The sequence below is a fragment of the Streptomyces sp. NPDC104096 genome (assembly GCF_055584385.1).
In genome coordinates this window covers 1-44,794 of the sequence record NZ_JBVJMD010000060.1, presented here as the reverse complement: position 1 = coordinate 44,794, position 44,794 = coordinate 1, and the positions used below count along the sequence as shown (strand labels likewise).

Genomic DNA, 44,794 nt, shown 5'->3' with positions numbered 1-44,794 from the left:
GCCCCCGGCCCACGGCGGGGTTCGGGGGCCGGGGCGGGGTCTGCGGGCCGCGGGGGCGCGGGGGTTCACGGGCCGCGGGTTCGGTGAGCGGGGGTTCGGGGGGCGGCGCCGTGCTCAGCCGTACTGGTCGTACTCGTCGTACTGTCCGGGGAGGATCCGGGAGCCTCCGACGGGCAGGTCCCACAGGTCGTCGCGGGCCAGGCCCGCCTTTTCCCAGGCGACGCGCACCCGGGTGAGCGGTTCGAGCACCGGCTCCGCCGACAGCACGAACGTGGCCCAGTGCATGGGGGCGAGGCGGCGCGCGCCGAGGTCCTGGACGGCCCTGACCGCCTCCTCCGGGTCGCAGTGGACGTCGCTCAGCCACCAGCGGGGGTCGTACGCGCCGATGGGGAGCAGCGCGAGGTCGATGCCCGGGTAGCGCTGCCCGATGTGGGCGAACCAGTGGCCGTAGCCGGTGTCGCCCGCGAAGTGGACCCGCTGTCCGTCCGGGTCGGTGAGCACCCAGCCGCCCCACAGGCTGCGACAGGTGTCGGTGAGGCTGCGCTTGGACCAGTGGTGGGCGGGCACGAAGTCGAAGCGGACGCCGCCCAGTTCGGCCGCCTCCCACCAGTCGAGCTCGGTGACGGTGGTGAACCGGCGGCGCCGGAACCAGCCCGCGAGCCCGGCCGGCACGAACATCGGGGTGTCGCGCGGGAGTCTGCGCAGCGTCGGGGCGTCCAGGTGGTCGTAGTGGTTGTGGCTGATGACGACGGCGTCGACCCGCGGCAGGGCGTCCCAGGCGACGCCGACGGGGGTGATGCGGGCCGGGGTGCCGAGGATGCGACGGGACCAGACCGGGTCGGTGAGGACCGTCAGTCCGCCGACCCGCAGCACCCAACTGGCGTGCCCCGCCCAGGTGACGGCGACGGTGCGGGTGTCCACGCGGGGCAGCGGGCCGGGTTCGCAGGGCAGCAGGGGGACGTCGGCCAGGCCCTCCTTGCCGGGGCGGACGGAGCCCTCACGGGCGAAGCGGGCCAGGGCCTTGAGACCGGGCAGCGGGGCGGTCAGCCGATCGTGGAAGGTGCGCGGCCACTCCCTCCGCTCCCCCAGCGGCCGGGGGGCGGCGAGCGGCGGACCCGGGGGTGCGAGCGGGGGCGTACGGGCCGGGGGGCCGGATTCCCGTGCGGGGTTCGGGGAGGCGGGCGTGCTCGGTGTGGTGGTCGACTCGGACTGCTGCGTCATCGAGGAGGCTCCCGTCGCTGAGCGTCGTCGCGGAGATCGTCGAAGACCGACCTAAGGGTGGTCAACGCGCTTTGCACATGGGGCAGTTCCCACGGTGCGGGTGAACCGGGACAGAGCGCGCGCTCCTGCTCCGTGGCACCGAGGAGCGGCGCGGTGGACAGGCGGACGCGCAGGGCGCCGAGGTCGTCGCCGAAGCGGTGACCGCCGGGCGCGGGCATCCCGAGCCGGGCGGAGAGGTGGTCCTCCAGGTCCTGCGCGTCACCCACGCCGTGCGGGACCAGCGCGGTCCGCAGCGGGCCGAGGTCGGCGTAGAGGTGACGGCCCGCCCGTGGCGGCCGGGCGAGCGCCCCCGCGCCGACCACGGCGCCGTGCACGGCGGCGGCCAGGCGCGCGTGCGTCCGCACGGCGGCGGCCACGCGCGCGGTGACCGGCCCGGGCTCGGCGAGGGCGTACTCGGCGGCCGCCGCGACCGGCGCCGCGACGCGGGCGTCCAGCGCGGTGAGCACGTCGAGGACGCGCGCGTGGAGGTCGGCCCCGTCGGGACCGTCGGCGAACCGGGCCACGGCGGCCGGCCAGCCGGGCGGCAGCGGCGCGCCGGCCAGGTCGGCGACCACCGTGACCCGGTCCGGCAGCATCTCGGCGGGGCTGAACAGCACCGTGGTGCGCGGGTCGTGCACGGTGTCGCGCCAGGTCTCGTCGCTGACCAGGTGCAGGCCCTCGCCCGCGGCGGCCTCGACGGCCTCGTGCAGCGCTTCGGGCGGGGCGACGGTGGCGGTCGGGTCGTCGGCGACGGACAGCACCAGCAGCCGCGGATCGCCGCCTTCCGCGCGGACTCTGCGGACGGTCTCCAGCAGGGCGTACGGATCCGGTACGCCGCCGCATTCGGCCGGGGTCGCCACATGGAACACGGGTCTGCCCAGCAGTCGCGCGTACGGGCCCCACCAGGCTGCGCAGGGGCGCGGCACCAGGACGTCGCCGCCGAGCGCGGCGGTCAGCGCGACCAGGAGCGCGGGGGCGCCCGGTGCCGCGGCCACCCGGCCGGGGACGGCGGTCAGACCGCGCCGGGCCCAGTATCCGCAGGCCGCGTCCCGCAGCGTCGTACCGCCGCCGACCGGTTCGGCGTCCGCCCGGCCCGCGGCGGCGGCGAGCACCTCGGACAGTTCCGGGAGCGGCGGCAGTCCGTCGTCGGGCAGGGACGGTCCGTAGCGGACGGGGCCGTGTCCCTCGGGGTCCGTGCGCCCCATGCCTACCTCCGCGCAGTCCTGGTGCCCTGTTCCACCGCTGTGCCGCCGTGCGTTCACACGGCTCCCAGGGACAACGGGTACCCCGCCCGTCGCGTCACCATGAGCGCTTCTGCCGCCGCGCCCCTGACACCGCTGGGCGGCTCAGGCCTCCCAGCCGGGTTCACGGCGCCACAGCCGGTGCACGGCGGCGCCGAGTGCGCCCGCGATCAGCAGGCCACCGGTGACGAGCGCGGGGACGGACCCGGTGAACGAGCCGCCCTCCCCGGCCTCCACCCCGTGCGGCAACCCGTCCTGGGCGCAGGACTCGGTACGCGCGGAGGTGCGTGCGGAAGTGCGTACGGCGGTGTGCTTCTGCGCCTTCGGGTGCGTGCCGGAGTCCGCGCCGCCCCGATCCGCCGACGAGTCGGTGCCCTTGTCCTTGTCCGTGCCCTTGTCCGTGCCGCCGCCCTGGTGCTCGCCGGCGTGCCCGTCGGTACGCGAGCCGCCGCACGCCTGGTCGCCGTCCCGGCCGGTGCCCCGGCCGCCGTCCTGTCCCGCGTCCCCGCCGCCGTCGCCGCCGCCCTTCCAGCCGCCGTCCCCGCCGCCGTCGCCGCCGCCCTTCCAGCCGCCGTCCCCGCGGGTGTTTCCACCGCCGTCGCCGCCGGCCTTCGGCCCGGTGCCGGTGCCCGTGTCAGGTGCGGTACCCGTGTCAGGTGCGGCGCTCGTGTCAGGTGCGGTACCTGTGTCGGGTGCGGCGCCTGTGTCCGGTCTGCCGGCCGGGTCCGGTGCGGTACCCGTGTCAGGTACGGCGCCGGTGCCCCTGTCAGGTACGGCGCCGGTGCCCGTGTCCGGTACGGCGCCTGTGTCCGGTCTGCCGGCCGGGTCCGGTGCGGCACCCGTGCCACGTCCGGCGCCGGCTCCCGTGTCCGGTCTGATGCCCGTGTCCGGTGCGGGAACGGCACCGGGGTCACGACCGGCGTTCCCGGCAGTGCCCCGCCCGGCGTCACCGGCGGAGCCGAGGCCGCTGCCGCGTCCGGCGTCGGTGCCGCCACCGCTGCCGGCGAGCCCGGGGGCGTCCCTGCCACCGGGACCGGCACTGCCACCACCACCGCCACCCACGGTGAACTTCGCGCTCCACGCCATGCCCTGTCCGTCGGCCGCCGCCGGACAGCTGCCGTCGACGGTCCACGTGGAGACCCCGGTGCCTGTGCCTGGCGCCGCCGCCAGGTCCTCGGCCGCGGCGACGCGGGCGGTGCCCCGGTACGTGGCCCGCGCCACCGTCAGACCGTCGGCCGCGGCGACCCGGCGCAGCCTGACCGTACCCCCGGCGAACGCCCGGGACGTGGCGTCGATGCTCTCGGGCGGGGATCCGCCCAGCGCGCCGCAGCCGACCGAGACGGTGATGCTGCCCCCGGGCACGGTCGCTTCGGGGCCGACCTGCACGGCCGGGTCCGCGGACGCGACCGGAGCCGCACTGACAGCGGCGGCACCGGCCAGGGCGACGGCGGACAGGAGACGGGCGGTGCGGCACATGGGACGGGCTCCTTAGGCCTGACGGCTGTCGGGACACTCCGTCCGTGCCCCACAGCCATCACAGCCCGCCCCGCACGGGGCCGCGCGCGGCCGGACACCATTCGCGGGACACCCGCCGCCGACCGGGTGAACGAGCCCTCGTCGCCGGCCCCGCCCCGGGAGCGGATGACGGCGAAACGGTCAGGCCGGTGTCAGGCGCCGCCGTGTCCCGCCCCGGGTCCCCACTTGCCCACCGGCGTTCCGCCCGCCGACGCGGCGGCGGCCCGCACCCGCGCGCCGTCCCGGGTCCGGGCCGGGGAGACGAAGCGGCGGGGGTTGCGCCGCAGGTACTCGCCCTCCAGCTGGGCCATGCGGTGGTTGTGGGTGCGCAGCGCGTCGTTGGAGCCGTACAGCAGGGTGTCGTGGCGCGTGCGGTGGATGTTCTCCAGTTCCTTCATCAGCTGCTGGTCGTCCAGTCGCGCCGGGTCGACTCCGCTCATGGTGGTTACCCCGCTCGTCGTGTCCGTCCCTGCGGTCCGGTCCCGCCCGTGGGCGATCCGTCGGGGGGAGCCGGGAGGGAGCCGTGGAAAGCGCCGCGCCAGCCGGGGACCGCCCCCGGCGGACCCCGACCGACGCGGCTCTGGCGTCTCTGCATCCACTGTACGAACATTCCGGCCCCAGGGCCCCCGGGCACCGAGCCTGCGGGCTCCGGGCCTCCGTCCGCCTCGCCCCGCAGGTCCGGGGCCCTACCGGGCCCGTTCCACCCTGCGCTCGTCCCAGACCGGCTCGGGGGTCTCCCGCACCCGGCCGTCGCTGCCGAAGACGAGGTAGCGGTCGAAGGAGCGGGCGAACCAGCGGTCGTGCGTGACCGACAGGACGGTGCCCTCGAAGGCCTCCAGGCCCTCCTGGAGGGCCTCGGCGGACTCCAGGTCGAGGTTGTCGGTGGGCTCGTCCAGGAGCAGGGCCGTGACGCCCGCCAGCTCCAGCAGCAGGATCTGGAAGCGGGCCTGCTGGCCGCCGGAGAGCCGCTCGAAGCACTGTTCGGCCTGCTGCGTCAGCTCGTAACGGCGCAGCCGGGACATGGCGGCGCCGCGGTCCTGGGCGTGCTCCTTCCACAGGATGTCGAGGAGGGTGCGGCCCTGGAGCTCGGGGTGGGCGTGCGTCTGGGCGAAGTGCCCGGGCACGACCCGCGCGCCGAGCTTCCACGTCCCGGTGTGCGCCACGTCCTCGCCGGCCAGCAGCCGCAGGAAGTGCGACTTGCCGGAGCCGTTGGAGCCGAGGACGGCGACCCGTTCGCCGTAGAAGACCTCCAGGTCGAAGGGCTTCATCAGGCCGGTCAGTTCGAGCGCCTCGCAGGTGACGGCCCGCACGCCGGTGCGTCCGCCCTTCAGCCGCATGGTGATGTCCTGCTCGCGCGGCGGCTCGGGCGGCGGCCCGACCTCCTCGAACTTGCGCAGCCGGGTCTGGGCGGCCTGGTAGCGGGAGGCCAGCTCATGGCTGATGGAGGCGGCCTGACGCAGGCTCAGCACCAGCTTCTTGAGCTGGGCGTGCTTCTCGTCCCAGCGCCTGCGCAGTTCCTCGAAGCGGGCGAAGCGTTCGCGGCGGGCCTCGTGGTAGGTGGCGAAACCGCCGCCGTGCACCCAGGCGTCGGCGCCGGCGGGTCCGGGCTCGACGGACACGATCTTCTCGGCGGCGCGGGAGAGGAGTTCCCGGTCGTGCGAGACGAACAGCACCGTCTTGCGGGTCTCCTTCAGCCGCTCCTCCAGCCAGCGCTTGCCGGGCACGTCGAGATAGTTGTCCGGCTCGTCGAGGAGCAGCACCTCCTCGGTGCCGCGCAGCAGCGCCTCCAGCACCAGCCGCTTCTGCTCACCGCCGGACAGCGTCCGTACCAGCCGCCACTGCGCCTTCTCGTACGGCACCCCCAGCGCGGCCGTGGTGCACATGTCCCACATGGTCTCCGACTCGTACCCGCGCACCTCGGCCCAGTCCGAGAGTGCCTGCGCGTACTGCAGCTGGGCGGCCTCGTCGTCGACGGCCATCATGGCGTGCTCGGCCCGGTCGACGGCCTGCGCGGCCTCGCGGATGCCGGCCGGCGCGACCGACACGAGGAGGTCCCGTACGGTCGTCTCGTCCCGTACGGAGCCCACGAACTGGCGCATCACGCCCAGGCCGCCGCTGACGGTGACGGTGCCGCCGTGCGGTTTCAGCTCTCCGGAGATCAGCCGGAGCAGGGTCGTCTTGCCCGCGCCGTTGGGCCCGACGAGGGCCACGACGGCCCCTTCGCCCACCCGGAACGACACATCGCCGAGCAGCGTCCTCCCGTCGGGGAGGTGGTACTCGAGGTGCGCGGCTTCCAGATGTCCCATGAAGAGGCATTCTGCGGTCTCCCGCCCGACCGGCCAAATGCTTATCCGACCTCGTGCGCGGGGAGCGCCAGGCCCGTGTCCTCCAGCGCCCGGCCCGTCGGACCGCTCTCGCCCGCCGGGGCGACCGTCGCACCGGCCCAGGTGAGGGCCTTCCAGCCGTCCGACGGGCTGCCCTCCAGGACCACCACGCCGGTGTTCGCCAGGCGGTGGGCGGTGGCGAAGGGCACATCGACGTTGTCCGCGCGGGCAGCCGCCCACAGGCGGATCACCGCGCCGTGGCTGATCAGGGCGACCGTCCCGGCCTCGCGGTCCGCCACCTCCGCGACCACGGCGTCGTAGCGGGCGAGGACCTCGGCGCCGCTCTCGCCGCCCGGCATCCGCAGCCCGGTGTCGCCGGCCGCCCAGGCGAACACGGTCCGCATGTAGTCCAGGCCCGGCTCCGATTCGCCGGGGAGCAGCTCCAGGTCGCCCGCGGAGACCTCCCTGACGCCGTCGCGCACGGTCACCCCGAGGCCGCGGGCGGCGGCCAGCGGGGCGGCGGTGAGCTGCGTGCGGAGCATGGTGGAGGCGTAGACGGCCTCGATGTCCTCGTCGGCGAGGGCCGCGGGCAGTCGCGCGGCCTGCTGCTCGCCGAGTGCGGTCAGACCCGGCCCGGGGACCGTGGTGTCCAGCAGGAACTCGACGTTCGCGGGGGTCTCCGCGTGGCGGACGAGGAGCAGACGCATACGGGTGGCCCTTCGACGGCGGTTCGATCCGGCGCGAGTTCCGGCGGTTCCGGCGGTTCGATCCGGCGGTTCGATCCGGCGCAGGAAACGACCACTTCAGGGTACCCATCCCTGCATGAGCCCAGATGTCGACCTCACCGTCCTGAAGCCGGGGCACCACGCCCTGCGCGACCGGTTGCTCGCCCTCGACGGGCGCCTGTTCGAGTTCGCCGCCGAGCGCCACTGGCCCGGCGCCGAGCCCGTGCTGCCGCGGCTGAGCCGGAGCGCCAACCACGGTGTGCTGTGGTTCGCCACGGCCGCCGTCATGGCGGCGAGCCGTACGCCGCGGGCCCGCCGGGCGGCCGCTCTGGGGCTCGCCTCGCTCGGCCTGGCCTCGCTGACGATCAACACCCTGGGCAAGCGGTCGGTGCGCAGGCCGCGACCGGTTCTCGACTCCGTACCGCAGGTCCGGCAGCTGAAACGGCAGCCGATCACCACCTCGTTCCCGTCGGGGCACTCCGCCTCGGCGGCGGCGTTCGCGACCGGGGTCGCCCTGGAGTCGCAGGGGTGGGGCGCGGTGGTGGCTCCGGTGGCGTTCTCGGTGGCCATGTCCCGGGTGTACACCGGCGTGCACTTCCCGAGCGATGTGCTGGTGGGCGCGACGCTGGGCGCGGGGGCGGCCTTCGCCGTACGGGCTCTGGCGGCGAAGCGCGCCTGAGCGCATCGGCCCGGGGTCGCCGACCGGCCGACGGCACAACGCTCCTGACGCGTCGTCAGTCCATATGTCAAAACGCCGGTCTCACCATTCGGTTCGGGCGCGTACGGTGACAGGCGTCGCCCCGCCGGGCCCGGAGCCCGGCGGGGCGGGTACGCGGAGCCGACGAAGAGGGGCACAGCCATGCCGGAAGCACGGGAGACCGCCGTCTACACCCACGGGCACCACGAGTCCGTACTGCGCTCGCACACCTGGCGCACCGCCGCCAACTCGGCCGCGTACCTGCTCGGCTCGCTGAAGCCCCATATGAAGATCCTGGACATCGGCTGCGGACCCGGGACCATCACCGCCGACCTGGCGGAACTGGTCCCGGACGGCCATGTCACCGGTGTCGACCACGCGCCGGAGATCCTGGAGCAGGCACGAGCCACGGCCGCCGGGCGGGGGCTGGCCAACACCGACTTCGCCGTGGCCGACGTGCACGCCCTGGACTACCCGGACGACACGTTCTGCGTGGTCCACGCCCACCAGGTGCTCCAGCACGTCGGCGATCCGGTGCAGGCGCTGCGCGAGATGAGGCGGGTGACGAAGCCGGGCGGGTTCATCGCGGTCCGCGACTCGGACTACTCCGCGATGACCTGGTACCCGCGGTCGGCGGGGATGGACGACTGGCAGGACCTCTACCTGAGGGTGGCGCGCGCCAACGGCGGGGAGCCGGACGCCGGACGCCGGCTGAAGTCATGGGCGCTGGCGGCGGGCATCACGCGGATCACGGCCACGTCCAGCACCTGGACCTTCGCCACGCCCGAGGAGCGTGCGTGGTGGAGCGGTCTGTGGGCGGACCGGACCGTCGCCTCGGCGTACGCGCAGCGGGCCACCGAGGGCGGTCACGCGTCCGCCGGGCAGCTGCGGGCCGTCTCGGACGCCTGGCGGGAGTGGGGCGAGCAGCCGGACGGCTGGTTCAGCGTGCTGCACGGAGAAATTCTCTGCCGCAAGGATGCCTGAATCCCGCTTTTCGGGAAACACGGCGAGAAGGAGGTTCACATTATGGTTCCCATTCTTCTCGTCCTGCTGCTGGTACTCCTTCTCTTCGGCGCCGGCTTCGCGGTGAAGCTGCTCTGGTGGGTCGCGGTCGCGGTACTCGTGGTCTGGCTTCTCGGATTCCTGTTCCGCGGCACGAGCGCGGCCGGTGGCCGGGGCCGCTGGTACAGGTGGTGAATGCCCCGGCGGCGCTGAAGAGCCCGCGAAACGGAATCCGAGATACCGGAGATTTCCGCTCTCGCTCCCGGTGGTATTCCCGCTCTCGCTCCCGGTGACACGGGCGAGACGGTGGACCGAACGGCCCGAGACCCCGCACGGGGTCTCGGGCCGCGGTCGCGAATCTCAGAGGCCGCGAATCCCAGAAGCGGGGCCTACGCCCGCTTCGCCCTTTCCGCCCCCCGCGAACTCCTCCGCCCCGGAGCACCCCTCGTTCCCCTCGTCCCCCTCGCCCTCTCGGGTGAAAGAATAGGCCGCCCAGGGTCCGGTCAGTTCGACCCGAAGGCCGGGAGCATCGCCCTTCAGCCGGTCCACCAGTTCCACGAATTGCTCGGAATCCGTCCGCGACACCAGATAGGACGCATTCAGTACGGCGTGACCCGCACGCCCTGCCGCACCGGAGAACGTGGAGTCCTGCGGATCGCGGAAACACGACTCGTCGGCGTACCGGGAAAGCAGGCCGTGCAGCCGGGTCACAAATCGCTCGGCTTCCTCGGACATCCTGGTCGGCTGCGTTTCGGTATACACGTTGACGCTCCACTCGACCCGTCCTTCCAGCCGGTCGAGGGCGCGCGTGAACGCGGCGCCGTGCGTCTCCAGCATGAGCCGCAGGGCGCTGTCGTCCGGGCAGACGGTCGCCGGGCGCAGCGGCAGCGGTGTGGTGACGGCGGTGAGGGCGTCGACCACACCCCGATGGGCACGGACGGTGGCGGCCCGCCACTGCGGGTCCGCCAGATGCGCGTGCAGCGGCTCCTCGGCGAAGTCGCGCTCGGGCACGGTGGAGACGACCGCGACCAGGCCGTGATGGCCGAGCAGGCCGACGGGCGCGCCCGTCACCCCGGTGAGCTGGGCCTGGAGGGCCGCGCGAAAGGGACGGCAGACGGCGTACACGTACCGCGGTCCGGCCATGGTGCCTCCTTCTGTGCTCGGTCCGGCTCCGGTGGGGCCGGACCGCCCGCACGGTCCGGCCCGACGAAGAGCCTCGTCGACCTCATACCCGTGTGGCCATGTGTGCCACGCCCAAACCCTCGCGCGGCCGACATGGACCCCCGCCGGTCACGGGGAGCGACGACCGCTCAGGGTGCGGACGGCCGCATCCGGAAGTCGTAGCGCGCCGGCAGCGGCGCGTCACTCACCCTGGCCCACAGCCAGCCCAGTGTCTCGTCGCCCTCCCGCAGGTCGGCGACCTCGAAGCCCGCGTCGAAGACCGCTCGCGCCTCCTCTCGGCGGCCCTCCGCGCACAGGATCTCGGCCTCCAGCAGCCGGAACCTGCCACGCTCCCGGGTCTCGGGCCGCAGCCGCTCCCAGACGGCCCGCGCCCCGGCCGGCCGGCGTGCGGCGAGCAGTGCGCCGACCGCCTCGCGGCCGAGCGCGGCCATGGCCGCCGTCCACGACTCGCCGCTGTCGCGCCGCTCCCGGCACAGGTCGTCGAAGGCCTCCGCGTACCGGTCGGCGGCCCGTTCGTGGTTGCCGCTCTCCTGGTCCGCGACGGCGAGGCAGCGCAGCGACGGCCAGAGCGAGGGCGCGAGTTCCAGGGCCCGCTCCCAGCTGCGCACCGCCTGCGCCCGGTCACCGGCGTGCCACTGGGCGACGCCCAGGTGGTACTCGGTGAGCGGGGTCGCGGGCGCGGTCTCCAGCATGTCCCGCCAGTGCGGGGCGACGAGGGTCGCGCCCGGCGGCCGGACCCGGCGCGGCTCCGGGAAGGACCCGGTGCGCAGCAGCTCCCGCCAGGGTGCCTGCTCGTCGCCGAGGGTGTGCTCGTCGAAGGGGGTGCCGGGCAGTTTGCGGCCGGCGCGCAGCACTTCGAGCGCGCCCCAGCCGGACCCGGTGGCGAGGATCTCCTCGGGCTCGGTGTCGGCGTGCGCCTTCCAGGACGCGTGGGCGGCGTCGACGGCGGCCCGCGGAAGGACCGCCTCGAGCCGTTGTTCCACCCCGCTGAGCACCGCGTCCCACTCGCCCTCGGGCGGTGCGCTCAGCGGCCCGTACGCCTCCAGCCAGGACACCTCGCTCTCCGCCGCCAGGGACACGTGCTCCAGCTGGGTGCGGGCCAGGCCGGCCTGTATCTCGCTGTAGCCCTCCGTCCCCGGTTCGGTGAGCCACTCCTGCCAGCGCCGTCCGCCGGGCCCCGCCCCCCAGACGAACAGCTTGCGGCCGCGCAGCTCGTCCGTGGACGTCTGCACCAGTCCGTGCCCGTCGCCGTCGAGCGCGGCGATCCAGCGTCGCCGCCCGTCGGGCACGTCGTAGAAGTAGTCGGCGGCGAAGGTGCTGTTCAGCGGGTACGTACGGTCGGTGCCGTCGTACGCGGGGACCGGCACCCGGCGCAGCCGGCGCTCGTACCCGAAGTGATAGGCCTCGGCCGCGGGGGCGAGGACCCGGCGTTCCTCGGGCACGGCGATGTTGGACCACCAGTAGGTGGGTACGGGGTGCTCGTGTGGATTGCGGACGCGGACGCCGACGTGGAGGAAGTCGGAGTCCTCCGGCAGCCACAGGTCGATCTGGAACGGCAGGTCGCGCAGCCGTTCCCATTCCCACAGCCGGAGCATCTCCCCGCCGTCCGGGGCGGGGACGCGGGCGGCGTGCAGGGGTGAGCAGGACAGGGTGGTGTGGCCGGTGGCGCCGATGTTCCACTCGATGCCGCCGGAGTACCAGGCACCGTTGAGGGCGAAGTTGGCGGGCTGCAACACCGGGTTGCGGTAGAGGAGTTCGCGGCCCGTGGGCTTGTGCAGGAGCGAGGCGATCCGGCCGCCGAGGGCGGGCAGCACCGTGGCGCGCAGCCGGTCGTTCTCGAGGATCAGGGCGTCGGTCCGCAGCGGTTCGCGGGCCCGTCCGTAACCGTCCCGCACGGGCACGGGCAGCAGGCTGCGCAGCGGCGCGTGGCCGATCTGCCGGGCCATGTCGGCCGGGAGGTTCTCCAGGTCCCGCTCGTCGATGCGGTGGACCTCGTCGAGCGGGCGCAGCGGGGGCAGCGGGTTGTCGGGGCCCGGCAGGGCGGCGGGCAGTGTCACTACGTCGCGTCGGATCGTCGTCACGATCACCATGGAACCCGGCAACCGTGGCGCTGACCAGGGGAGCTGCCGGTCAGGATTGCGCAAAGGCGGCCCGGGGCCGGGCCGGTGCCGGACGGGGCGATATTCCGGGTGCGGTCCGGCGTCGCCGACATAGAGTCGGGTCCGGGGAAATCGCACGAGGAACGGAACAGCGCATGAGCGAGCAGCACACCTACCGGGTGATCGTCAGGGGCACCTGGGACGGACTCACCGACGAGGCGCGCGCCCGGCTGCTCGCCGAGGCCTCCGAGCACGGAATGACCAGCATGCGCTTCTGCGAGGAGGGTTCGCTGTCGTACGAGCCGTCGCCGCTGAAGCACTTCTCGATGCGCTACGTCGTGGTGTCGGACGCGGCGGACGGCGAGGAGATGGCGGGCGCGATCGCCGAGGACCGCGCGGAGCGCACGCTGCGGGAGGCGGGCTACGGTTTCGGCGTGCTGAAGTCGACGGTGACGGACCTCGACACCATGAAGGTCAACCGGAAGCCCTCATCTCGGCGGTGATCGCCCAGCGTTCGTGGTCCCGCCAGGCGCCGTCGATGAAGAGCATCTTCGGCGAGAAGCCCTCCAGCCGGAAGCCGCAGCTTCGGGCGAGCGCGATCGAGGCGGTGTTGGCGGGCTGCACGTTCACCTCCAGCCGGTGCAGCCGCATCGGCCCGAAGGCGTGTCCGACCACGAGGTCCAGCCCCTCGCGCATCAGCCCGCGCCCGGCGGCGTGCGCGAAGGCGCCGTAACCGAGGGCACCGCTGAGGAAGGCGCCCTCGACGATGTTGTTGATGTTGACGAACCCGGCGATGGCCCCGCCGCCGTCCTTGTCGCAGACCAGGAACCCGGCCTTCGTCCGGTCCTCGATCAGCCGGCCCGCGTAGGCGGTGTACCCGTCGGCGGTGTCCGGCGGGAACAGCCACGGGTGGTGCAGGTCCTTGCTCTCCCGCGCCCTGGCGGTGAACTCGGCGCCGTCCTCGTAACCGAAATGACGTATGCCCACGCGGGGGCCCTCGGCAAGGTAGCGGGATGCGGTGTGCGGCATCCCGTCACTCTACGACGACCGCACCCCGCCGGGGCCCGCCCGGCTCAGCGCAGCGCCGGCTCGTCGAGGGTCAACGTGCCTGCGTCCGCGTCCAGTTCCCCGCTCATGCCGAAGGGGACCGTCAACGCTCCCTCGCCGTGTCCGAATCCGAGTTCCTCGACGACGGGGACCCCCAGGCCGCCGAGGCGGTCGGCGAGGACGGCGCGCACCGCGTCGTAGGGACCGCAGCCGGCCCAGGAGCCCAGCGCGACGCCGGTGACGCCGTCGAGCCAGCCGGTGCGCAGGAGTTGGGTCAGCATGCGGTCGATGCGGTACGGCTGCTCGCCGACGTCCTCCAGCATCAGCAGCCCGCCCCGGGCGTCCGGGCGGGCGTGCGGGGTGCCGAGGTCGGAGACGAGCATGCTCAGACAGCCGCCGAGCGTGACACCGCGTGCCCGGCCGGGGACCAGGGCGCCGCCGCCGCAGGTGAGGGTACGGACCGTCTCGGGCGCGAACAGGGTGTCCCGCAGGTGCTCCTGCGCCCGTGCGTGCTTGATGAAGTCCACGCCCGCGGCGGCGGGTCCGTGCAGGGTGACCAGGCCCAGTCTGGTGGCGAAGGCCTGGTGCAGCACGGTGATGTCGCTGAAGCCGACGAACACCTTCGGCCCCGCCGCCCGCATCGCCGACCAGTCGAGCAGGTCGACCATCCGCTGGGCCCCGTAGCCGCCGCGCGCGCACAGCACGGCGTCCACCGCCGGGTCGCACCAGGCGGCCTGGAGGTCCGCGGCGCGGTCCGCGTCCGTACCCGCGAGGTGGCCCAACGCACCGTGGCGGTCCAGCACATGGGGTGCGGCCACCGGATCGAGGCCGAAGCCGCGCAGCACGTCGAGCCCGGCCTGGAGCCGTTCCTCGGCGACGGGTCCGCTGGGTGCCACGACGGCCACCCGGGCGCCGGGGGCGAGCCGGGCGGGACGCAGGAGTTGCTTCATCCGGCCGGCTCCAGGGTCGGGGCGTCGGGCGGATTCAGTCCGAACACCTTCGAGTAGAGGGCGAGTTCGGCCTCCAGGGCACGCACCATGGTCTCGGCCCGGCGGAATCCGTGCCCCTCCCCCTCGAAGGCGATGTAGGTGTGCGGCACTTCCCGGCCGCGCATCCGCTCCAGGAAACGCTCGCACTGCGCGGGCGGGCAGATCACGTCGTCCAGTCCCTGGAGCAGCAGGAAGGGCGCGGTGATCCGGTCGGCGTGCTCGGCCGGGGAGCGCTGCGCGTACCGGGCGGGCACCTCGGCGAGCGGTCCGACCAGGGTCTCCAGGTAGTGCGACTCGAAGTCGTGGGTCTCCCCCGTGGCCCAGCCGGCCAGGTCGAGGATGGGATAGCTGATGGTGCCGCAGGCGTAGACGTCGGTGGCGGCGAGGGAGGCCGCGGTGGTCCAGCCGCCGGCGCTGCCGCCGCGGATGGCCAGCCGGTCGCGGTCGGCGGTGCCCTCCTCGGCGAGGGCGACGGCGACGGCCGCGCAGTCCTCGACGTCGACGACGCCCCACTGCTCGCGCAGCCGGTTGCGGTACTCGCGGCCGTACCCGGTCGAGCCGCCGTAGTTGACCTCGGCGACCCCGATGCCGCGCGAGGTGAAGTAGGCGATCTCCAGGTCCAGCACCAGCGGCGCGTGTCCGGTGGGGCCGCCGTGCGCCCAGACCACGTACGGGGGCAGCTCGTCGGCCGGCGCGGTGCACCCGGGGTGGTGCGGCGGGTAGACGTGCGCGTGGATCTCGCGGCCCTCGGGGCCGGTGAAGGTGCGGATCAGCGGTTCGGGGTAGTGGGCCGGGTCCGCCGCGTCCTGGTGGGCGCAGCCGATCACCCGGGCCCGACCGGTCCGCGTGTCCAGTTCGACGACCTCGTAGGCGCTGCGCGGGCTGGCGCCGACGGCCACCACCCGCTCGCCGTGCACCGCGAGGGTGGGGGCGAACTCGGTCCAGGGGCCGGCCGCGTCGACGACCTCGCCGGTCTCGGGGTCCAGTATGCCGAGGGCGGTCGCGCCGCGGCCGTGCACCACGGCGACCAGGCCGTTCTCCAGCGGTGCGAACCAGCAGTGCCCGAGTTTCCACAGGGGGCCGCCGAACTCCTCCTCGCGGGGACAGAGCGGCTCGCCGTCCCGGTAGAGGTTCCACCAGCCGCCGCGGTCGCTCGCGTACAGCAGCCGGCCGTCCGCGGCCCAGTCGGCCTGGGCGATGGACTCCTCGGGACCGCCGGCCACCGTACGAGGCTGCCGGAACGTTCCGTCGTCGGCCACGTCCGCGACGACCAGCTCGGTGCCGTCCCAGGGCATCCGCGGATGGTCCCAGGCCAGCCAGGCGGCCTTCCGCCCGTCCGGGGACAGCCGTGGCCCGGTGACGAACCGCTGCCGGGCCTCGGTGAGCTCCCGCACGGCGCCCCGGTCCTCGGCGGCCGAGCCGTCCAGCGGCACGGCCACCGGGACCCGGCGGACGTCGGTGGGCGCGTCGCCGGTGAACTCCTCCAGGACGCACCACACCTCACCGAGCTCGGGGCGCAGCTGCGGCTGCGCCCAGCGCAGTCCGTCGCCCACCGGGGAGACGGGGGTGAGCGGGCGCGGCTCGCCGCCGGGCTCGTACCGGTAGAGCCGCTGGTCGGCGAAGTTCACGAACACCACGAGCGGTACGCCGTCGCGCACGGTCCCGGCCCAGGGATGCCCGCCGTACTCGATGACGCGACTGCGCACGTTCCACGGTGCGGACAGCACGGACTCCTCGGTGCCGTCCGCGCGCCGGCGCACCAGGGTGCGCCGGCCGCCCTCGGCGGGCCGGGGCTCGGTCCACCAGACCTCCTCGCCGACGAACCCGAGGTACTCGGGGTGCCCGTCGTGGGCGGCCGCGAGGGCCGCCCCGATGGGCGAGGGCCAGGAACCGTATGCCAGGGTCTGCACGTTCTCCCCCACTCGCCTAGACCGTCCGCAGGAACCGGTCGAGAACACGGACGCCGAAGTGGAGCGCCTCCACCGGGACCCGCTCGTCGACACCGTGGAAGAGGGCCTGGTAGTCGAAGCCCTCCGGCAGCTTCAGCGGCGCGAACCCGTAACCGGTGATGCCGAGCCGCGAGAACTGCTTGGCGTCCGTGCCACCGGACATGCAGTACGGCACCACGTGGCCCTCGGGCGCGAACTCCTCCACCGCGGCACGCATCCGCGCGAACGTCGGGGAGTCCACCGGCGCCTGGAGGGCGACCTCCCGGTGCTCGAACTCCCACTCCACGTCGGGCCCGGTCAACAGGTCCAGGGTGCTGCGGAACTCGTCCTCGCCGCCGTACAGGAAACGCCCGTCGACGTAGGCGACGGCCTCGCCCGGGATGACGTTGAGCTTGTACCCGGCCTCCAGCATGGTCGGGTTGGCGCTGTTGCGGACGGTCGCCTCGACGAGCTTGGCGGCCGGGCCGAGCTTGTCGAGCAGCCTGTCCACGTCGGACAGGTCGGTGTCGACGCCGTACAGGGCGGCGAGTTCGGTGAGGGCGGCGCTCACCGTCGGGGTGAGCCTGAGCGGCCACTCGTGCTCGCCGATGCGGGTGACCGCGGCCGCCAGCCGGGTCACCGCGTTCTCCCGGTTGACCTTGGAGCCGTGCCCGGCCCGCCCGCGCGCGGTCAGCTTCAGCCAGCCCGTGCCCCGCTCGCCCGCGGCGATGGGGTAGATCTGGCGGCCGCCGCCGTCGTGGAAGGTGAACGCGCCCGACTCGCTGACGCCCTCCGTGCACCCCTCGAACAGCCCGGCGTGCCGGTCGGCGAGGAAGCCGGAGCCGTCCTCCGCGCTGGCCTCCTCGTCCGCGGTGAACGCCACGACGACGTCCCGCCGGGGCCGCACCCCGTTGCGGGCCCAGTCCCGGACCACGGCCAGGATCATCGCGTCCATGTTCTTCATGTCGACCGCGCCGCGCCCCCAGACGACGCCGTCGCGCACCTCGCCGGAGAACGGGTGCACGCTCCAGTCCTCGGCCTGCGCGGGCACCACGTCGAGGTGACCGTGGACGAGCAGCGCGTCCGCCGAGGGGTCGGTGCCCTCGATCCGGGCCACGACGTTCGTCCGCCCCGGGGTCCGCTCCAGCAGCACGGGTTCGAGTCCGGCGCCGGCCAGCTGCTCGGCGGCGTACTCGGCGGCGGGCCGCTCCCGGCAGTCCCCGCCGCCCCGGTTGGTGGTGTCGATCCGGATCAGGTCGGACGTGAACCGGACGACCTCGTCCAGAGCCTGCTGGTCAGCCATACTGTTCCTCCACCGCGGCCGAGACGATCGTGGTGACCGCCTTGAAGCTGCGGATTCCCTCGTACATGGTGTCGCTGGTGTAGGCGACCTTCCGCTCCCCGGTCCGCTCCACGCCCGGCACGACGGTGGCCGCCATCGCCAGATGCTCCGCGTCGAACTCCAGGGCGATCGTGAAGGGCCCGGCGGAGACCGGTTCGTGGCGCACCGCGAGCGCGGCCGCCTCCTTGGCCGCCGCCCGGATGTCGGCGGCGGTCCTGGCGGGGGTACGGCACACGGCCGCGTACCGCGACACATGGTCCTTGACCGCGACCTTCCGGGCCTCGGGCGCGTACCCGAGGGCGTCCTCACAGGCCACGTCGTCGCCGGTGACCAGGATGACCGGCACCCCGTACTCGGCGACGACGTTCGCGTTGAGCAGGCCCTCGCTGGCCCGTACGTCGTTCAGCCAGACCCCGGTGATGGAGTTCGCGAGGTAGGTGTGGGCCAGGACGCCCTCCGCGCCGGCGGCCGCGTGGTAGCCGACGAAGGCGATGCCGTCCACGTCGCCGTGCTGCACGCCCTCCACCATGGACAGCGACTTGTGCCGCCCGGTGAGCATCTCGGCCCGCTCGTCGAGCCGCTCCAGGAGCAGGTTGCGCATGCTCCAGTGGGCCTCGTTGACGATCACCTCGTCGGCACCGCCGTCGAAGAAGCCGAGCACGGCGGCGTTCACGTCCGAGGTGAACATGGCGCGGCACCGCTCCCACTGCGGGGTCCCCGGCAGCACATCGGCCGGCCAGGTGACGCCGGTGGCACCCTCCATGTCGGCGCTGATCAGGATCTTCATGGTGCGCCACGTTACGCGCCGACGGCGGAACCGGCCAGGATCCGTTTCCGTCGACGGCCCGGTCACGCCCCGGCCGGCCCTCCGGCACGACCCGGCACCGGCGAGAAGGCGGGCCGGGAACGGGCCCGGAGCGGGCCCGGAGCGGGCCGGGGGCGGGCCGGGGGCGGGCCGGGGGCGACCGCTGGAGACATCGGTCGCCCCCGGTGCAGGCGCTCGGGCAGCCGGGCGCTCGGATGTGCTCGGGCGCCCAGGTGCTCAGGCCGTGAGGGCCAGGACGACCGAGGCGGCCGCCGGGGCCGCGTACAGCAGGGGGAACGGCACGTGCGAGAACCAGCGGGCCCGGACCACGGTGACCACCGCCCCGGCGAAGTACAGCACCAGGCCGATCCCGGCCAGCACGCCGAGCGGCCGCACGAGCAGACCCGCCAGCAGACCGACGGCTCCCGCGGCCTTGGCGAGACCCAGCGGGGTCCACCACGAGCGGGGGACCCCGTACTGCGTCAGCGGTTCGACCACCCAGGCCGCGCGGAGCAGGAGGGAGGCGGCGGAGAAGCCCGCCATGGCGGCTCCCAGCACGGTGACGACGACATATGTGGTGGACATGGCAGTCTCCTCGTCGGTGGCGCCCGGTACCGATCCGGGCGGCTTCCGCAACTTCCGTCGCCCCACTGACTCCGCGTGGCCCGGGAGTGTGACAGGAGGAGGTCTCACCGGTGGGTGACGGTGGTCACAGCGCGCCGGTCCCCCACCCGGTGGTCACGCCGGGCGGCCCACCACCAGCCACTTCGACGGCAGCTCGACCCGGGTGCCGTCGGGCATGAACTCGGTGGTGAGAAGAGGGAGTTCGCCGTCGGCGAGGACGGTGAGACCGGCCGCGGCCAGATGGCCGGGTACCGCGTCGTCCTTCACCTTCATGGGGGCGATGCCGTGCCGGAAGATCGGCGCGAGCTTCGGCGGCGGGCCCGAGGGGCCCTGCGCCAGACCGCCCAGCACGGCGCCCGCCGCCTCCACCGGCTCGACCAGGAACGCCCGGCCGCGCTCCCCGACCAGCGTGGCGATCCCGTCCACCAGGGGCTGCCGCCCGTCGGGCTCGCACTGGTGCAGCACTCCGCGCATATAGACGTTGACGTCGCCGAGTTCGGCGTGGAGCGACTCCGTCGCGCTCTTGTCCACGGCGTCGAGCTGCCGGTACGACGCCCGGCCGGCCGGGTCCGCGCGACGGGCGTGCTCCAGGGCCGCGGCGGCCAGGTCGACGCCGACGACCTGCGGGAAACGGTCGGCGAGGAAACGGGTCTGGGTGCCGTTGCCGCAGCCGAGGTCCACCAGCGGCAGCCCGGGATCGGCCAGGTACGGTTCGAAGAAGGCGAGTTGGGGGCCGACGGTGAGCACGGGCCCGGCATCCCAGAACACGGCTCCCGGTTCGCCGGAGGCCTCGCGCCAGAACCCTTCCCAGGCCTCTCGGTACCGACTCGTCACGCTCATGCCCAACTCCCCAGGATCCGAAGCCGATCCGCCATAAGTGACGGGCCGGTACGGTCTATCGCTCCCGAGGCGCGGCGACAAGTGCGGTGGCCGTTCCTTCACGCCGCGTTCGAGTCGCGTACGCCGGCGCGCGCCGGACGCACCCGCTCAGCGGCAGCACAGGGCAGCGGCAGGACAGGGCCGGTCAGCGGCGGGGCAGGGTCAGTTCGAACCAGACGGTCTTGCCCGCGCCCCTGCGGCTGGTGCCCCATTCGCGGGCCAGTGTGCTCACCACGCGCAGTCCGCGCCCGCGCTCGTCGTCCGGACCGGCGCTGAGCAGGGTCGGCAGGTCGTGGTCGTCGTCGTCGACCTCGCACAGCAGGGTCTCCCCGTACACCAGGCGCAGGACGACCGGCCGGCCGTGGGAGTGGCGTACGGCGTTGGTGACGAGTTCCCCGACCAGCAGTTCGGCGCTGTCGGCCTGCCGGGCCAGGCCCCAGTCGTGCAGCTGCTCACGGACCACGGCGCGGGCCCGGCGGACCTCGGCCGGGTCGAGGGCGAGACACCACTCGGCGACCTTGTCGGGGGCGATGCCGTTGAGCCGGGCCATCAGCAGGGCCACGTCGTCCTTGCGGCCGCCGCGGGTGTTCAGGGCGCGGATGATCGTGTCGCAGGCGTCGTCCATGGAGGCCGCCGGGTGGGCGGCGGACTCGCAGAGCGTCGCCAGCCCCACGCCGATGTCCTCGCCGCGCATCTCCACCAGCCCGTCGGTGCACATCACCAGCCGGTCACCGGGCTCCACGCGCACGCGCACCGACTCGAAGGGGACCCCGCCGACGCCGATCGGCGCGCCGGTGGGCAGGTCGAGCAGCTCACTGCGCCCGTTCCCGGCGCGGACCAGGACGGGCGGGATGTGACCCGCGTTGGCGAGGTGCAGTTCACCCGCGATGGGGTCGTAGACGGCGTACAGACAGGTCGCGAGGTAGCCGTCGCCGAGCCGCTGGGCGAGGTCGTCGAGGTTGCGCAGCAGCTGCGCGGGCGGCAGGTCGAGCGCGGCCATGGTCTGCACGGCGGTGCGCAACTGCCCCATCATCGCGGCTGAGTTGAGGCCGTGTCCCATGACGTCGCCGACGACCAGGGCGGTGCGGGCGCCGGGCAGCTTCACGGAGTCGAACCAGTCGCCACCGATCCGCCCCAGCAGCGTGCCGGGCAGATAGCGGGTGGCGATGTCGCAGCCCGCCATGCGCGGCGGGATGTGCGGCAGCATGCTGTCCTGGAGGGTCTCGGCGACGCTCTCCTGGTAGGTGTACATGCGCGCGTTGTCCAGTACGAGGCCCGCGCGGGCGGCGAGTTCGGCCCCGGTGACCCGGTCCATGTCGTTGAACTCGGCGCGCTCGGGGTGGCGCAGCAGGATCATGAAGCCGAGGACCACCTGGCGGGCCTTGAGCGGCACGACGAGCATGGAGCGGCCGGTGATCAGCGGCCGGATGTCGCGCTTCTCGAACTGCGAGGCGATGGCGTGGCCCAACTGCTCGCCGATACGCGGCACCAGGACCGGTTCGCCGCTGGTCATGCACTGGAAGAACGGGGTGTGCGCCGGGAACGGCATGGCCTCGCCGACCGGCACGACGTCGTCCCAGCGGCCGGGTTCGTCGGTGTGTTCGAGGGCGACCCGGTGCCACAGGGTGGTGGTGTCGGGGACGCCGTCGGGGAAACCCTCACCGGCGACGACCTGTTCGCGCAGATAGGTGCCGGCGACGTCGGTGAAGCGGGGCACGACGGCCCTGCTGACCTCGGTGATGGTCCTCGCCAGGTCGAGGGAGGTGCCGATCCTGCCGCTGACCTCGGTGAGGAACTCCAGGCGTTCGCGGACGGCGGCGTACTCCAGGTCCTCGGCCTCGTCGGCGGAGTCCGCGGGCAGGGGCAGGCCCTGCGCCACGGCGCGGGCGGCCCGCTCGCGCCGTGCCTTGCGCTCGGCGCGCCGGGGCACGCCCCAGTCGGGGGTGACGGGCACCCGGTCGTTCTGACTGAACTCCAGGATCGGATAGCCCAGTTCGAGGACCTGGGCGACGATCCGGGCGCCTTCGCCGACGCTCATGCTGGGCAGGATCTCGGGCAGCCGCCGGGCGAGCTCCTCGGCCCCGGGGAAGTCGGTGTGCAGGGCGAAGGCGGGTGCGATGCGCTCGAAGTCCGTACCGGGGTCGGGCTCGTCCGGGCGCAGTCCGTCCGCGTCGGCGGCCAGCACCAGCAGCCGCTCGGTGCCGGGGCCCACCAGCGGGTACGCCCACCACAGCACGTCGACGCGGTCGCGCTCGGGCACGGAGAGGCGGGCGCGTCCGGCGGCCGGGTAGGACAGCCGGCCGTCGAGCGAGGACTCCAGGCCGGGGCCGGGGCCGTCGTCCGCCGCGAACCCGTCGAACGCGGTGGGGGCGTCGTGCTCGGGCAGAGCGCCGGAGACCGGGAGCAGGTCGAGGGCGGACCGCCCGATCGCGTCCTCCTTGGCCGCGCCGAACAACCGGCGTGCGCCCCTGCTCCAGTGGGAGACCAGACCGTCCCGGTCCACGACGACCACGGCCAGCGGGACGCGTCCGGTCGCGACGTGACCCGCGGGAGGTGCGCCCCACTCGGTGCCGCGGTCGGTGTCACGGTCGGTGCCACGGGACATGGTCCAGGCCCTCTCTCCCCACGGCTCCGCAAGATCTGTGCCGCCATCCTCCACCGTAAGGGGGTGGCCGCCGGGGATGTGCGGCAATTCTGGAATTCGTTCCACCGCACCGCGCCGACGCGCAGGTCCGGGCCGTACCGCCTCTCCGGCGCGCGGATCCGCGCCCCTCTCCGTACCCCGCGCGCGCTCCGGCGCGCGGGTCCGCGTCCCGCCCGGTGCCGGGTCAGTCCTCGTGGCCGAGCTGGAGGTCGCGTTCGGTGCGCCCGCCGCCCGCCATGTGCAGCACGGTGGCCACGGGCGGGTATCCGGCCGCGATCACGGTGTACTCGCCGGAGGACAGGTCGACGAACCGGAACGTTCCGTCGGGCCCGGTGGTGAGGGTGTCCACGACGTTGCCCGCCGCGTCGAGCAGGGTCACCCGCGCGTCCTCGACGACCCGGCCGCCGCCCGCCCGCACGGTGCCGCGCAGCACGGCGCCGCCCGCGAGCTCGACGTCCTGGCGGGTCTCGCGCGAGGCCTGGACGGTGACGGGCAGGGCGGCCGGGCGGAAGGCGGGCGCGCTGGCGGCGAGGGTGTACTCGCCGGCCACCAGCTCGGTGATGACATAGCCGCCGTCGCGCCCGCTGCGGGTGGTGCCGACGACCTCGCCGTGGACGTTGGTGAGGGTGACCGCGGCGTCCCGCACGGGGGTGCCGTCCGCGGTCAGCACGGCGCCCGCGAGGCGTCCGGCGCCGCCGAGGACGACGTCCAGCTCGACGGGCCGCTCGCCGACGGTCACCGAGACGGCCTGCGGCTGGTGCCCGCCCGCGGCGGCGATCAGGACGTACGATCCGCTGCCCGGCGTCGACAGGGCGTACCGCCCGTCGTCGCCGCTGGCGCCCCGGCCGATCTGTGCCCCGGAGACGTCGATGAGGGTGAGGGCGGCCCGGGGCACGGCGGTGCCGTCGGGGTGCTGCACGGTGCCGCAGACGGGGATGCCCGCGGTGTGGGGCGAACGGGCGTGCGGGACTGCCGCGTTCACCCGGGCGGGCTCCGGTGCCGCGCCGTTCGCGGGGGTCTGGTGGGAGGCTGCGCTGGTCAACAGGGGGGTCTCCTTGAGGAAGCAGGCGATGAGCAGGCCGAGGACGAGCACCGGCACCAGGTACAGGAAGATCCGCGGCATGGCGTCGGCGTAGGCCCTGATGTAGGCGTCGCGCAGCGCCGGGGGCAGCGCGTGGACGAGTTGCGGGGTGAGGGACTCGGGGTCGGGCAGGCGGGCGCCCGCGCGTGCGGGCAGACGCCGCGCGAGGGCGTCGGCGAGCCGGTCGGCGAAGAGGGTGCCGAAGACCGCGGCGCCGACGCTGCCGCCGATCTGCCGGAAGTAGTTGTTGGCGCTGGTGGCGGTGCCGAGGTCGGCGGGGCGCACGGCGTTCTGCACGGCGAGGATCAGCACCGGCATCACCATGCCGATCCCGGCGCCGAGGACGGCCATCCAGACGCTGTAGTGCAGCCTGGGGGTGTCGACCTCCAGCCGGGACAGCAGCCACATGCCGAGGGCGGAGAGCGCACCGCCCAGGACGGGGTAGATCCGGTAGCGGCCGGTACGGCTGATGAGCTGCCCGGAGACGATGGAGGCGACGACGATGCCGCCCATCATGGGCAGCATCAGCAGCCCGGACTCGGTGGCGCTCGCTCCGTCGACCATCTGCAGGAAGGTCGGCAGATAGCTCGCGGCGCCGAACAGGGCGACGCCGACGACCAGGCCGACCAGAGCCGTGACGTTGAAGACGGGGTCCCGCAACAGCCGCAGCGGGAGCAGGGGTTCGACGGCGCGATGCTCGGTGAGCAGGAACAGGACGGTGGCGACGGCCGCTCCGGCGCCGAGGCCGAGGACGACGCGCGAGCCCCACGCGTACTCGGTGCCGCCCCAACTGGTCAGCAGGACCAGGCAGGTGGAGGCCGCGGCGAGCAGCAGGGCGCCGAGGACGTCGAAGCGCGGCCTGACCTCGGGCCTGGGCAGGTCGAGCACGACGGTGACGACGGCGAGCGTCACCAGGCCGAAGGGGACGTTGACGTAGAAGCACCACCGCCAGGAGAGGTGGTCGGTGAAGTAGCCGCCGAGCAGCGGGCCCGCCACGGAGGCCAGCCCGAAGGCCGCTCCGATCAGGCCCATGAAACGGCCGCGCTGCCGGGGCGGCACGATGTCCGCGATGATCGCCTGTACGCCGATCATGAGTCCGCCCGCGCCGACGCCCTGCACGGCGCGGAAGGCGATGAGCTGGTCCATGGTCTGCGCGCGGCCGGCCAGCGCGGAGCCGACGACGAAGACGAGGATCGCGAACTGGAAGACGCCCTTGCGGCCGAGGAGGTCGCCGAGCTTGCCGTAGACGGGCAGTCCGATCGTGGAGGTGAGCAGATAGGCGGTGATCGCCCAGGACATCCGGTCCAGGCCGTGCAGCTCGCCGACGATCTTCGGGAGCGCGGTGGCGACGATCATCTGCTCCAGGGCGGCCAGCAGCAGCGCGAGCATCAGCGCGCAGAAGATCAGGCGCACCCGGCGCGGGGCCGGTCCGGCGGCCGCGGCGGGGCCGGCGGCGGGGGTGTCCGGGGGCGCCGTCACCGGGCCGTCCTGCACCAGAGTGATCCCGCCCACGTACCGCTCCCCTCGTCGCACCCGCCGCGCAATTGCCGCTTAAAGCGACAACTGCGGGCAAGCGCGACGAGTTACGGCGCGACGGCGACCGTCGAGGAGATCCACCCGAACCGGTGAGGGAGGCAACGCCCCCTCGATTCCGGCCCCTTGGTTCCCGAGGAGCCTACTTCTCCATCTCCGCGGCGAGGTTGGCGAGGATCGCGTCGTAGATCCGGCCGAGCCCCTTGGGCGCGAACGTCTTCTCGAAGAAGCCGCCGATGCCGCCGGCGCCCTTCCAGGTGGTGGTCACGACGACACGGCAGGAGCCCTCGCCGGCCGGGGTGACGCGCCAGGTGGTGACCATGGAGGAGTTGCGGTCCCGCTCGACGAGTTCGCCGTCGGTCGGCTCGCTGACCTCCAGCAGGCAGTCACGCACCCGCTTGCTGGTGGCCTGGAGCTTCCAGTGGACGAGGGTGCCCTCTCCGTCGCCGCCCTCGCGCACCTCGTACTCGCTGAAGTGTTCGGGCAGGAGCTTGCCGCGCGTGCCGCTGTAGTCGGCGAGGGCGTCGAACACGTTCTCCGCGTTCGCCGCGACGACCCGCTCCGTGGTGGCCTCGACCTGCGCCATTTGCTTCCTCCAGCACCTGAGTTCTCGGGGTTGGGGCAAGCCAACCACCCCTGTCCCCGGCCGCCCAAATCGGGGTCTCGGAAGTGATCGAACGGTGCGCACGAGGCGATCGGGATCGACACTCGCACGATCACGGGAACACATGTTCTAATCTGGGGGCGACGCCGCCGAGGAGGTGTCATCCGCGGGCCCGAGGACGGCGAGCCGCCACCGCACCCGCCCACCTCCGTGCACTTCTCGGTGACCCGATTCCGCGGGAGAGGTTCGATGCTCAGCACACCGGAAGCAGACAACGCCTGGAAGGGCATGGCGAGGGCGATCCCGAGCCTGGATCCGCCCCGGAGGGAGGCGGGGAAGGCAGCCTACGCCGCCCTGCTCCAGGGCGAGGGCGGGCACCCCGGTCCCGGCGCCGCGGCCGAGCAGTGGCTGCTGCTGCGCGAACGCACCAGCAGACGCCTGACCGACACCCGCTGACGCCCCGTCCGCACCCTTCGGTCCCAGGGGCGTTCGAGGGATCCGGCGGACCAATCGGGTCAAGTATTGTGATAACGCGTTCTTCCGAGCGTAATTTTCGGGACGATGCGGCGTGGATCGTGAACCTCGCGGTCCGACCCCTCCGTCCTGGGAGCACTCCACATGAGAAAACGCGCAGCCGTGCTGTGCGGTGCCGCCGTCGTCATGGCCGGAACGCTCACAGCCGTGCCCGCCGACGCGAGCCCGTCGTCGACCGCGGGAGCCGCCCACGCCGCCGAGGCCTCCGACGTCGCCGAGGCCGCCAAGGTCACCTGGAAGAAGTGCGGCACGACCGACTATCCGACGCTCCAGTGCGCGTCCCTCAAGGTGCCGCTCGACCACGCGAACCCGCGGGGCCGGCAGATCTCGCTCGCGCTGTCCCGGGTCCCGCACACCGCGAAGAAGTACCAGGGTCCCCTGCTGGTCAACCCCGGCGGCCCGGGAGGCAGCGGGCTCAAGCTCGCCGGGTTCGTCGCGACCTCGCTGCCCAAGGCGGTGGCGGCGCAGTACGACGTGATCGGGTTCGACCCGCGCGGGGTCGGCGCGAGCAAGCCCGCCCTCGACTGCAGGCCCGGCCACTTCAAGCCGGTGCGCCCGGACACGGTGCCCGTCACCCCGGCCCTGGAGAGGGCCAACGTGAACCGCGCCAAGGCGTTCGCCGCCGCCTGCGGCAAGAAGTACGCGAGCGTGCTGCCGTACATCGACACCGTCAGCGCCGTACGGGACATGGACTCCATCCGGCAGGCCCTCGGCGCCCGGAAGCTCAACTACTTCGGCTACTCGTACGGCACCTACCTCGGCGCCGTGTACGCCAAGCTCTTCCCGCGGCACGTCCGCCGCCTGGTCCTCGACTCCATCGTCGACCCCACGGGCGTCTGGTACGACGACAACCTCGCCCAGGACCACGCCTTCGACGACCGGCACCGGGCGCTGATGACCTGGATCGCCAAGTACGACAAGACGTACAGGCTCGGCACCGACCCGGCCAAGGTCGAGGCCAGGTGGTACGCGATGCGGGCGGCGCTGGCGAAGAAGCCGGCCGGCCGCAAGGTGGGGGCCTCCGAACTGGAGGACACCTTCATGCCCGGCGGCTACTACAACGGCTACTGGCCCTACCTCGCCGAGGCGTTCTCGGCGTACGTGGTGAAGCACGACCCCGAGCCGCTGGTCGAGGCGTACCAGAACTTCGCCGCCGTGGACGCCTCCGGCGAGAACGGCTACAGCGTCTACACCTCGGTGCAGTGCCGGGACACCTCCTGGCCGCGCGACTGGAACCAGTGGCGCAAGGACACCTGGGAGGTCGCCGAGCAGGCGCCGTTCATGGCCTGGAACAACGCCTGGTACAACGCGCCGTGCGCGTTCTGGCCGACGCGCTCCCGGCAGCCGGTGAACATCGCCAACGGCCAGCTGCCGCCGGTCCTGCTGTTCCAGGCGACGGACGACGCGGCCACCCCCTACCAGGGCGGCGCGACGGTCCACCGGCTGCTGGCCCGCTCCAGCCTGGTGGTGGAGCAGGGCGGCGGCAACCACGGTGTCACGCTGAGCGGGAACACCTGCCTGGACAAGCACCTGGCGGCCTACCTGACCGACGGCACGGTGCCGCGCGGTCGCGGCGAGGCCGACGCGGTGTGCAAGACCCTGCCCGACCCGAAGCCGCTCACCTCGAAGGCGGCCTCCACCTCGGCACGCGGCTCGGCCCTGCACGGCCTGCTCGGCTACCGCGGCTGACCGACCGGTCCGCCCGCCCCGGCCCGCCCGGACTGCCGCACGCGGCGGACCGGGCGGGCCGGATCGCGTGGCCCGGCGGGCCACGGAGGCCGGCCGGGCGGGCCGGGTGGGGGAGCCCGTCGAAGGCGTTGCCGACGGGATGGTCCAGGATGGACGCATGAGTGAACCGACCAGGATCGCCGCTCCCGACGGGGTCGCCCCCGCGGCGCAGTACAGCCATGTCGTCACCGCCACCGGCCGGCTCGTCGCGGTCTCCGGCCAGGTCGCGCTCGACGAGGACGGCGCGCTCGTCGGCGCGGGCGACGCGGCGGCCCAGGCCCGCCAGATCTTCCGGAACCTGCGGCACTGCCTGGCCGCGGCCGGAGCGAGCTTCGACGACGTCGTCAAACTCACCTACTTCGTCACGGACATGGCCCAGATGCCCGCGATCCGCGCGGCCCGCGCCGAGCACATACCCGACGACCGGCTGCCGGCCGCCTCGGCCGTGCAGGTGGCCGCGCTGGTCCGGCCCGAGTTCCTGATGGAGATCGAGGCGTTCGCCGTGGTGGACGCGTGAGCGCACTCGTCGTCAGGGACATGGAGTTCGCCGACTGCGACCGGGTCTCCGAGATCCGCGTCCGGGGCTGGCAGAGCGCGTACCGGGGCCTCGTGCCGCAGGCCTACCTCGACGGTCTCAGCGTGGCCGCGGACGCCGAACGGCGGCGCACCTGGTTCACCCGGGGCGACGGCCGGGTGGGGAACCTGGTCGCCGAGCGGGACGGCGAGCTCGTCGGCTGGGCGGCGCACGGACCCTACCGGGACGGCGAAGTGCGCACCGAGGACGCCGAGTTGTACGCGATCTACGTCCACCCCGGGCACTGCGGCGGCGGGGTCGGCCGGGCACTGCTCGCCGAGTCGGTCCGGCTGCGCGCGGCCGCCGGGCACCCCCGTATGTTCCTGTGGGTGCTGAGGGAGAACACCGGCGCCCGGCGCTTCTACGAGCGGGCGGGCTTCCGCGCGGACGGCGCCGAGGAGCCGTTCGAGGCGGGCGGGGTGGAAGTCCCCGAGGTGCGCTACACCCGGGAACTGACGGGCTGACGGCCGCGAAGGCCGGGCCGGAGGTCTCACCCCCCGCGCGGGAGCCGCGCCAGCGCGCGCACCGCCGACTCCGCCAGCACCGGGTGGGCGAGGGCCTCGTCGAGCACGGGCCGGGCGCGGGTGTCGCCCAAGGTCCCGAGTCCCTCCACGCAGGCGAGGGCCACCCGGCGGTACGGGTCGTGCGGGGAGCGCAGCCGACGGCGCAGCACGGTGATCAGCGCGGGTACGGACTCGGGGGCGTCCAGTTCGACGAGCAGCCGGACCGGGTGCAGGGCGTAGGCCACGCGCAGTTCGTTGGTGGCGAGGGCGGCCGCCGCGCGGGCGGTCCGGGGGTCGCCGAGCCGGGCCAGCGCGTACGCGGCCGAGACACAGCGCTCGGGGTCGCGGTGGTTGAGCAGCAGGACGAGCGTCTCGAAGGCGCGCCGGTCGCCGGCCAACCCCAGCCGGAACGCGGCCAGTTCCCTGGCCCACAGGGGTTGCCCGGGGGCGGTGAGCACCTCCGCCAGTGCGTCGTGGTCCCTGGTCGCCGCCAGCCGTTCGCAGTCGGCCGGTCCGCCCGACTCCCGCCGTAAGCGCTCCGTGAGCGATCGCAACTCTTCGTCCATGAGGTCGAGCCTAGGGCCGGTCCCGGGGGCCGCGCCGCCCCCTGCGTGGGCAGGTCACAAAATCGGGGGCTGGCGCGCTCGTTACTCACGGGTTAAGCTCAGACGAGCGAGTCACCCACTCGCGTTTCTCCTCGTACCGGCCTGGTGACGCAGCCGGTTCGAGTGTGGTCGGTTCGGTGCCTCGTGTACCGCTGTACGACCCGGCTCCGGGACAGGGCCGGTCGATTCCCGCCGTTCGCTGCACGGGCGTGTGCGCGCCCTCCCCGCTCCCGGTTCCGTCCGGGCGGAGACCCGCGGCGTCGGCACCGGGCGTGTGCGCATGCAGCCCGCCAACACCCGCACTTCTCGCACCCGGTGCGCCTCTCGTGGCGCACCCGGGCGCGCTCCCAGTCGTCACCCTCTCTCCAGGAGTCCCGCGATGGCCACTCCCCTGTCCGACACCTCCCTGTCCCCCCTGAAGACCATTGCCGTCGTCGGCCTCGGCACCATGGGCACCGGCATCGCCGAAGTCCTGGCCAAGGCCGGCCGTGAGGTCGTCGGTATCGACGTCAGCGAGTCGCAGGCCGCGCTGGCCGTCGCGGCCCTGGAGTCCTCCACCGCCCGTGCCGTGCAGCGCGGCCGGCTGACCGAGCAGGAGCGCGCGGACGTCCTCGCCCGGGTCCGCACCTCCGGTGACCTGCGAGCCGCCGCCGACGCCGACCTGGTCATCGAGGTGGTTCCGGAGTCGTACGAGATCAAGCACCAGGTGCTGCGCGAGCTGGACGGCATCGTGCGCCCGGAGACGATCCTCGCCACCGGCACCAACGCGCTGTCGGTGACCCGGCTGGCCGCCGACTCGGCCCGCCCCGAGCGCGTGCTCGGCCTGCACTTCTTCAACCCGGCCCCGGCGATGAAGCTGGTCGAGGTCGTCTCCTCGGTGCTGACCGCGCCCCAGGCGGTCGCCGCCGTCACGGACCTGGCGATCGATCTCGGCAAGGAGCCCGTCGCGGTCGGCGACCGGCCCGGGTTCCTCGCGGACGGGCTGCTGTTCGGCTACCTCAACCAGGCGGCCGCGATGTACGAGGCGAAGTACGCCTCCCGCGAGGACATCGACGCGGCGATGCGGCTGGGCTGCGGACTGCCCATGGGCCCGCTGGCCCTGCTCGACCTGATCGGCGTCGACACCGCGCGCACGGTCCTGGACGCCATGTACGCCGAGTCCCGCGACCGGCTGCACGCCCCCGCCCCGATCCTCAAGCAGCTCAGCGAGGCCGGCCTGACCGGCCGCAAGTCGGGCCGCGGCTTCTACACCTACGACGCCCCCGGCAGCGCCACGGTCGTGCGGGACGCGCTGACGCCGCTGGAGGGTGCCGAGCTCACGCCCGGCCGCCAGGTGCGCTCCGTCGGCGTGGCCGGTTCCGGGACGATGGCCTCCGGTATCGCCGAGGTCTTCGCCAAGGCCGGTTACGCGGTCGTGCTGGCCGCCCGCAGCGAGGAGAAGGCGCAGGCGGCCAGGGCCCGGATCGGCAAGTCGCTCGCACGCTCCGTCGACAAGGGCCGGATGAGCGCCGAGGCCGCCGCGGAGACCCTGGACCTGATCACCGCGGCGGGCTCCTACGACGCCTTCGCGGACGTCGACCTGGCCGTCGAGGCCGTCGCCGAGGACCTGGAGGTCAAGCGGCAGCTGTTCGCGACGCTGGACAAGGTCTGCAAGCCGGGCGCGGTGCTGGCCACCACCACGTCCTCGCTGCCGGTCGTCGCGTGCGCGCGGGCGACCACGCGTCCGCAGGACGTGATCGGCATGCACTTCTTCAACCCGGCCCCGGCGATGAAGCTGGTCGAGGTCGTCCGTACGGTGCTGACCTCGGACGACGTCCACGCGACGGTCCGCGAGGTCTGCGTCCGGATCAAGAAGCACGCCGTCGACTGCGGCGACCGGGCCGGCTTCATCGTGAACGCGCTGCTCTTCCCGTACCTCAACAACGCGATCAAGATGGTGCAGGAGCACTACGCGACCCTGGACGACATCGACGCGGCGATGAAGCTGGGCGGCGGCTACCCGATGGGGCCCTTCGAGCTCCTGGACGTCGTCGGCCTGGACGTCTCGCTGGCCATCGAGAAGGTCCTGCACCGCGAGTTCCGCGACCCCGGCCTGGCCCCGGCACCCCTCCTGGAGCACCTGGTGGCCGCGGGCTGCCTCGGCCGCAAGACGGGCCGGGGATTCCGCGAATATGCCCGCCGCTGAGCGTCCCGGCGACTGGTTCCGGTCGGGCACGGACTGGGGCGGACTGCTCGATCCGGGTGGATTCGGGCGGTCCGGCCGGCCCGATCCTCCCCCGCCCCTCCAGGGCGGGGGAAACCCCGGACCTGCGCACCGAGCTGCGCACATGCAGTACGTTCGGGGCATGCCCCAGCCCGCCAAGTCCTCACGTACCCCAGCCGCGCCAGAAGCACCGGAGAGCGCCGCGGGCAGCCGCGCGGCCGCGCAGCGGCTGAAAATGCGCCGCGAGCTGGCGGCCGCCGCGATGGAGCTGTTCGCGACCAAGGGCTACGAGGCGACCACGGTCGACGAGATCGCGGCCGCGGCCGGGGTCGCCCGCCGCACCTTCTTCCGGCACTTCCGCTCCAAGGAAGAGGCGATCTTCCCGGATCACGACGACACCCTGGTGCGTGCCGAGGCGGTGCTGAACGCGGCGCCTCCGCACGAGCACCCGCTGGACACCGTGTGCCGGGGCATCAAGGAGGTCATGCGGATGTACGCGGCCCGGCCGGAGATCTCGGTCGCCCGCTACACGCTGACCCGTGAGGTGCCCACCCTGCGGGAGGCGGAGATCGCCTCGGTGGCCCGCTACGAGCGGCTGTTCACCCGCTATCTCCTGGGCCATTTCGACGAGCACGCGCACGACGACGACGCCAACGACGACCCGCTGCTCGCCGAGGTCGCCGCGTCCGCGGTGGTCACCGCCCACAACCACGTCCTGCGGCGCTGGCTGCGGGCCGGCGGCCAGGGCGACGTCGAGGCCCAGCTCGACCACGCCTTCGCCATCGTGCGCAAGACGTTCGGTTCGGGGATCGGCGCGGGCCGCGGGACGGCCCCCAAGCCCGCCGCGGCCCCGGCGGCGGTCTCCCACCAGGGCGAGGTCCTGGTGACGGTCGCGCGGACCGACGCCCCGCTGGACGAGGTCATGCGGACCATCGAGGAGGCGCTCAGGGAGCGCTGACCACCCGACCGACCCCTGTGACGACGGCCACCCTTCCGGGTGGCCGTTTTGGCATGTCAGGGCATCTTTTCGAACAGATTTCAGCACCCGTTCGATCGATCATCGCTCATTTGTTACGTAAAGATTTCATCTGAGATGAAGTTCTGGCACCCCGTGCCTTGCACGGTGACACGGAGTGCCATACGTTGAAGTGGTCCGGGCGGCCGGCGTGCAGAGACCATTCGCACGTCGGCTGTCCCCGCAACCACCTGGTCGCGCGCCCGGACGCCTGCGTCACAGGCAACCTCCCGCGCCACAAAGCGCTGCCGAAGCTCCACCCCCGCCGAACCGACGGCACTCCTCACACCCTCAGCAGCACCGCCGCAACCCTCAGCGCCCCTCCCTCAGGGCGCTCACCGCCGGAGGCAACACCGTGACCGTTAAGGACATCCTGGACGCGATCCAGTCGTCGGAATCGACGTCGGCCGACTTCGCCGCTCTCGAGCTGCCCGAGTCGTACCGCGCGATGACCGTGCACAAGGACGAGACGGAGATGTTCGCGGGCATGCAGACCCGCGAGAAGGACCCGCGCAAGTCGCTGCACCTCGACGAGGTGCCGCTGCCGGAGCTGGGCCCGGGCGAGGCCCTGGTGGCCGTGATGGCCTCCTCCGTCAACTACAACTCCGTGTGGACCTCGATCTTCGAGCCGCTGTCGACGTTCGGGTTCCTGGAGCGCTACGGCAAGCTCTCCGAGCTCACCAAGCGCCACGACCTGCCGTACCACATCATCGGCTCCGACCTCGCGGGCGTCGTCCTGCGCACCGGCCCCGGCGTCAACGCCTGGAAGCCGGGCGACGAGGTCGTCGCGCACTGCCTGTCGGTCGAGCTGGAGTCCTCGGACGGCCACAACGACACGATGCTCGACCCCGAGCAGCGCATCTGGGGCTTCGAGACCAACTTCGGCGGCCTCGCCGAGATCGCGCTCGTCAAGTCCAACCAGCTGATGCCCAAGCCCGGCCACCTCAGCTGGGAGGAGGCCGCCGCCCCGGGCCTGGTGAACTCCACCGCCTACCGGCAGCTGGTCTCCCGCAACGGCGCCGGCATGAAGCAGGGCGACAACGTCCTCATCTGGGGCGCGAGCGGCGGCCTCGGCTCGTACGCGACGCAGTTCGCGCTGGCCGGCGGCGCCAACCCGATCTGTGTCGTCTCCAGCCCGGAGAAGGCCGACATCTGCCGGTCGATGGGCGCCGAGAACGTCATCGACCGCAACGCCGAGGGCTACCGGTTCTGGAAGGACGAGCAGACCCAGGACCCGAAGGAGTGGAAGCGCTTCGGCAAGCGCATCCGCGAGCTCACCGGCGGCGAGGACATCGACATCGTCTTCGAGCACCCCGGCCGCGAGACCTTCGGCGCGTCCGTGTTCGTCACCCGCAAGGGCGGCACCATCACCACCTGCGCCTCGACCTCGGGCTACATGCACGAGTACGACAACCGGTACCTGTGGATGTCCCTGAAGCGCATCATCGGCTCCCACTTCGCCAACTACCGCGAGGCGTGGGAGGCCAACCGCCTGATCGCCAAGGGCAAGATCCACCCGACGCTGTCCAAGGTCTACTCCCTGGAGGACACCGGGCAGGCCGCCTACGACGTGCACCGCAACCTCCACCAGGGCAAGGTCGGCGTGCTCTGCCTGGCGCCCGAGGAAGGCCTCGGCGTGCGCGACGAGGAACTGCGCGCCCAGCACGTCGACGCCATCAACCGCTTCCGGAACATCTGAGGTCCACCCATGAGCGAGCGTCAGAAGGACCGGCCGTGGTTGATGCGGACCTACGCCGGTCACTCCACGGCCGAGGCGTCCAACGAGCTGTACCGGCGCAACCTCGCCAAGGGCCAGACCGGCCTGTCGGTGGCGTTCGACCTGCCGACGCAGACCGGCTACGACTCCGACCACATCCTCGCCCGCGGCGAGGTCGGCCGGGTCGGCGTGCCCGTCGCGCACCTCGGTGACATGCGCCGGCTGTTCCAGGACATCCCCCTGGAGCAGATGAACACCTCGATGACGATCAACGCCACCGCCATGTGGCTGCTGGCGCTCTATCAGGTCGTCGCCGAGGAGCAGGGCGCGGACGTCACCAAGCTCCAGGGGACGACGCAGAACGACATCGTCAAGGAGTACCTGTCGCGGGGCACCCATGTGTTCCCGCCGGGGCCGTCGCTGCGGCTGACGACGGACATGATCTGCTACACGGTCAACCACATCCCCAAGTGGAACCCGATCAACATCTGCAGCTACCACCTGCAGGAGGCGGGGGCCACACCGGTCCAGGAGATCGCGTACGCGATGTCCACCGCGATCGCCGTGCTGGACGCGGTGTTCGCGTCCGGCCAGATCCCGGAGGACCGCAAGGGCGATGTCGTCGCCCGCATCTCCTTCTTCGTGAACGCGGGCGTCCGCTTCGTCGAGGAGATGTGCAAGATGCGGGCGTTCGGCCGCATCTGGGACCAGATCACCCGCGACCGGTACGGCATCGCGGACGCCAAGCAGCGCCGCTTCCGCTACGGCGTCCAGGTCAACTCCCTCGGCCTGACCGAGGCGCAGCCGGAGAACAACGTCCAGCGGATCGTGCTGGAGATGCTGGCCGTGACGCTCTCCAAGGACGCCCGCGCGCGTGCCGTGCAGCTGCCGGCCTGGAACGAGGCGCTGGGCCTGCCCCGGCCCTGGGACCAGCAGTGGTCGCTGCGCATCCAGCAGGTGCTGGCGCACGAGAGCGACCTGCTGGAGTACGAGGACATCTTCGCGGGCTCGCACGTGATCGAGGCGAAGGTCGCCCAGCTCGTCGAGGACTCCCTCGCCGAGATCGACCGGATCCAGGAGATGGGCGGCGCGATGGCCGCCGTCGAGTCCGGCTACCTCAAGTCGCAGCTCGTCTCCTCGCACGCCGAGCGCCGGGCCCGGATCGAGTCCGGCCAGGAGAAGATCGTCGGCGTCAACATCTTCGAGACGACCGAGCCCAACCCGCTGACCGCCGACCTGGACACGGCGATCCAGACGGTGGACCCGGCGGTCGAGGCACGGGTCGTCGAGTCGCTCGGGCAGTGGCGCGACACCCGCTACCAGCCGCCGTTCAACCACCCCCGGCCCTGCAAGGCGCTGGAGCGCCTCAAGGAGGCCGCCAAGGGCACCGGCAACCTCATGGAGGCCACCCTGGAGTGCGCCCGGGCCGGGGTCACCACCGGCGAGTGGGCGGGCGCGCTGCGGGAGGTGTTCGGGGAGTTCCGTGCTCCGACCGGCGTCTCCTCGGCGCCGGTGGCCGTCCCCGCCGAGGCGGGCTCGCCGATGGCGGAGGTCCGCCGCAAGGTGGACGCCACCGCCCGGGAGCTGGGCAGCGGAAAGCTCCGCTTCCTGGTCGGCAAGCCGGGCCTGGACGGGCACTCCAACGGTGCCGAGCAGATCGCCGTGCGGGCCCGCGACGCCGGGTTCGAGGTGGTCTACCAGGGCATCCGGCTGACCCCCGAGCAGATCGTGGACGCCGCCCTCGCCGAGGACGTGCACGCGGTCGGCCTGTCCATCCTCTCCGGCTCGCACGCCCAGCTCGTCCCCGACGTGCTGGAGCGGCTGCGCGAGGCCGGCGCGGCGGACATCCCGGTGATCGCGGGCGGGATCATCCCGAACGCCGACGCCGAGCAGCTCAGGGCCGCCGGAGTGGCCGCGGTCTTCACCCCGAAGGACTTCGACATCACCGGGATCATCGGCCGTATCGTCGACGAGATCCGGAAAGCGAACAAGCTCGACCCCCTGGAGGTCCCCGCATGACCACGCCCGTCAACCGTCTGCGTCCGCGACGCTCCTGCCTCGCGGTCCCGGGGAGCAACCCGCGCTTCCTGGAGAAGGCGCAGGGCCTGCCGGCCGACCAGGTCTTCCTGGACCTGGAGGACGCGTGCGCGCCGCTCGCCAAGCCCGAGGCGCGGCACACCATCGTCAAGTTCCTCAACGAGGGCGACTGGACCGGCAAGACGCGGGTCGTGCGCGTCAACGACTGGACGACCGAGTGGACGTACCGCGACGTCGTCACGGTCGTCGAGGGCGCGGGCCAGAACCTCGACTGCATCATGCTGCCGAAGGTCCAGACGGCCCAGCAGGTGGTGGCGCTCGACCTGCTGCTGACGCAGATCGAGAAGACCATGGGCTTCGAGGTCGGCAAGATCGGCATCGAGGCGCAGATCGAGAACGCCCAGGGCCTGAACAACGTCAACGAGATCGCCACCGCGTCCCAGCGCGTGGAGACGATCATCTTCGGCCCGGCCGACTTCATGGCGTCGATCAACATGAAGTCGCTGGTCGTGGGTGAGCAGCCGCCCGGCTACCCGGCGGACGCCTACCACTACATCCTGATGAAGATCCTGATGGCCGCCCGCGCCAACAACCTCCAGGCGATCGACGGCCCCTACCTCCAGATCCGCAACGTCGAGGGCTACCGCGAGGTCGCCCGGCGCGCCGCCGCGCTCGGCTTCGACGGCAAGTGGGTGCTGCACCCGGGCCAGGTCGAGGCGTCGAACGAGATCTTCTCGCCGTCGCAGGAGGACTTCGACCACGCCGAGCTGATCCTGGACGCGTACGACTACTGCACGTCCGAGGCGGGCGGCAAGAAGGGCTCGGCGATGCTCGGCGACGAGATGATCGACGAGGCCAGCCGCAAGATGGCCCTGGTCATCTCCGGCAAGGGCCGCGCCGCCGGCATGCAGCGCACCACCAAGTTCGAGATCCCGGAGGCCTGAGCGCGATGCAGTTCGGACGGACCTACGAGGAGTTCGAGGTCGGGGCGACGTACAAGCACTGGCCCGGAAAGACGGTCACGGAGTACGACGACCACCTGTTCTGTCTCCTCACCATGAACCACCACCCGCTCCACATGGACACCAACTATGCGGAGAACACGACGGACTTCGGCAAGAACGTCGTCGTGGGCAACTACATCTACTCGCTGCTGCTCGGCATGTCCGTCCCGGACGTCTCGGGCAAGGCGATCGCCAACCTGGAGATCGAGTCGCTGAAGCACGTGGCGCCGACCTTCCACGGCGACACGATCTACGGCGAGACCACGGTCCTCGACAAGACGCCCTCCCGGTCCAAGTCGGACCGCGGGATCGTCCACGTGGAGACCAAGGGCTACAAGCAGGACGGCACGCTCGTGTGCGTGTTCCGCCGCAAGGTGATGGTGCCGACCGAGACGTACATCAAGGAGCGCGGCGGCGAGCAGCCCGGGCGCCCGGAGCTCAAGCAGCAGGAGAAGTAGAGATGGCGCGACTCGCCCAGACCGCCGGTCTGAACGACATCCAGCAGGAGATCCTCTCCACCGTCCGCGACTTCGTGGACAAGGAGATCATCCCGGTCGCCACCGAGCTGGAGCACCGCGACGAGTACCCGCAGCAGATCGTCGACGGCCTGAAGGAGCTCGGCCTCTTCGGGCTGATGATCCCCGAGGAGTACGGGGGTCTCGGCGAGTCGCTCCTGACGTACGCCCTGTGCGTCGAGGAGATCGCCCGCGGCTGGATGTCGGTCTCCGGCATCATCAACACGCACTTCATCGTCGCCTACATGCTCAAGCAGCACGGCACGCAGGAGCAGAAGGACCACTTCCTGCCGCGCATGGCGGCCGGCGACATCCGCGGCGCCTTCTCGATGTCGGAGCCGGCCCTCGGCTCGGACGTCTCGGCGATCTCGTCGAAGGCGGTCAAGGACGGCGACGAGTACGTCCTGAACGGCCAGAAGATGTGGCTGACCAACGGCGGCACGTCGTCCCTCGTGGCCGTCCTGGTGCGAAGTGACGAAGGACACCCCGAGGGCACGGCCCCCCACAAGTCGATGACGACGTTCCTGGTGGAGAAGGAGCCCGGATTCGGCGAGGTCCGTCCCGGTCTGACCATCCCCGGGAAGATCGACAAGATGGGGTACAAGGGGGTCGACACCACCGAGCTGATCATGGATGACCTGCGGATTTCCGCGGATCGGGTGCTCGGCGGGGTCACCGGGCGCGGTTTTTACCAAATGATGGACGGTGTGGAGGTCGGCCGCGTCAACGTGGCGGCGCGTGGCTGTGGCGTCGCCCAGCGTGCCTTCGAGCTCGGTGTCCAGTACGCCCAGCAACGTCACACTTTCGGCAAGGTGATCGCCCAGCACCAGGCGATCCAGTTCAAGCTCGCCGAGATGGCTACCAAGGTCGAGGCCGCCCATGCCATGATGGTGAACGCAGCACGCAAAAAGGACTCCGGGGAGCGAAACGACCTCGAAGCAGGGATGGCGAAGTACCTCGCCTCCGAGTACTGCAAGGAGGTCGTCGAGGACGCCTTCCGGATCCACGGCGGCTACGGCTTCTCCAAGGAGTACGAGATCGAGCGCCTCTACCGCGAGGCCCCGATGCTGCTGATCGGCGAAGGTACCGCCGAGATCCAGAAAATGATCATCGGTCGCAGATTGCTCGAAGAGTACCGAATCCAGGGCTGATTGTCCGGCTACGGGGTGTTTTCTTAGAGAAGAAGATCACACCCCGTCAACGGTCTCCAGCCGTCGACTAAGGTTCCCGACTTACCCAGTTGCGGCTCTTAGCCGCTACGATCGCCGGAAAGCCGCCGTCCCCTGATATAGCGCGGCATCATCCGCTACGAAGGTCATCCATGCCCCACAGCCAGTCCTCTGCACCTCGCGGCCGGGTCCGCCTCGCGCGCGGAGCATCGCCGTGGCTTCTCCCGACCGTCGCCACCGCCGCCCTCAGCCTGGCCCGCGCGCGCCGTTCCGGTGCCGCAAAGGCCGTCGCCGTGCCCGCGACCGCGCTCGCCGCGGGCATGCTGTGGTTCTTCCGTGACCCGGAGCGCGAGATCACGCAGGGCCGGGTCATCTCGCCCGCCGACGGTGTGGTGCAGAGCATCATGCCGTGGAAGGACGGCCGGACCCGCGTCGCGATCTTCATGAGCCCGCTCAACGTCCACGTGAACCGTGCGCCGCTGGCCGGGACCGTGACGTCGGTCGAGCACATCCCCGGTGGGTTCGTTCCGGCGTTCAACAAGGAGAGCGAGAACAACGAGCGCGTGGTCTGGCATTTCGACACCGAACTCGGTGACATCGAGATGATCCAGATCGCCGGCGCCGTCGCCCGCCGCATCGTGCCCTACATCCCGCAGGGCACGAAGGTCGAGCAGGGTGACCGGATCGGCCTGATCCGCTTCGGCTCGCGTGTCGACATCTACCTGCCCGAGGGCGTGGAGGTCGCGGTCGAGGTCGGTCAGAAGACCGTGGCTGGGGTGACTCGCATTGACCGTGATTGATCCGGAGACCCAGGCAGGCTGGGTGCCCGAGGCCGACGAGGTGGACGACGAGGAGGAGATGCCTCTTTCTCTCCGCCTGTCGATAGCGGACACGCTCACGCTCGGCAACGCCACGTGCGGCTTCATGGCGGTGTACTTCACCACCACCGGCATCCTGATCCCGCACCTCACCGGCAGCCAGGAATCCGGCATGGCCCGCCACAGCGCGGCCACCGCCGTCATCCTGATGCTGTGCGCGGCGGTCTTCGACCTCTTCGACGGCCTGGTGGCGAGGAAGCTTCGCTCCTCCCCGATGGGCGCGGAGCTGGACAACCTCTCCGACCTGATCAGCTTCGGCCTGGCGCCGGCCTACTTCGTCCTCGTCTACGGCATGGTCGCGGACGACGCGTACCAGCGCGTGGCGGCGGTGGGCGCGATCGTGGTGCTGCTGGCGGTCGTCCTGCGGCTCGCCAGGTTCTCCTGCGTGACGGTCAAGAACGGCATGTTCCAGGGCATGCCGAGCCCGTTCGGCGCGCTGACGGTCGTCTCGATCGTCCTGCTGGAGCTCCCCTTCGTGGCCACGCTGCTGGCGATCCTGGGCACCGCCTGGCTGATGGTCAGCCGCGTCGAGTACCCGAAGCCGCGCGGCCGGCTCGCCGGGGCGGTGCTCGTCTGGATCGTGCTCAGCATGGGACTGCTGGCGGCCTGGGCCTTCGACGCCCCCGGCGGCCAGATGCTGCTCCAGACGGGCTGTGCGCTCCAGCTGGTCATGGGCGCGGTCATCCCGCTGTTCGCCACGGCCCGCCGGGTGAACAACTTCCGCGACAACCGGCGCGAGGCGCGGGCGGCGCAGCTGCCGTAGTGCTCCGCCGGGTTCGGCCGGACGAGAGAGGGGCCCCGGGTTCTGCGACCCGGGGCCCCTCTCTCCGTGTTCCCGGCGCCCCTTCAGGGGCGCGGGGAACTGCGCGAATGAGCCCCCCCTGGCCGCAGACGACCACCGGGGGTATCAGGTCAGGAAGTCGGTGGCGATCCGGGCTGCCAGGCGTTCCAGGATCGGGCCCGCCTCGGAGATGCAGGTGGCGATGTCGGGCTCGATCTCCGTGAGGGGGTAGGCGCGCCGGATGCCGGCCCGGCCGAGCGCCTCGGGCGGCAGCGCGAGCCGGCCGCACACGGCGACGACCTCCTTGCCCGCCGCGCGGGCGGCCGCCGCGACACCGGCCGGCGCCTTGCCGTGCAGGGTCTGCTCGTCCAGCGAACCCTCACCGGTGATCACCAGGTCGGCCCGCTCCAGCGCGGGCGCGAAGCCGAGGACGTCGAGCATCACCTCGATGCCGGGCCGGAACCGCGCGCCGAGCAGCAGCGCGCCGTAGCCGACACCGCCCGCCGCGCCCGCCCCGGGCGCCACCGCGTGCTCGGCGGCACGCGCGCCGACCGCCGCCTCCAGCACCTTCGCGTAATGGGCCAGCGCGGCGTCGAGCGCCTCCACGTCGTCCGGCGAGGCGCCCTTCTGCGGACCGTAGACCGCGGGCGCGCCCTTCGGGCCGGTGAGCGGGTTGTCGACGTCGCTGGCGAGCACCAGTTCCACCGAGTCCAGCCGCGGGTCCAGACCCGACAGGTCCGCCCGCGCCAGGCCGTCGAACCCGCCGCCGCCGGGCGGCACCGGCTCGCCCTCCTCGTCCAGGAAGCGCGCGCCGAGCGCGGACAGCATCCCGGCGCCCCCGTCGGTGGTGGCGCTCCCGCCGACCCCGAACACGATCGTCCGCGCTCCCGCGTCCAGCGCGCCGCGCAGCAGTTCCCCGGAGCCGTACGTCGACGCCGTGAGCGGGGCGAAGACGCCCGCGGGCAGTCGTTGCAGCCCGCTCGCCTCCGCCATCTCCACGACCGCGGTGTCGCCGCGCAGCGCGAACGTGGCGGTCACCTCCTGTCCGAGGGGGCCCGCGACCCGGATCTCCCGCCGCTCGAACCCGGCGGCGACCGCCGCGTCCACGGTGCCGTCACCGCCGTCGGCCACGGGCAGTGCCTCGACCGGGAGGTCCGGCACGACCCGGCGCAGCCCGGCCGTCACCCGCTCGGCGACCTCCACGGCCGTCAGCGACCCCTTGAACTTGTCCGCGGCGACAAGCACCCGCCGGATGCCGTCCACGCTTGCGTCCGCCACGTCGAACTCCCCTTGCTCTCCGGGCCCGTGCACGTCGGGGCCAGTCGCGCCGTTGCGACCTTAACCGCAGCGCGCGCCCGCCGTCATGCCCCGCCCGAACCCTGGGAATCTCCTGGCGATCCGCTGTGCCGGGCGCCGGGCACGGCCGAGCGGTCGTCCCGGGAATCGGGTAGACCGAAGCCATGACCTCTGTGGGCAACGGGCCGCGGCTCGCCGACCGCGTCCTCGGCGGCTGGCTGGGCCGGATCGCGGGCAACATGCTCGGCAAGCCGGTGGAGCAGGGCGACCTGTGGACGCGGGACCGTATCGACGGCTATCTGCGGCGGGCCGACGCCCTGCCGCTCACCGACTACCTCCCCGAGCCGGCGAGCGAGGACGACGCGGCGCGGCTGCGCCCCGAGTGGCGCAGCTGTGTCCGCGGCCGCATCGACGGGAGCTGCCGCGACGACGACGTCGACTACGCGATCCTCGGCCTCGACCTGCTGGAGACCCATGGCTTCGGCTTCAGCACCGAGCAGGTCGGCGACCTGTGGCTGCTGCGGCTGCCGTACCGTCAGACGTTCACCGCCGAGCGGGCCGCCTACCGCAACCTCGCGAACGGCCTCAAGCCGCCGCTGACGGCGACGTACGACAACCCGTACCAGGAGTGGATCGGTGCGCTGATCCGTGCCGACATCTACGGCTGGACCTGCCCGGGCGCCCCGCAGCGCGCGGCCGCGCTGGCACGCCGGGACGCGGTGCTGTCGCACACCGGCAACGGGGTGTACGGGGCGATGTGGGCGGCGGCCCTGGTCGCGGCGGCGTTCACGGCCCCCGGCGTGCGGCACGCGGTGGACACCGCGCTGACGGTGATCCCGGCGAGCAGCCGCCTCGCGCGGACCGTGCGCCGGGTGACCTCGCTGCACGAGACCCGGCTGGGCTGGGAGGACACCCTCGCCACGCTGGCCGAGGAGACCGCGGGCCTGGGCTGGATCCACACCGTCCCGAACGCCGCCGTCCTGACCGCCGGGCTGCTGTACGGGGAGGGCGACTTCACCCGGACCATCGCGCTGACCGTGCGCGGCGGCCTGGACACCGACTCCAACGGCGCGACGGCGGGCTCGGTGGCCGGTGTGCTGACCGGCGCGGACGCCATCCCCGCCCGCTGGAAGGACCCGCTGCGCGACACGGTCCGCAGCGCGGTCTTCGGCTTCGACGGCACCAGCATCACCGACCTCGCGGCCCGCACCCTACGCCTGACCGAAGCACCCCCACCCTGACCGAGCCCTCGTCACCACCCTCAGCGGTGCCGGTCACCAGGGCAGCGGCCGCAGGACGAGGAGGTTGTACGTCATGGCGGTCAGGTCCCGTACGGGGTCTGTGAACGCCGCTGGACGACGCGGGTCGAGCCACGTCCACAGACCCAGCCCCTCACCTACGCCGCGTCCTCGGAGAAGGCGTCCGCGTCCTCGGAGAAGGCGTCCTGGTCCATCATCGCGGCGCCGAACCCGCCCAGGAGCTCGTCGAGGTCCAGCTCGGTGGCGCCGGCCGGGGCCGTGGGCGTCCGGCCCTCGCTCATCCGCACCACCAGGCCCAGCTTCTTCACCTTCGCGTTCTCGGCCAGCTCGGCGAGGTCGACGGAGATCTCGGTCAGCTCACCGTTCTTGAGCGTGAAGTCAGCCGTGACCTTGGCGTTCGGGGCGTCCTCGAGATCCTTGTCCGTGGGCAGTTCCATGCCCGCCGGCAAGCTCTTCGCGAGCGGACGGATCTCGCCGAGGAGCTTCGTGATCAGCGTACGGAACGGAGCGGTGGCGGTGATGTGCTCGGAGCCGTCCTTGCCGTCGACCGTCTTGAAGTCGACCTCGCGGGCGATGGTCCCGCGCAGTGCCTCCAGCAGTCGCTGCTGCGTCTTGGCGTCGAGGGTGGGCTGCGGCGCGGGCTTCGCACCCGGCACCGCTCCCATCTCGGCGGTGCTCTTCTGGATCTCCTTGGTGTTGATCTTCACCCACTCGCCCTGGAGCATCTTCTTGAGCCCGTTCGCCTCCGGGGGCAGGTCCTTCGCCGACGGTGCGGGGAAGCCCATCGCCTTGCCGACGGCGTTCACGTCGGAGCGGATGTAGGTGTAGTCGCCGACGACCCGGTACTCGGTGAGGTCGCCGTCCTTGTTGCTGAGCTTCAGTGCCATGCCGACGTAGTCCTTCTCCCCGGACTCCTCGATCGGCTTCCTCGACTGCACGGTGACACTGGCCTTCACGCCGCTGAACAGTTCGGCGACGTCGTCGGACATCCCCTCCCCGGCCACCGGGTCCGACGTGGCGTCCAACGCCTTCAGGCTCGCGGCGTCGGTGTCGAGATCGAACTCGAAGGAGATCGCCTTCTCCTTGCCGAGCTTCTCGAAGGCGTCGTCGAGCTTCTGCCCGGCGGTGAGCTGCTCCACGGTGCCGCAGGCGGCCGAACCTGCCAGAACGGCACCGACGACTGCGGCGGCGGTCAGGGTCTTGCGTATGGCGATGATGATGGTCTCCTCGTCAGCGCGATCATGACGTGATCGCGCTGACGAGGACTCATGACACCGCGAAATGGTTGTACCTCGCACAGGGGCCGCCACGGCAGCTTCCCCTCCACGTGGCGGCGAAATCGCATGACGTGGATCATCACGCAGCGTTCACAGACCCTTGCCGCCATGTGACCTGCGGGTGATGCCGCCAGTTGTGCCCGGATTGGCGGTCAGGGACGCAGGTGGGCCAGCAGTT

Annotated in this window: 37 protein-coding genes and 2 pseudogenes; 18 read left to right on the top strand and 21 right to left on the bottom strand. The window is 72.5% G+C overall.

Going from position 1 to position 44,794, the window contains the following annotated elements; genetic code table 11:
• Positions 1-114: 114 nt before the first annotated feature.
• The 6 genes and pseudogenes from ACZ60B_RS36435 to ACZ60B_RS36410 form a co-directional block, all read right to left on the bottom strand.
• Positions 115-1,221, bottom strand: coding sequence for an MBL fold metallo-hydrolase (locus tag ACZ60B_RS36435; protein WP_469394875.1), 1,107 nt, complete (start codon positions 1,219-1,221; stop codon positions 115-117).
• On the bottom strand, positions 1,218-2,465 hold the full coding sequence (locus ACZ60B_RS36430; protein ID WP_469394873.1) for an aminotransferase class I/II-fold pyridoxal phosphate-dependent enzyme: 1,248 nt from the start codon (positions 2,463-2,465) through the stop codon (positions 1,218-1,220). The genes ACZ60B_RS36435 and ACZ60B_RS36430 overlap by 4 nt, the downstream gene beginning before the upstream one ends.
• A 141-nt stretch (positions 2,466-2,606) precedes the next feature.
• On the bottom strand, positions 2,607-3,977 hold the full coding sequence (locus ACZ60B_RS36425) for a hypothetical protein (RefSeq protein ID WP_469394871.1): 1,371 nt from the start codon (positions 3,975-3,977) through the stop codon (positions 2,607-2,609).
• Positions 3,978-4,168: 191 nt separating this feature from the next.
• Positions 4,169-4,478: pseudogene (locus tag ACZ60B_RS36420) on the bottom strand (DUF6158 family protein); the annotation flags it as partial.
• Positions 4,479-4,702: 224 nt separating this feature from the next.
• A complete protein-coding gene (locus tag ACZ60B_RS36415; protein WP_469394869.1) occupies positions 4,703-6,322 on the bottom strand; it encodes an ABC-F family ATP-binding cassette domain-containing protein in 1,620 nt (539 codons plus the stop codon).
• Positions 6,323-6,363: 41 nt separating this feature from the next.
• On the bottom strand, positions 6,364-7,047 hold the full coding sequence (locus ACZ60B_RS36410) for a histidine phosphatase family protein (RefSeq protein WP_469394866.1): 684 nt from the start codon (positions 7,045-7,047) through the stop codon (positions 6,364-6,366).
• Between the two features lie 115 nt (positions 7,048-7,162).
• On the opposite strand from ACZ60B_RS36410, the pseudogene ACZ60B_RS36405 reads away from it, so the two are divergent.
• From ACZ60B_RS36405 to ACZ60B_RS36395, 3 genes and pseudogenes are all read left to right on the top strand, one after another.
• Positions 7,163-7,741 (top strand): annotated as a pseudogene (locus tag ACZ60B_RS36405) (phosphatase PAP2 family protein); the annotation flags it as partial.
• Between the two features lie 183 nt (positions 7,742-7,924).
• Positions 7,925-8,746: a class I SAM-dependent methyltransferase gene (locus ACZ60B_RS36400; protein WP_469394864.1), complete on the top strand. Its 822-nt coding sequence runs from the start codon at positions 7,925-7,927 to the stop codon at positions 8,744-8,746.
• 42 nt (positions 8,747-8,788) lie between these two features.
• Positions 8,789-8,959: a hydrophobic protein gene (locus ACZ60B_RS36395; protein ID WP_152894404.1), complete on the top strand. Its 171-nt coding sequence runs from the start codon at positions 8,789-8,791 to the stop codon at positions 8,957-8,959.
• A gap of 165 nt (positions 8,960-9,124) precedes the next feature.
• On the opposite strand, the gene ACZ60B_RS36390 is transcribed toward ACZ60B_RS36395, so the two are convergent.
• Together ACZ60B_RS36390 and ACZ60B_RS36385 are read right to left on the bottom strand one after the other, a co-directional pair.
• Positions 9,125-9,907, bottom strand: a complete 783-nt coding sequence (locus tag ACZ60B_RS36390) for a GvpL/GvpF family gas vesicle protein (protein ID WP_469394862.1) — start codon at positions 9,905-9,907, stop codon at positions 9,125-9,127.
• A gap of 167 nt (positions 9,908-10,074) precedes the next feature.
• Positions 10,075-12,036 carry a DUF5107 domain-containing protein gene (locus ACZ60B_RS36385; protein ID WP_469394860.1) on the bottom strand — a complete coding sequence of 654 codons (1,962 nt, stop codon included), beginning with the start codon at positions 12,034-12,036 and terminating at the stop codon, positions 10,075-10,077.
• Positions 12,037-12,200: 164 nt separating this feature from the next.
• On the opposite strand from ACZ60B_RS36385, the gene ACZ60B_RS36380 reads away from it, so the two are divergent.
• Positions 12,201-12,548, top strand: coding sequence for a DUF6204 family protein (locus ACZ60B_RS36380; RefSeq protein ID WP_469394858.1), 348 nt, complete (start codon positions 12,201-12,203; stop codon positions 12,546-12,548).
• Here the strand turns inward: ACZ60B_RS36380 and ACZ60B_RS36375 are convergent.
• The 10 genes from ACZ60B_RS36375 to ACZ60B_RS36330 all read right to left on the bottom strand — a co-directional run bounded on the left by ACZ60B_RS36375 (position 12,520) and on the right by ACZ60B_RS36330 (position 25,503).
• Positions 12,520-13,074: a GNAT family N-acetyltransferase gene (locus ACZ60B_RS36375; RefSeq protein WP_469394856.1), complete on the bottom strand. Its 555-nt coding sequence runs from the start codon at positions 13,072-13,074 to the stop codon at positions 12,520-12,522. The genes ACZ60B_RS36380 and ACZ60B_RS36375 overlap by 29 nt on opposite strands.
• Before the next feature lie 44 nt (positions 13,075-13,118).
• Positions 13,119-14,042, bottom strand: coding sequence for a S66 peptidase family protein (locus ACZ60B_RS36370; RefSeq protein WP_469394854.1), 924 nt, complete (start codon positions 14,040-14,042; stop codon positions 13,119-13,121).
• Positions 14,039-15,991, bottom strand: coding sequence for a prolyl oligopeptidase family serine peptidase (locus ACZ60B_RS36365; RefSeq protein WP_469394851.1), 1,953 nt, complete (start codon positions 15,989-15,991; stop codon positions 14,039-14,041). The genes ACZ60B_RS36370 and ACZ60B_RS36365 overlap by 4 nt, the downstream gene beginning before the upstream one ends.
• A 16-nt stretch (positions 15,992-16,007) precedes the next feature.
• Positions 16,008-17,312 carry a M20/M25/M40 family metallo-hydrolase gene (locus ACZ60B_RS36360; RefSeq protein ID WP_469394849.1) on the bottom strand — a complete coding sequence of 435 codons (1,305 nt, stop codon included), beginning with the start codon at positions 17,310-17,312 and terminating at the stop codon, positions 16,008-16,010.
• Entirely contained in the window at positions 17,305-18,138 is an 834-nt protein-coding gene (locus ACZ60B_RS36355; RefSeq protein ID WP_469394847.1) for a M55 family metallopeptidase, read from the bottom strand. The genes ACZ60B_RS36360 and ACZ60B_RS36355 overlap by 8 nt, the downstream gene beginning before the upstream one ends.
• A gap of 255 nt (positions 18,139-18,393) precedes the next feature.
• Entirely contained in the window at positions 18,394-18,741 is a 348-nt protein-coding gene (locus ACZ60B_RS36350; RefSeq protein ID WP_469394845.1) for a DoxX family protein, read from the bottom strand.
• Between the two features lie 153 nt (positions 18,742-18,894).
• Entirely contained in the window at positions 18,895-19,620 is a 726-nt protein-coding gene (locus ACZ60B_RS36345; protein ID WP_469394843.1) for a class I SAM-dependent methyltransferase, read from the bottom strand.
• Between the two features lie 184 nt (positions 19,621-19,804).
• Complete coding sequence (locus ACZ60B_RS36340; RefSeq protein WP_469394841.1) at positions 19,805-22,264, bottom strand: ATP-binding SpoIIE family protein phosphatase; 2,460 nt, start codon at positions 22,262-22,264, stop codon at positions 19,805-19,807.
• Between the two features lie 223 nt (positions 22,265-22,487).
• A complete protein-coding gene (locus tag ACZ60B_RS36335) occupies positions 22,488-24,896 on the bottom strand; it encodes an MFS transporter (RefSeq protein ID WP_469394839.1) in 2,409 nt (802 codons plus the stop codon).
• 163 nt (positions 24,897-25,059) lie between these two features.
• Complete coding sequence (locus ACZ60B_RS36330) at positions 25,060-25,503, bottom strand: SRPBCC family protein (RefSeq protein WP_152889584.1); 444 nt, start codon at positions 25,501-25,503, stop codon at positions 25,060-25,062.
• A 267-nt stretch (positions 25,504-25,770) separates the two neighbouring features.
• Here ACZ60B_RS36330 and ACZ60B_RS36325 point away from each other — a divergent pair, with 267 nt between their 5' ends.
• The 4 genes from ACZ60B_RS36325 to ACZ60B_RS36310 all read left to right on the top strand — a co-directional run bounded on the left by ACZ60B_RS36325 (position 25,771) and on the right by ACZ60B_RS36310 (position 28,821).
• Entirely contained in the window at positions 25,771-25,977 is a 207-nt protein-coding gene (locus ACZ60B_RS36325; RefSeq protein ID WP_469394836.1) for a hypothetical protein, read from the top strand.
• A 162-nt stretch (positions 25,978-26,139) separates the two neighbouring features.
• On the top strand, positions 26,140-27,744 hold the full coding sequence (locus ACZ60B_RS36320; protein WP_469394834.1) for an alpha/beta hydrolase: 1,605 nt from the start codon (positions 26,140-26,142) through the stop codon (positions 27,742-27,744).
• Positions 27,745-27,901: 157 nt separating this feature from the next.
• Complete coding sequence (locus tag ACZ60B_RS36315; protein WP_469394832.1) at positions 27,902-28,300, top strand: RidA family protein; 399 nt, start codon at positions 27,902-27,904, stop codon at positions 28,298-28,300.
• Positions 28,297-28,821, top strand: a complete 525-nt coding sequence (locus ACZ60B_RS36310) for a GNAT family N-acetyltransferase (protein WP_469394830.1) — start codon at positions 28,297-28,299, stop codon at positions 28,819-28,821. The genes ACZ60B_RS36315 and ACZ60B_RS36310 overlap by 4 nt, the downstream gene beginning before the upstream one ends.
• 26 nt (positions 28,822-28,847) lie before the next feature.
• Here ACZ60B_RS36310 and ACZ60B_RS36305 read toward each other — a convergent pair whose 3' ends face one another.
• On the bottom strand, positions 28,848-29,426 hold the full coding sequence (locus ACZ60B_RS36305) for an adenylosuccinate lyase (protein WP_469394828.1): 579 nt from the start codon (positions 29,424-29,426) through the stop codon (positions 28,848-28,850).
• 418 nt (positions 29,427-29,844) lie between these two features.
• Between ACZ60B_RS36305 and ACZ60B_RS36300 the strand changes: the two genes are divergently transcribed.
• The 9 genes from ACZ60B_RS36300 (at position 29,845) to pssA (ending at position 40,766) form a co-directional block, all read left to right on the top strand.
• The gene (locus tag ACZ60B_RS36300) at positions 29,845-31,650 is read left to right on the top strand and encodes a 3-hydroxyacyl-CoA dehydrogenase family protein (RefSeq protein WP_469394826.1); all 1,806 of its coding nucleotides are present in this window, start codon (positions 29,845-29,847) and stop codon (positions 31,648-31,650) included.
• Positions 31,651-31,792: 142 nt separating this feature from the next.
• Entirely contained in the window at positions 31,793-32,626 is an 834-nt protein-coding gene (locus tag ACZ60B_RS36295; RefSeq protein WP_469394824.1) for a TetR family transcriptional regulator, read from the top strand.
• Between the two features lie 412 nt (positions 32,627-33,038).
• A complete protein-coding gene (gene ccrA, locus ACZ60B_RS36290; RefSeq protein WP_469394822.1) occupies positions 33,039-34,382 on the top strand; it encodes a crotonyl-CoA carboxylase/reductase in 1,344 nt (447 codons plus the stop codon).
• 9 nt (positions 34,383-34,391) lie between these two features.
• Complete coding sequence (locus ACZ60B_RS36285; RefSeq protein WP_152889570.1) at positions 34,392-36,419, top strand: protein meaA; 2,028 nt, start codon at positions 34,392-34,394, stop codon at positions 36,417-36,419.
• On the top strand, positions 36,416-37,381 hold the full coding sequence (locus ACZ60B_RS36280; protein WP_469394820.1) for an HpcH/HpaI aldolase/citrate lyase family protein: 966 nt from the start codon (positions 36,416-36,418) through the stop codon (positions 37,379-37,381). Before ACZ60B_RS36285 ends, ACZ60B_RS36280 begins: the two co-directional genes overlap by 4 nt.
• Before the next feature lie 5 nt (positions 37,382-37,386).
• On the top strand, positions 37,387-37,899 hold the full coding sequence (locus tag ACZ60B_RS36275; RefSeq protein WP_152889566.1) for a MaoC family dehydratase: 513 nt from the start codon (positions 37,387-37,389) through the stop codon (positions 37,897-37,899).
• A 2-nt stretch (positions 37,900-37,901) separates the two neighbouring features.
• Entirely contained in the window at positions 37,902-39,107 is a 1,206-nt protein-coding gene (locus ACZ60B_RS36270) for an acyl-CoA dehydrogenase family protein (protein WP_469394818.1), read from the top strand.
• Between the two features lie 170 nt (positions 39,108-39,277).
• Positions 39,278-39,925 carry a phosphatidylserine decarboxylase gene (locus tag ACZ60B_RS36265; protein ID WP_152889562.1) on the top strand — a complete coding sequence of 216 codons (648 nt, stop codon included), beginning with the start codon at positions 39,278-39,280 and terminating at the stop codon, positions 39,923-39,925.
• 22 nt (positions 39,926-39,947) lie between these two features.
• A complete protein-coding gene (gene pssA / locus ACZ60B_RS36260) occupies positions 39,948-40,766 on the top strand; it encodes a CDP-diacylglycerol--serine O-phosphatidyltransferase (RefSeq protein ID WP_162468798.1) in 819 nt (272 codons plus the stop codon).
• Positions 40,767-40,910: 144 nt separating this feature from the next.
• Here pssA and ACZ60B_RS36255 read toward each other — a convergent pair whose 3' ends face one another.
• Positions 40,911-42,029: a glycerate kinase gene (locus tag ACZ60B_RS36255; protein WP_469394877.1), complete on the bottom strand. Its 1,119-nt coding sequence runs from the start codon at positions 42,027-42,029 to the stop codon at positions 40,911-40,913.
• Between the two features lie 215 nt (positions 42,030-42,244).
• Here ACZ60B_RS36255 and ACZ60B_RS36250 point away from each other — a divergent pair, with 215 nt between their 5' ends.
• On the top strand, positions 42,245-43,321 hold the full coding sequence (locus ACZ60B_RS36250) for an ADP-ribosylglycohydrolase family protein (RefSeq protein WP_469394816.1): 1,077 nt from the start codon (positions 42,245-42,247) through the stop codon (positions 43,319-43,321).
• A gap of 155 nt (positions 43,322-43,476) precedes the next feature.
• Here ACZ60B_RS36250 and ACZ60B_RS36245 read toward each other — a convergent pair whose 3' ends face one another.
• Positions 43,477-44,478, bottom strand: a complete 1,002-nt coding sequence (locus tag ACZ60B_RS36245) for a hypothetical protein (protein WP_469394814.1) — start codon at positions 44,476-44,478, stop codon at positions 43,477-43,479.
• Positions 44,479-44,794: the final 316 nt, after the last annotated feature.

Coding starts and splice junctions, on each gene's coding strand:
- ACZ60B_RS36320 (WP_469394834.1), top strand. CDS start 26,140: ATGAGAAAACGCGCAGCCGTGCTGTGCGGTGCCGCCGTCGTCATGGCC.
- ACZ60B_RS36275 (WP_152889566.1), top strand. CDS start 37,387: ATGCAGTTCGGACGGACCTACGAGGAGTTCGAGGTCGGGGCGACGTAC.
- ACZ60B_RS36345 (WP_469394843.1), bottom strand. CDS start 19,620: ATGAGCGTGACGAGTCGGTACCGAGAGGCCTGGGAAGGGTTCTGGCGC.
- ACZ60B_RS36340 (WP_469394841.1), bottom strand. CDS start 22,264: ATGTCCCGTGGCACCGACCGTGACACCGACCGCGGCACCGAGTGGGGC.
- ACZ60B_RS36350 (WP_469394845.1), bottom strand. CDS start 18,741: ATGTCCACCACATATGTCGTCGTCACCGTGCTGGGAGCCGCCATGGCG.
- ACZ60B_RS36295 (WP_469394824.1), top strand. CDS start 31,793: ATGCAGTACGTTCGGGGCATGCCCCAGCCCGCCAAGTCCTCACGTACC.
- ACZ60B_RS36380 (WP_469394858.1), top strand. CDS start 12,201: ATGAGCGAGCAGCACACCTACCGGGTGATCGTCAGGGGCACCTGGGAC.
- ACZ60B_RS36270 (WP_469394818.1), top strand. CDS start 37,902: ATGGCGCGACTCGCCCAGACCGCCGGTCTGAACGACATCCAGCAGGAG.
- ACZ60B_RS36360 (WP_469394849.1), bottom strand. CDS start 17,312: ATGGCTGACCAGCAGGCTCTGGACGAGGTCGTCCGGTTCACGTCCGAC.
- ACZ60B_RS36425 (WP_469394871.1), bottom strand. CDS start 3,977: ATGTGCCGCACCGCCCGTCTCCTGTCCGCCGTCGCCCTGGCCGGTGCC.
- ACZ60B_RS36265 (WP_152889562.1), top strand. CDS start 39,278: ATGCCCCACAGCCAGTCCTCTGCACCTCGCGGCCGGGTCCGCCTCGCG.
- ACZ60B_RS36395 (WP_152894404.1), top strand. CDS start 8,789: ATGGTTCCCATTCTTCTCGTCCTGCTGCTGGTACTCCTTCTCTTCGGC.
- ACZ60B_RS36315 (WP_469394832.1), top strand. CDS start 27,902: ATGAGTGAACCGACCAGGATCGCCGCTCCCGACGGGGTCGCCCCCGCG.
- ACZ60B_RS36285 (WP_152889570.1), top strand. CDS start 34,392: ATGAGCGAGCGTCAGAAGGACCGGCCGTGGTTGATGCGGACCTACGCC.
- ACZ60B_RS36280 (WP_469394820.1), top strand. CDS start 36,416: ATGACCACGCCCGTCAACCGTCTGCGTCCGCGACGCTCCTGCCTCGCG.
- ACZ60B_RS36370 (WP_469394854.1), bottom strand. CDS start 14,042: ATGAAGCAACTCCTGCGTCCCGCCCGGCTCGCCCCCGGCGCCCGGGTG.
- ACZ60B_RS36400 (WP_469394864.1), top strand. CDS start 7,925: ATGCCGGAAGCACGGGAGACCGCCGTCTACACCCACGGGCACCACGAG.
- ACZ60B_RS36325 (WP_469394836.1), top strand. CDS start 25,771: ATGCTCAGCACACCGGAAGCAGACAACGCCTGGAAGGGCATGGCGAGG.
- ACZ60B_RS36355 (WP_469394847.1), bottom strand. CDS start 18,138: ATGAAGATCCTGATCAGCGCCGACATGGAGGGTGCCACCGGCGTCACC.
- ACZ60B_RS36305 (WP_469394828.1), bottom strand. CDS start 29,426: ATGGACGAAGAGTTGCGATCGCTCACGGAGCGCTTACGGCGGGAGTCG.
- ACZ60B_RS36330 (WP_152889584.1), bottom strand. CDS start 25,503: ATGGCGCAGGTCGAGGCCACCACGGAGCGGGTCGTCGCGGCGAACGCG.
- ACZ60B_RS36250 (WP_469394816.1), top strand. CDS start 42,245: ATGACCTCTGTGGGCAACGGGCCGCGGCTCGCCGACCGCGTCCTCGGC.
- ACZ60B_RS36375 (WP_469394856.1), bottom strand. CDS start 13,074: ATGCCGCACACCGCATCCCGCTACCTTGCCGAGGGCCCCCGCGTGGGC.
- ACZ60B_RS36435 (WP_469394875.1), bottom strand. CDS start 1,221: ATGACGCAGCAGTCCGAGTCGACCACCACACCGAGCACGCCCGCCTCC.
- ACZ60B_RS36300 (WP_469394826.1), top strand. CDS start 29,845: ATGGCCACTCCCCTGTCCGACACCTCCCTGTCCCCCCTGAAGACCATT.
- ACZ60B_RS36410 (WP_469394866.1), bottom strand. CDS start 7,047: ATGCGTCTGCTCCTCGTCCGCCACGCGGAGACCCCCGCGAACGTCGAG.
- ACZ60B_RS36390 (WP_469394862.1), bottom strand. CDS start 9,907: ATGGCCGGACCGCGGTACGTGTACGCCGTCTGCCGTCCCTTTCGCGCG.
- ACZ60B_RS36385 (WP_469394860.1), bottom strand. CDS start 12,036: ATGGTGATCGTGACGACGATCCGACGCGACGTAGTGACACTGCCCGCC.
- ACZ60B_RS36430 (WP_469394873.1), bottom strand. CDS start 2,465: ATGGGGCGCACGGACCCCGAGGGACACGGCCCCGTCCGCTACGGACCG.
- ACZ60B_RS36415 (WP_469394869.1), bottom strand. CDS start 6,322: ATGGGACATCTGGAAGCCGCGCACCTCGAGTACCACCTCCCCGACGGG.